Annotated in this window: 54 protein-coding genes and 1 pseudogene (2 of these 55 cut by a window edge); 23 read left to right on the plus strand and 32 right to left on the minus strand. The window is 65.6% G+C overall.

Going from position 1 to position 56,100, the window contains the following annotated elements; all coding sequences use genetic code 11:
- The 8 genes from ACQR2C_RS07790 to lptF all read right to left on the minus strand — a co-directional run.
- Positions 1–811, minus strand: partial view of a hypothetical protein gene (locus ACQR2C_RS07790; protein WP_434880858.1) — the 5' portion only. 1,514 nt of this gene lie to the left of the window's left edge; 811 of the gene's 2,325 nt are visible here — the first part of the coding sequence; its start codon is at positions 809–811; the stop codon falls past the left edge of the window.
- A gap of 320 nt (positions 812–1,131) precedes the next feature.
- The gene (locus tag ACQR2C_RS07795; RefSeq protein WP_434845865.1) at positions 1,132–2,190 is read right to left on the minus strand and encodes an alcohol dehydrogenase; all 1,059 of its coding nucleotides are present in this window, start codon (positions 2,188–2,190) and stop codon (positions 1,132–1,134) included.
- 27 nt (positions 2,191–2,217) lie between these two features.
- On the minus strand, positions 2,218–3,078 hold the full coding sequence (gene rsmA / locus ACQR2C_RS07800; RefSeq protein WP_316236637.1) for a 16S rRNA (adenine(1518)-N(6)/adenine(1519)-N(6))-dimethyltransferase RsmA: 861 nt from the start codon (positions 3,076–3,078) through the stop codon (positions 2,218–2,220).
- Positions 3,075–4,076, minus strand: a complete 1,002-nt coding sequence (pdxA, locus tag ACQR2C_RS07805) for a 4-hydroxythreonine-4-phosphate dehydrogenase PdxA (RefSeq protein ID WP_434880859.1) — start codon at positions 4,074–4,076, stop codon at positions 3,075–3,077. Before pdxA ends, rsmA begins: the two co-directional genes overlap by 4 nt.
- Positions 4,076–5,014: a SurA N-terminal domain-containing protein gene (locus tag ACQR2C_RS07810; RefSeq protein WP_315800292.1), complete on the minus strand. Its 939-nt coding sequence runs from the start codon at positions 5,012–5,014 to the stop codon at positions 4,076–4,078. Before ACQR2C_RS07810 ends, pdxA begins: the two co-directional genes overlap by 1 nt.
- Before the next feature lie 104 nt (positions 5,015–5,118).
- Positions 5,119–7,629 (minus strand): LPS-assembly protein LptD, encoded by a 2,511-nt coding sequence (locus tag ACQR2C_RS07815; RefSeq protein ID WP_434880860.1) that lies wholly within the window; start codon positions 7,627–7,629, stop codon positions 5,119–5,121.
- Entirely contained in the window at positions 7,629–8,726 is a 1,098-nt protein-coding gene (gene lptG, locus ACQR2C_RS07820; RefSeq protein WP_316180909.1) for an LPS export ABC transporter permease LptG, read from the minus strand. Before lptG ends, ACQR2C_RS07815 begins: the two co-directional genes overlap by 1 nt.
- The gene (gene lptF / locus ACQR2C_RS07825) at positions 8,723–9,892 is read right to left on the minus strand and encodes an LPS export ABC transporter permease LptF (protein ID WP_315800289.1); all 1,170 of its coding nucleotides are present in this window, start codon (positions 9,890–9,892) and stop codon (positions 8,723–8,725) included. The genes lptG and lptF overlap by 4 nt, the downstream gene beginning before the upstream one ends.
- A 338-nt stretch (positions 9,893–10,230) precedes the next feature.
- On the opposite strand from lptF, the gene ACQR2C_RS07830 reads away from it, so the two are divergent.
- From ACQR2C_RS07830 to ACQR2C_RS07845, 4 genes are all read left to right on the plus strand, one after another.
- Entirely contained in the window at positions 10,231–11,775 is a 1,545-nt protein-coding gene (locus ACQR2C_RS07830) for a leucyl aminopeptidase (protein ID WP_434880861.1), read from the plus strand.
- Positions 11,776–11,784: 9 nt separating this feature from the next.
- Positions 11,785–12,237: a DNA polymerase III subunit chi gene (locus ACQR2C_RS07835; protein ID WP_434848351.1), complete on the plus strand. Its 453-nt coding sequence runs from the start codon at positions 11,785–11,787 to the stop codon at positions 12,235–12,237.
- Positions 12,238–12,441: 204 nt separating this feature from the next.
- Positions 12,442–12,936, plus strand: coding sequence for a hypothetical protein (locus ACQR2C_RS07840; protein WP_315800445.1), 495 nt, complete (start codon positions 12,442–12,444; stop codon positions 12,934–12,936).
- 14 nt (positions 12,937–12,950) lie between these two features.
- Complete coding sequence (locus tag ACQR2C_RS07845) at positions 12,951–13,766, plus strand: phytanoyl-CoA dioxygenase family protein (protein WP_434880862.1); 816 nt, start codon at positions 12,951–12,953, stop codon at positions 13,764–13,766.
- On the opposite strand, the gene ACQR2C_RS07850 is transcribed toward ACQR2C_RS07845, so the two are convergent.
- Positions 13,767–14,000, minus strand: coding sequence for an acetyl-CoA carboxylase biotin carboxyl carrier protein subunit (locus ACQR2C_RS07850; protein WP_315800285.1), 234 nt, complete (start codon positions 13,998–14,000; stop codon positions 13,767–13,769).
- Between the two features lie 156 nt (positions 14,001–14,156).
- Between ACQR2C_RS07850 and ACQR2C_RS07855 the strand changes: the two genes are divergently transcribed.
- Positions 14,157–14,555, plus strand: coding sequence for an avidin/streptavidin family protein (locus tag ACQR2C_RS07855; protein ID WP_315800284.1), 399 nt, complete (start codon positions 14,157–14,159; stop codon positions 14,553–14,555).
- Positions 14,556–14,675: 120 nt separating this feature from the next.
- On the opposite strand, the gene ACQR2C_RS07860 is transcribed toward ACQR2C_RS07855, so the two are convergent.
- The 3 genes from ACQR2C_RS07860 to ACQR2C_RS07870 all read right to left on the minus strand — a co-directional run bounded on the left by ACQR2C_RS07860 (position 14,676) and on the right by ACQR2C_RS07870 (position 17,242).
- Positions 14,676–16,541 carry an ABC-F family ATP-binding cassette domain-containing protein gene (locus tag ACQR2C_RS07860; RefSeq protein ID WP_434872683.1) on the minus strand — a complete coding sequence of 622 codons (1,866 nt, stop codon included), beginning with the start codon at positions 16,539–16,541 and terminating at the stop codon, positions 14,676–14,678.
- 50 nt (positions 16,542–16,591) lie between these two features.
- Complete coding sequence (locus ACQR2C_RS07865) at positions 16,592–16,783, minus strand: hypothetical protein (protein ID WP_315800282.1); 192 nt, start codon at positions 16,781–16,783, stop codon at positions 16,592–16,594.
- A gap of 189 nt (positions 16,784–16,972) precedes the next feature.
- On the minus strand, positions 16,973–17,242 hold the full coding sequence (locus tag ACQR2C_RS07870) for a sulfur globule protein precursor (RefSeq protein WP_315800444.1): 270 nt from the start codon (positions 17,240–17,242) through the stop codon (positions 16,973–16,975).
- 286 nt (positions 17,243–17,528) lie between these two features.
- Here ACQR2C_RS07870 and ndk point away from each other — a divergent pair, with 286 nt between their 5' ends.
- Both ndk and ACQR2C_RS07880 read left to right on the plus strand, forming a co-directional pair.
- Positions 17,529–17,951 carry a nucleoside-diphosphate kinase gene (gene ndk, locus ACQR2C_RS07875; protein WP_315712380.1) on the plus strand — a complete coding sequence of 141 codons (423 nt, stop codon included), beginning with the start codon at positions 17,529–17,531 and terminating at the stop codon, positions 17,949–17,951.
- A 79-nt stretch (positions 17,952–18,030) separates the two neighbouring features.
- Entirely contained in the window at positions 18,031–18,888 is an 858-nt protein-coding gene (locus tag ACQR2C_RS07880; RefSeq protein WP_315800281.1) for a TerC family protein, read from the plus strand.
- 37 nt (positions 18,889–18,925) lie between these two features.
- On the opposite strand, the gene ACQR2C_RS07885 is transcribed toward ACQR2C_RS07880, so the two are convergent.
- On the minus strand, positions 18,926–20,011 hold the full coding sequence (locus ACQR2C_RS07885; protein ID WP_434880863.1) for a substrate-binding domain-containing protein: 1,086 nt from the start codon (positions 20,009–20,011) through the stop codon (positions 18,926–18,928).
- Positions 20,012–20,124: 113 nt separating this feature from the next.
- Here ACQR2C_RS07885 and ACQR2C_RS07890 point away from each other — a divergent pair, with 113 nt between their 5' ends.
- Positions 20,125–21,612: an aldehyde dehydrogenase family protein gene (locus tag ACQR2C_RS07890; protein WP_434840038.1), complete on the plus strand. Its 1,488-nt coding sequence runs from the start codon at positions 20,125–20,127 to the stop codon at positions 21,610–21,612.
- Positions 21,613–21,677: 65 nt separating this feature from the next.
- Here the strand turns inward: ACQR2C_RS07890 and ACQR2C_RS07895 are convergent, their stop codons facing one another.
- The 4 genes from ACQR2C_RS07895 to ACQR2C_RS07910 form a co-directional block, all read right to left on the minus strand.
- Positions 21,678–22,508, minus strand: a complete 831-nt coding sequence (locus ACQR2C_RS07895) for a molybdenum storage protein subunit alpha (RefSeq protein ID WP_434840013.1) — start codon at positions 22,506–22,508, stop codon at positions 21,678–21,680.
- A 13-nt stretch (positions 22,509–22,521) separates the two neighbouring features.
- A complete protein-coding gene (locus ACQR2C_RS07900) occupies positions 22,522–23,334 on the minus strand; it encodes a uridine kinase (RefSeq protein ID WP_316180895.1) in 813 nt (270 codons plus the stop codon).
- A gap of 406 nt (positions 23,335–23,740) precedes the next feature.
- On the minus strand, positions 23,741–24,304 hold the full coding sequence (locus tag ACQR2C_RS07905) for a DUF2478 domain-containing protein (RefSeq protein ID WP_434880864.1): 564 nt from the start codon (positions 24,302–24,304) through the stop codon (positions 23,741–23,743).
- Between the two features lie 78 nt (positions 24,305–24,382).
- Positions 24,383–25,795: an aldehyde dehydrogenase family protein gene (locus ACQR2C_RS07910; protein ID WP_434880865.1), complete on the minus strand. Its 1,413-nt coding sequence runs from the start codon at positions 25,793–25,795 to the stop codon at positions 24,383–24,385.
- Positions 25,796–25,962: 167 nt separating this feature from the next.
- Between ACQR2C_RS07910 and ACQR2C_RS07915 the strand changes: the two genes are divergently transcribed.
- Entirely contained in the window at positions 25,963–26,343 is a 381-nt protein-coding gene (locus ACQR2C_RS07915; protein WP_315800275.1) for a hypothetical protein, read from the plus strand.
- A 343-nt stretch (positions 26,344–26,686) separates the two neighbouring features.
- Complete coding sequence (locus ACQR2C_RS07920) at positions 26,687–27,109, plus strand: globin family protein (protein ID WP_315800274.1); 423 nt, start codon at positions 26,687–26,689, stop codon at positions 27,107–27,109.
- A gap of 7 nt (positions 27,110–27,116) precedes the next feature.
- Here the strand turns inward: ACQR2C_RS07920 and ppx are convergent, their stop codons facing one another.
- The 4 genes from ppx to ACQR2C_RS07940 all read right to left on the minus strand — a co-directional run bounded on the left by ppx (position 27,117) and on the right by ACQR2C_RS07940 (position 32,270).
- On the minus strand, positions 27,117–28,616 hold the full coding sequence (gene ppx, locus ACQR2C_RS07925; protein WP_315800273.1) for an exopolyphosphatase: 1,500 nt from the start codon (positions 28,614–28,616) through the stop codon (positions 27,117–27,119).
- Positions 28,617–28,658: 42 nt separating this feature from the next.
- Positions 28,659–30,854 carry an RNA degradosome polyphosphate kinase gene (locus ACQR2C_RS07930; RefSeq protein ID WP_315800272.1) on the minus strand — a complete coding sequence of 732 codons (2,196 nt, stop codon included), beginning with the start codon at positions 30,852–30,854 and terminating at the stop codon, positions 28,659–28,661.
- Positions 30,855–30,979: 125 nt separating this feature from the next.
- Positions 30,980–31,657 (minus strand): DnaA ATPase domain-containing protein, encoded by a 678-nt coding sequence (locus ACQR2C_RS07935; protein ID WP_315800271.1) that lies wholly within the window; start codon positions 31,655–31,657, stop codon positions 30,980–30,982.
- 58 nt (positions 31,658–31,715) lie between these two features.
- A complete protein-coding gene (locus ACQR2C_RS07940; RefSeq protein ID WP_315800270.1) occupies positions 31,716–32,270 on the minus strand; it encodes a CDP-alcohol phosphatidyltransferase family protein in 555 nt (184 codons plus the stop codon).
- Between the two features lie 157 nt (positions 32,271–32,427).
- Between ACQR2C_RS07940 and purM the strand changes: the two genes are divergently transcribed.
- On the plus strand, positions 32,428–33,501 hold the full coding sequence (purM, locus tag ACQR2C_RS07945) for a phosphoribosylformylglycinamidine cyclo-ligase (RefSeq protein WP_315800269.1): 1,074 nt from the start codon (positions 32,428–32,430) through the stop codon (positions 33,499–33,501).
- A gap of 13 nt (positions 33,502–33,514) precedes the next feature.
- Positions 33,515–34,168, plus strand: a complete 654-nt coding sequence (gene purN / locus ACQR2C_RS07950) for a phosphoribosylglycinamide formyltransferase (RefSeq protein ID WP_315800268.1) — start codon at positions 33,515–33,517, stop codon at positions 34,166–34,168.
- Between the two features lie 144 nt (positions 34,169–34,312).
- Here the strand turns inward: purN and ACQR2C_RS07955 are convergent, their stop codons facing one another.
- Positions 34,313–34,522, minus strand: a complete 210-nt coding sequence (locus ACQR2C_RS07955; RefSeq protein ID WP_284423192.1) for a cold-shock protein — start codon at positions 34,520–34,522, stop codon at positions 34,313–34,315.
- 402 nt (positions 34,523–34,924) lie between these two features.
- Between ACQR2C_RS07955 and ACQR2C_RS07960 the strand changes: the two genes are divergently transcribed.
- Positions 34,925–36,052: an autotransporter outer membrane beta-barrel domain-containing protein gene (locus tag ACQR2C_RS07960; protein WP_434880866.1), complete on the plus strand. Its 1,128-nt coding sequence runs from the start codon at positions 34,925–34,927 to the stop codon at positions 36,050–36,052.
- A gap of 4 nt (positions 36,053–36,056) precedes the next feature.
- Here ACQR2C_RS07960 and ACQR2C_RS07965 read toward each other — a convergent pair whose 3' ends face one another.
- Positions 36,057–37,100 carry a LysR family transcriptional regulator gene (locus tag ACQR2C_RS07965; protein ID WP_315800266.1) on the minus strand — a complete coding sequence of 348 codons (1,044 nt, stop codon included), beginning with the start codon at positions 37,098–37,100 and terminating at the stop codon, positions 36,057–36,059.
- 55 nt (positions 37,101–37,155) lie between these two features.
- Here ACQR2C_RS07965 and ACQR2C_RS07970 point away from each other — a divergent pair, with 55 nt between their 5' ends.
- Genes ACQR2C_RS07970 through ACQR2C_RS07980 form a run of 3 tightly spaced genes read left to right on the plus strand, consistent with a single transcriptional unit; the run spans position 37,156 to position 38,985 of the window.
- A complete protein-coding gene (locus tag ACQR2C_RS07970) occupies positions 37,156–37,797 on the plus strand; it encodes a hypothetical protein (RefSeq protein WP_315800265.1) in 642 nt (213 codons plus the stop codon).
- Entirely contained in the window at positions 37,784–38,407 is a 624-nt protein-coding gene (locus ACQR2C_RS07975) for a GNAT family N-acetyltransferase (RefSeq protein ID WP_316180880.1), read from the plus strand. The genes ACQR2C_RS07970 and ACQR2C_RS07975 overlap by 14 nt, the downstream gene beginning before the upstream one ends.
- Positions 38,404–38,985, plus strand: coding sequence for an isochorismatase family protein (locus tag ACQR2C_RS07980; protein ID WP_434880867.1), 582 nt, complete (start codon positions 38,404–38,406; stop codon positions 38,983–38,985). Before ACQR2C_RS07975 ends, ACQR2C_RS07980 begins: the two co-directional genes overlap by 4 nt.
- A gap of 21 nt (positions 38,986–39,006) precedes the next feature.
- Here the strand turns inward: ACQR2C_RS07980 and ACQR2C_RS07985 are convergent, their stop codons facing one another.
- Positions 39,007–39,183: a hypothetical protein gene (locus tag ACQR2C_RS07985; protein ID WP_315800262.1), complete on the minus strand. Its 177-nt coding sequence runs from the start codon at positions 39,181–39,183 to the stop codon at positions 39,007–39,009.
- A 28-nt stretch (positions 39,184–39,211) separates the two neighbouring features.
- Between ACQR2C_RS07985 and ACQR2C_RS07990 the strand changes: the two genes are divergently transcribed.
- Positions 39,212–39,379, plus strand: a complete 168-nt coding sequence (locus tag ACQR2C_RS07990) for a hypothetical protein (protein ID WP_315800261.1) — start codon at positions 39,212–39,214, stop codon at positions 39,377–39,379.
- 91 nt (positions 39,380–39,470) lie between these two features.
- Here the strand turns inward: ACQR2C_RS07990 and rnd are convergent, their stop codons facing one another.
- A complete protein-coding gene (gene rnd / locus ACQR2C_RS07995; protein ID WP_315800260.1) occupies positions 39,471–40,619 on the minus strand; it encodes a ribonuclease D in 1,149 nt (382 codons plus the stop codon).
- Positions 40,620–41,017: 398 nt separating this feature from the next.
- Positions 41,018–42,493 (minus strand): protein adenylyltransferase SelO, encoded by a 1,476-nt coding sequence (locus ACQR2C_RS08000; RefSeq protein WP_434880868.1) that lies wholly within the window; start codon positions 42,491–42,493, stop codon positions 41,018–41,020.
- A gap of 264 nt (positions 42,494–42,757) precedes the next feature.
- Between ACQR2C_RS08000 and aspS the strand changes: the two genes are divergently transcribed.
- Complete coding sequence (aspS, locus tag ACQR2C_RS08005; RefSeq protein WP_434880869.1) at positions 42,758–44,545, plus strand: aspartate--tRNA ligase; 1,788 nt, start codon at positions 42,758–42,760, stop codon at positions 44,543–44,545.
- A gap of 167 nt (positions 44,546–44,712) precedes the next feature.
- Here aspS and ACQR2C_RS08010 read toward each other — a convergent pair.
- A pseudogene (locus tag ACQR2C_RS08010) lies at positions 44,713–44,850 on the minus strand (cytochrome b); the annotation flags it as partial.
- 539 nt (positions 44,851–45,389) lie between these two features.
- On the opposite strand from ACQR2C_RS08010, the gene ACQR2C_RS08015 reads away from it, so the two are divergent.
- From ACQR2C_RS08015 to ACQR2C_RS08025, 3 genes are all read left to right on the plus strand, one after another.
- Complete coding sequence (locus tag ACQR2C_RS08015) at positions 45,390–46,946, plus strand: ABC transporter substrate-binding protein (RefSeq protein WP_316215655.1); 1,557 nt, start codon at positions 45,390–45,392, stop codon at positions 46,944–46,946.
- Positions 46,947–47,179: 233 nt separating this feature from the next.
- On the plus strand, positions 47,180–47,383 hold the full coding sequence (locus ACQR2C_RS08020; RefSeq protein WP_434880870.1) for a hypothetical protein: 204 nt from the start codon (positions 47,180–47,182) through the stop codon (positions 47,381–47,383).
- Positions 47,384–47,639: 256 nt separating this feature from the next.
- Positions 47,640–48,083: a hypothetical protein gene (locus ACQR2C_RS08025; RefSeq protein ID WP_315800255.1), complete on the plus strand. Its 444-nt coding sequence runs from the start codon at positions 47,640–47,642 to the stop codon at positions 48,081–48,083.
- A 95-nt stretch (positions 48,084–48,178) separates the two neighbouring features.
- Here ACQR2C_RS08025 and ACQR2C_RS08030 read toward each other — a convergent pair whose 3' ends face one another.
- The 3 genes from ACQR2C_RS08030 to ACQR2C_RS08040 all read right to left on the minus strand — a co-directional run bounded on the left by ACQR2C_RS08030 (position 48,179) and on the right by ACQR2C_RS08040 (position 51,726).
- The gene (locus tag ACQR2C_RS08030) at positions 48,179–48,805 is read right to left on the minus strand and encodes a LysE family translocator (protein ID WP_434872688.1); all 627 of its coding nucleotides are present in this window, start codon (positions 48,803–48,805) and stop codon (positions 48,179–48,181) included.
- Between the two features lie 294 nt (positions 48,806–49,099).
- Complete coding sequence (locus tag ACQR2C_RS08035) at positions 49,100–49,402, minus strand: hypothetical protein (protein WP_434880871.1); 303 nt, start codon at positions 49,400–49,402, stop codon at positions 49,100–49,102.
- A 347-nt stretch (positions 49,403–49,749) separates the two neighbouring features.
- Positions 49,750–51,726, minus strand: coding sequence for a hypothetical protein (locus ACQR2C_RS08040; protein WP_434880872.1), 1,977 nt, complete (start codon positions 51,724–51,726; stop codon positions 49,750–49,752).
- A gap of 240 nt (positions 51,727–51,966) precedes the next feature.
- Here ACQR2C_RS08040 and ACQR2C_RS08045 point away from each other — a divergent pair, with 240 nt between their 5' ends.
- Together ACQR2C_RS08045 and ACQR2C_RS08050 are read left to right on the plus strand one after the other, a co-directional pair.
- Entirely contained in the window at positions 51,967–54,279 is a 2,313-nt protein-coding gene (locus ACQR2C_RS08045; RefSeq protein ID WP_434880873.1) for an NADP-dependent malic enzyme, read from the plus strand.
- A gap of 148 nt (positions 54,280–54,427) precedes the next feature.
- A complete protein-coding gene (locus tag ACQR2C_RS08050) occupies positions 54,428–54,883 on the plus strand; it encodes a DoxX family protein (RefSeq protein WP_315800251.1) in 456 nt (151 codons plus the stop codon).
- Between the two features lie 9 nt (positions 54,884–54,892).
- Here the strand turns inward: ACQR2C_RS08050 and ACQR2C_RS08055 are convergent, their stop codons facing one another.
- Together ACQR2C_RS08055 and ACQR2C_RS08060 are read right to left on the minus strand one after the other, a co-directional pair.
- Positions 54,893–55,453 (minus strand): dihydrofolate reductase family protein, encoded by a 561-nt coding sequence (locus ACQR2C_RS08055; protein WP_316180866.1) that lies wholly within the window; start codon positions 55,451–55,453, stop codon positions 54,893–54,895.
- A gap of 19 nt (positions 55,454–55,472) precedes the next feature.
- Positions 55,473–56,100, minus strand: the 3' portion of a protein-coding gene (locus ACQR2C_RS08060; RefSeq protein ID WP_434880874.1) for a polysaccharide deacetylase family protein. Its footprint extends 329 nt past the window's final position; 628 of the gene's 957 nt are visible here — the last part of the coding sequence; the start codon falls outside the window, past its right edge; its stop codon occupies positions 55,473–55,475.

A 56,100-nucleotide genomic window follows, 5' to 3' on the forward strand; every position in this document is an offset into this window, starting at 1 on the left:
CACGCATCCCGCCCTGCGGCGCCTTGGACCGTGGTTTGATGCGACTACGGCGCATCCGTACTGCGTCCGCGTGCCAGCTGCCGTTGCGCCGTTGCCGCCGTCCCATCCGGCTGAGCCGATAGAGCGCGCTCGCCAGCAGTCCTGAAATCGCGAGTGCGCCGACGACCACGAGCAGGAGCACGTGGATGGGCGCTTCGGGCTTGCTTGGCTTCGGTGCGATGATCGGCCCGTCGGCAGCCGGCGCCGCATTCGTGTCCGGCTCCGCATTGCCGTCGTCGGCCATTGCCGGCGGTGGCGCATCGGCAGCGATCGGCTCCGCCTGTTGTGGCGGGGCAGAGGGCCAGGGCGAGGTATCGAGGCTGCGGGGCAGGCTGGTGTCGGATGCGGTCAGCGTCGTCGGTGTGGCAAGAGTCTGTGGCTTCGGGGTGCCCCGCACGGCGAGATCGGCACGCAGCCGCGGCTGCGGCGCTTCTGCGAGGGCGTCGCTGGTGCGAGCGACCGGGCCATCGGTGCGTCTTGGCGTCAGTTTGGGTGGAGCGGGCTGGGCGAAGTCCCACGGAGCCGGCTGCTGCGTCGCCCGTATCGGTGCCGCGGCGTCACGGGTGTTGCCGTTGGCGTCTTTCAGATACCAGCAACGCCGATTGGTGCCACGATCGAAACGATAGTACCAGCGTTGCGCGTCGGACTTCTCTCCCGTCGGCTCGGTCAGACATTCCTCCGCCGCCAACACGACGCGCGGCAGCACGAGCACGACGGTGCCAAGGATTCCGGCTGCAATGGCAAACGCAACTCCTGCCGTTCGGCTTGCCATTGAAGACTCCGGATACGCTTACGCAACGGCGCGTTCTCGGAGAGAAGTTGGGTGGCAATGAGCCGCAATTCCGGATTAATTCTGTCGCGATCCTTTCGTGCCCGAGTGCGGCTTTTTTCCCACAAGAAGCTCCGCATCACGCCGCGATTTTGGCCGCGCTATCGCGCCAAATCGGTCACATCGGTGACGATGGACCTGGCTTTTCACCCTCAAGGGTCAGAGGCGTCGCGCCGACAACCTCTACGTTTGTGGACAAATGATTGGCCGCAGTGGCGGCGGTGCAGCACCGCCGCCGCGTGCGATGTCGCAACGGCGAGGGATCAGTTCGTCAGCACCACGCGTCCGACCACATGGCCGGCGCGCAGCGCATCGATCCACTTCTGTACGTCAGCCATCGGCTCCTCGCGCATCGGCGGCGGCTTGATCTTGCCGGCGCGCGCGAGCGCCATCAGTTCGTGCGCCTCGGCCAGCGTGCCGACCATGAAACCCTCGATGGTCAGGCGCTTGTACACCCATTGAACCATCGGCAGGGTGAACTGGCCGCCCATCAGTCCGGACACGACGATCTTGCCGCCGCGCGCTGCGACGGAAACCGCAAAGGCCATCGACTTCTCGTTGCCGGCGAAATCGACGATTTCGTCGAAGCCGCCCTCGGTCTCCTTGAGGATGCGCTTGATCACATCCGGCTCGGCCGGATCGTAGGCCGTCGCAGCGCCATTCTGCAGCGCGGTCTCGCGCGCGGCCGCCGAGAGGTCGGCCACCGAGATCGGCTGCTTGAACATAGCCTGCGCGAACGACAGGCCCATCATGCCGACGCCGCCGAGTCCGATCAGCAGCAGATTGCGCTGGCGAGGCCGATCCACGAGGCGCTTGAGCGCGCCATAGGCCGTTACGCCGGAGCACATCAGCGTCGCGGCCTGGTTGACCGGCAGCGGATCGTATTCCAGCAGATACTTCGCATCCGGCACCAGCACGTGGGTGGCGAAGCCGCCGTCGATCGAGACGCCGAGGAAGCGCTGCTTGGCGCACAAATTCTCGTCGCCATTGGCGCAGTCGCGGCACTGGCCGCAGCCGATCCACGGAAACACCGCGCGCCGGGCGCCGATCAGCTCCTTCGGCACGTCGGCTCCGACCTCGTCGACAACGCCGGCGATCTCATGGCCGAGCGTGAAGGGCAGGGTCATGCCGCGCGTGGTGTCCAGGCGCTTGCCGCCGCCGAGATCGGCATAGCCGTCCTGGATATGCAGGTCGGAGTGGCACAGGCCGCAGCGCTCGATGCGAACCAGAACTTCCCGGCCTTGCGGCTTCGGCGTCTCGACGATGGTTTCGCACAGCGGTGCATCGAACTTGACGAGCGACTGACGGCGCATCAACGCCATGATGAAACTCCCTGAAATGCTTGTTGATTACGACTTGTTCTCGTCGCGACTATTGGTCAATTCGCGGGCCATGGCAACAAAGCCCGACACCGGAATGGTCTCGGCGCGGCGGGTGGGATCGACGCCCGCGGCGGCTGCGAGCCGCGCGGGATCCGCCGGCAGCGACTTCAGGCTCTGCCGCAGCATCTTGCGACGCTGGCCGAAGGCGGCGGCGGCGACCTGCTCGAGCGCGCGGCGGTCGCAGGGTTCGGGCGACGGGCGCGGCACCAGCCGCACCACGGACGACGTGACCTTCGGCGGCGGCACGAAGGCCGATGGCGAGATGTCGAACAGGATCTTGGTCTCGCAGCGCCAGTTGGCGAGCACGCCGAGCCGACCATAGGCGTCCTCGTTCTCGCGCGCGACGATGCGCTCGGCGACCTCGCGCTGAAACATCAGCACCATCATGTCGTACCAGGGCGGCCACGGCTCTGCGGAGAGCCAGCCGATCAGGAGATGCGTTGCGATGTTGTAGGGCAGGTTGGCGACGATCTTCGCCTTGGTGGTCCCGAGATAGGGCGCGACGTCGAAGGTCCGCGCATCGCCGCAGACGATTTCGAGGCGGCCGGGATAATGGTCGGCGATCGCCTGCAGCGCCGGGATTGCGCGCTCGTCGTGCTCGACCGCGATCACGTGGCGTGCGCCGAGCGCGAGCAGCGCCCGCGTCAGGCCGCCCGGGCCGGGGCCGATCTCCACCACGGTGGCGTCTTCGAGCGGACCCGCGGCGCGCGCGATCCGGGCGGTGAGATTGAGATCGAGCAGGAAGTTCTGGCCGAGCGCCTTGCGCGCCGACAGCTGATGATCGCGGATGACCTCGCGCAGCGGCGGGAGGTCGTCGATGGCGCTCATGACGCGTGGCTGGCCATGCGCGCGGCGAGCCGCAGGGCCGCGATCAGGCTCGCCGGATTGGCGCTGCCCTTGCCGGCGATGCCGAACGCCGTGCCGTGGTCCGGCGAGGTGCGGATGAACGGCAGGCCGAGCGTCACGTTGACGCCGTCGTCGAACGCCAGCGTCTTGATCGGGATCAGCGCCTGGTCGTGATACATGCAGATGGCGCAGTCGTAGGTCTTGCGCGCGGCGTCATGAAACATCGTGTCGGCGGGCAACGGTCCCTGCACGTCGAGGCCGGCATTGCGCAAGGTTGCGATCGCGGGCGCGATGATCGTGTCCTCTTCGGTGCCGAGCGTACCGTCCTCGCCCGCATGCGGATTGAGTCCCGACATCGCAATGCGCGGCCGCGACACGCCGAAATAGCGGCGCAGGCTCGCCGCGACGATGCGCGTCGTCGAGGTGATCAGCGGGCTCGTGAGCTGCTCGATCGCGTCGCGCAGCGCGACGTGGATCGTCACCGGCACGACGGCGAGCATCGGTGACCACAGCATCATGACAGGCTGCGGGACCGCGCCGCCATCGGCGGCGAGCTCGGCGAGAAATTCGGTATGGCCGGGATGCGAGAAGCCGGCACGGTAGAGCACGGCCTTGGCGATCGGGTTGGTCACGACGGCGCTGGCGCGTCCGGCCCTCACGTCGGCCACCGCCTCACGGATCGAGCCGATGGCCGCCGCGGCACTCGTCGCGTCGGGCCGGCCCGGCAGCGCCGTCACGGCGTGCCCGGTGGAGACCACGGGCAGCGTGGTCGCAAACGCCTGTGCCGCTTGTTCGGGGCGAACCTCGTCCACGGTGACGGGAAGGTCGAGCAGCCTGGCGCGCTGCGCGAGAAAGACAGGATCGCCGCGCACGTAGAAGGCGGGGAGTCCGAGCTCGGTGCGGCGCAGCCACGCCTGCAGGGTGATGTCGGGTCCGATGCCTGCCGGTTCCCCCAGGGTCAGCGCGAGCGGCTTCGTCATCAGCGATATTCGATCATCGCCGCCTTGCGGACTTCCTGCAGATAGGCCTTGGAGGTGGCCTCGTATTTCTTGGTGTACATCTGCTCCTTGATCTCCCGCTTCTTCGGCGTGTCGATCGTGGTCGGAGTCCGCGAGCAGAGGGCCACCATCTGGATGCCCTGCCGCGTCGCTTCCGGCGGAGTCAGGTGGCCGATCGGCGTGTCATCGAGCAGCTTGCGCAGATTCGGCGGGATGTCGGCGGACGTCTTGACGACGATCTCCTTGATGACCGCATTCGCCGTCGTCTTGAAGATGTTATTGGCTTCGGCGCAGGTCTGCACCCGTGCGCGCAAGGCCTCGGCCTCCTTGTGCCGCGCTTCCATCAGGCCCTGGTTCGAGGAGTTCGACACGATCAGCACGATCGGCTGCATCTTGTACTCGAACGCCTGGCCCTGCTGATCGCCATCGCCGCCCGCGGCGGCGACAGCCGCGGCCACGTCCTTGTCGGAGACGATCAGGCGTTCCTTGTAGCGGCCGCGCACCAGGCTGCTCCAGACGATCTCGGCCTTGATGCGCGCCTTCAGCGTCTCCGGCCGCACACCCTGGCTCTCCAGCGATTTGGTCAACTGTTCCGGGTTGAGCCGCATGCGAGAGCCCATGCCGGCAAACGACTGGTCGACGTCGGAGGCGGTCGGCTCGACGCCAAACTTCTTGCCTTCCTTGATCTTCACCTTGTCGTCGATCAGCTCGTTGATGATCTCCTGGCGAGTCTGATGCTTGCGAGTGCTCAGGAAGTTCAGCTTGGTGCGCTGCTCGATGTCATAGTCGGTGATGGGATCGCCATTGACCATGACGACGATGCTCTGGGCGCGAGCCGACATCGTTCCGATGCCGCAGACGAGTGCGGCAAGAGTGCAGATGGCCAGGGCCCGAAGGCGAGGAGAGAACGCGATCGTCATGACCAAGCTTCGTTGTCGCTATTGATCCAACTGGAAGCGGCGCCACGGCTCCCAACGAGGGACTTTCGACCCCCACGGAGCGGCCCGTCGGAGACTGGCGCGCGCTACTGCAGGCCCCCAGCCCCGGTTCCCGTGGACGAGGAATTGGCCAGCGTCCGGAGTCCGATCTGGAGCATATAGGCATGGCTCAGAACGGGGGGAGTGGTGCCCGCCGTATAATTATACGACGTTACATAGTTGGCGGCCAGCACGAAACAATCGTCCACATAGCCGGCGCCGATCACATACTGGTTGATCTTGTTGGCTGCCAGATCCCAGCGCGCCGCACCCGTGACGACCCAGTTCGGCGCCACCTTGACCGAGCCGCTGCCGAGGATGCCCTCGCGACGGTCGAGGTAGCCGAGCGCCGGATCGGCGGCATAGTTGCCGTAGGTCAGGGCCACCGACCAACGATCGAAGTTCGCCTTGGCTTCCGCCTCGAAGCGCTGGATGTTCAGGGTCTGCTGGTCGAACCGGCTGCGCATGCTGAACGTGTAGGTGCGGTTCGGCGAATAGTCGACGCGCGCCACGTAGTCCGAGGCGTTCTTGTCCAGGCCGGAACCGATCGCGGTGTTGTTGGCGTCCTGCACCGCGAACGAGTTCATCCCGAACAGGTGGTAGGACTGGCCGAACAGCACGTTGATGGTGCCGCCGCGGTCGAACTGCGTGGTGGCCTGGACACCGACATTGGCGCGGCCGCCGCCCTCGACGCGGTCATAGCCGGAGAACTTGTCGACGCTGAACAGGTTGCTGGCGTCGAACACCATGCTCTGGGCGTCCTCGTTCGGCAGCCGGCCGGCATAGGTCTCGTTCGGCCGGATGATCACTTGCGCGATCGGCTCGATCGTCGTCGTGCCCCATGGCTGAACGTTGATGAACGGATAGCGATATTCCAGGCCGACCGTCGGCATCAGGCGCAGCGCCTGGGTGTCCCCGGTCTGCAGGAAGTTGCCCACGCCCGGCTGGTTCGAGACGTTGGCGTTGATCGCGTCTGCGCGCAGGATCGCGAACGGCGTCCAGATCTGGCCGTAGGGATCCGTGAACGACCGCCGCCACTCCGCCTGCGCGGTCAGGCGGGTGTAGGTGCCGGGCGTGGCGCGCAGCAGGCACTGGGTGGGCAGGCGCGCCCGCGGATCGGCAGACACCGTCGTGCACAGCCCGGCGGTGTTGGCCGTGGTCGTGATCGGGTCGAACACGGCCGTCTGGCGGCTCAGATTGACGAAGTTGGTCTTGTAGCTGAACTCGCCGCCGAACACGGGATAGTTCAGCACGTTCGAGTAATCCAGCACCGGATAGACCACCGGCACGGTCTGCTGGTTGCCCGAGAAGCTCAGATAGTGGATCGCCCGGACGTCGAAGAAGCTGCGGCTGCCGACGCCGGTCAAGTAAAGCTGCGAGATCGCCTCGGTCGGGAGGCTCATGAACGAGTTGAACGGATCGCGATACTGCGCCAGCCGGTAATCCGACAGGAACATGTAGTCGGACAGCAGGATGCCGTCCCAGCCCCAGACCCATTTGTCGTTGAGCGCGAACTGGCCTTTGGTGTCGACGCCGCCGCGGAACTGGCGGTCGCCCGGCTGGCCGGCGAAGGCCTTGCGGTCGAGCTGATCGATGCCGTACAGGCGCACCTGATAGCTGCCGTTGCTGAGGCGCTGGCGGAACTCGGTCTGCAGCAGCACGCCCTGCTTGGAGGTGATGCGTGGCGTGAAGGTCGCGTCGTAATCCGGCGCGATCGCCCAGTAATACGGGATGTCGACGCCGAAGCCGTAGCCGCCGGTCTGGGTGACGCCGGGCATCAGGAAGCCGCTCTTGCGCTTCACGGTCGGATCGGGCGTCGAGAAATAGGGAATGTACGCCAGGGGAACGCCGAAGAATTCGAGCTGGGCGTTCTCGAAATACAGCATCTTCTCGGTCTGGTCGTGGATGATGCGCGCACCCTTGACCTGCCACAGCGGCGGCTTCTTCGGATCGTCCTTGCACGGCGCGCAGGCGGTGTACACGCCGTTCTCGAAGACGGTGTAATTGCCCTTGGAGCGGTCGGCGCGGGTCGCCGCCATCCGCGTCTGGTCCTCGGTCTCGACGCGCAGCGAATCGACGAAGCCGTCGCGATAGTCGTCCGACAGATCGAGGCTGTTGGCGTAGGTGATCTTGCCGTCGGCGTCGGTCATGCGGATGTTGCCTTCCGCATGCAGGCGCTTGGTCTTCTGGTCGTAGATCACCCGGTCGGCCTCGACCGAGGTGCCGTTGTAGAACAGCTGGACGTTGCCGACCGCCGACACGCGCGAGTTGTTGTAGTCGTAATCGACCTCGGTCGCCTGCACCAGCATCTGGTTGTCGTTGGCGACGCGCGGCGGCGGCGCCTTGGGCGGGCGCGGATTGTAGGTGAAGCCCTGCGCGACGGCAGGGGTCGGCGCCACGACCGCGGTCGCAGCAGCAACCATCAGGCCGAGCCCGCAGGCCAGAACGAATCCAAGTACGCCAGACCCGGCGCGACGCACGCGCGCGCAACCGGCGCGCGCAACGGCATGCTGCCGAAGCGCGGCGAGCGCTGTCTGACGGACGGCAACGAACGACACTAGCCGTCCTCCTGGTAGAGCAAAGCCATGAAACCGGTGAGGCCGCCGACGAACACCGGCAGCCACGCCGCAGCGATCGGATTCATCAACTCAGCCTTGCTCAAATCTTCAGTTACTTTCGACAGAACGTAGAGCAGAAACCCGGCGCCCACGCCACTCAAAACCATTTTCTGTACGCCACCCATTCGGAAGAACCTGAGCGACACGGACGCAGCCAGCATGACCATCGCAGCCAGCAAAAACGGCTGCGCGATCAGCTTATGATACTGCAGTCGGTACCCCGCGGTCGCGAAGCCTGAGCTCTCCGACGAACGGATGTATGTCGGCAGTTGCCAAAACGACACAGTTTCGGGGGTGGAGAAGCTGTTTCGGACCTGCGCCGGCGTCAGGCTGGTCGGAAGAATGTACGTCGGTTCATCGACCGGCGGCGCATCGAGGGAGAATCGGCGCACCGACCGGAAGACCCACCGGCCTTCTTCCAGGGTCGCCTCGCGCGCTTCGATTCGCTCCTTGAAGTGCTTGTCCGTATCAAAACGGAACAGGGTCAGTCCGGTCAGGCGGACGCCCTGCTGCTCGCTGCGCGCGGCATTGATGATGACCGAGCCGTCGGGGTTGATCTGGTTGAGCCAGAAGCCGGCCGCGTCCTGCACGCCGCCGCCCGGGGCTGCGCCGAACAGCTCGGCCTCCATGCGCTTGGAGAGCTCGCGCAGATTGGCCGACATCGGGTTGTAGAGGGTCGTGGCCATCAGCCCGAGCACGATGGCGCTTGCCAGCGCCGGCGCGATGAACTGCCAGGCGGAGACCCCGGCTGCGCGCGCCACCACGAGTTCGAGTCGGCGCGACAGCGCGAGATAGCAGGTCATGGCGCCGATCAGAACGCAGAACGGCATCATCTTCTCGAGCAATTGCGGCACCCGGAACAGCGACGTCTCCGCCACCATCAGCGCCGAGGCGGAGGCAAGCCCGGAGGTCTTGCGCACCATCTCGATGTAGTCGACGAGCACGAGCAGGATGAAGATGCTCGCGAACACGCCGACCGCCGAGACCAGGAAGCGGCCGGCGAAATAGCGCCCGAGCGTGTTGGTGACCATGCTCATGCGGTGGCCGGCCTTCCGAACAGCCGCGCGATCCGCGCATTCGAGCGGTTGATGGCTTCCATCAGCCGCGCCGGCGGCTCGACCACCACGCCGCCGATGATGATCCAGATGCTGAGGCCGAGCACGCCGAACAGCATGAGGTACTGCACCAGCGCCGCCATCGGCGTCTTCACGGTCATGACCGAGCAGGCGAAGCCCGCCATGCGCACGCCGAACACGGCGAGAATGGCGCTGCCGAACGAGAAGTTGCGGCTCTGGCGTGTCGTCCGCGGCGCGCCCAGGAATGCGAAGGTGAGGGCCGCGAAGGCGAACGGATAGATCGGCGCCAGGAAGCGGTCGTGCAATTCCTGGCGGAACTGTCCGGGGATCTGCTTGTAGATCGGATCGTTCTCGGCGGGCGCCATCAACTCCCACAGATAGCGCTCGCGAATGCCGAGCGTGACGTCGCGGCCCTGGTTCGAAAACTTCGACATGTCGAAGGCGTAGCGGGCGAACGCGACCATCGCCGGCTCGCGCTTGCCGAGCTCGAAGCGTTCCAGATTGCCGTCCTCGAGCACCAGGAATGACCCATCGGCATTCTTCACCACGGTGCCCTTCTCGGCGATGATCGTGATTCGCTCCTTGGGGTCGCGGCGGTCGTCGATCAGGATTCCGGACAACTCGCCGCCCGGCTGGCGCTCGCGGATCCGGATGGTGAGGTTCTGGTCGAGCTGCGCGAACCGCCCGGGCTGCAGGATGTTGGCGAGCACGTCGGCGGTGATCTCGGCATCCCACTGCTTGATCCGGCGCAGGCCGTCGGGGGCGAAGAAGGCGGCGATCAGCGTCACCAGCACGGCCACCGCGCAGGTGGCATAGGCGAACGGCACGAACAGCCGGATCGGCGACATGCCGGCCGCGTTCATGACGATGATCTCCGAATCGGTCGCAAGCTTGTTCAGCGTGTGCGAGACCGCGATCATCAGCGCGATCGGCGCGATGACGCCGAGCAGGGAGGGAATCACGAGGCCGGTGATGCCAAGGAAGGTCAGGATCGTCTGGCCCTGGCTGGTCATCAGGTCGATGCCGCGCAGCGCCTGCGTAATCCAGATCACGCCGGTGAGGCTGACCAGGACCAACGCGAACGACGCCAGCGTCGTGCGAAAGATATACCTGTCGATGGACCCCATCGTCTGCGCTCGATCCCCAGTCATCTGTTCCGGAACGAGCGCCGCAGCCAACCCTCGCAACGGGCCCCCAAGGCTGCTGTCGCCGTCACGTTCCGAAGGCGGTGAATATCTCTACCATCCCTTTGATCCGTCGACAAAATGGCTGTGGCATGGCGCCACGAAAATACGGTTAAAATTTCATCATTGTGACTGGGCCGCCACGCGACCCTTGGCAGCCCCGGTCCCGGCAGGTCATACTGCTGCCAAGTTGGGTTCCGAACTGCCGCCATCCTGGTCTGGCCGTTGAGGTTTTCGGTCGGACGTGGCGGCTCATCACGTCGAAATTGGAGGATTGCTTGATGTCCGACGCCGTCAAGGTCGGCTTCGTCCCGCTGTCGACCGCCCCGCGTGGCATCGTGGTGGCGTTCTGCGATGACACCCTGCGACTTGGAGTCGCGACCGAGAAGGCGCTCGGGGGAGCCTCGGACCTCGTCAAGCGCGCGGCCGGTGCGGCCCGGTTCAAGGGCGAGGATGGCGCGGTGCTGGACCTGCTGGCTCCAGAGGGAATCAAGATTCAGCGCTTGATCGTCATCGGCATCGGCAAGGGCTCGGACCTCAAGGACAAGGATTTCCTCAAATACGGCGGGACTTTAGCCGGAAAGCTGAACGCCGGAACTGAAGCGGTGACGGTGCTCGCCGAGCTGCCTTCGGGACCGCTGTTGCCGGATCAGGTCAGCTCGCTGGCCGCCGGCATTCGGCTGCGGGCCTATCGGTTCGACCGTTACAAGACCAAGAAGAAGGACGAGGAAGGCGCCGTCAGCGCCAATGTCTCGATCGCCGTGCCGGACGTCGCGGCGGCCAAGAAGGCTTTCGCGCCGCGATCCCACGTGACCGACGGGGTGATCCTGGCGCGCGATCTCGTCAACGAGCCGCCGAACGTGCTCTACCCGGAGGAGTTCGCCAAGCGCGCTGCCGCCTTGCGCAAGCTCGGCGTCACCGTCGAGATCCTCGACGTGCCCGCGATGAAGAAACTCGGGATGGGCGCGCTGCTCGGCGTCGGCCAGGGCTCGGCACGGCCGAGCCGCACCGTCGTGATGCACTACAATGGCGGCAAGCGCGGCGAGCAGCCGGTCGCGTTCATCGGCAAAGGCGTGTGCTTCGACACCGGCGGCATCTCGATCAAGCCGGCCGGCTCGATGGAGGACATGAAGGGCGACATGGGCGGCGCGGCCTGCGTGGTCGGCCTGATGCATGCGCTCGCCGCCCGCAAGGCCAAGGCCAACGTGATCGGCGCGATCGGCCTCGTCGAGAACATGCCGGACGGCAACGCCCAGCGTCCGGGCGACATCGTGACCTCGATGTCGGGTCAGACCATCGAGATCATCAACACCGATGCGGAGGGCCGCCTCGTGCTCGCCGACGTGCTCTGGTACGTCGCGACCAAGTTCAAGCCGAAATTCATGATCGACCTGGCGACCCTGACCGGCGCGATCATGGTCGCGCTGGGCACCGAGCATGCCGGTCTCTTCACCAACAATGATGATCTCGCCGACAAGCTGCTCAAGGCGGGGCAGGAGACGGGTGAGAAGGTGTGGCGGATGCCGCTCGGCCACGAATACGACAAGCTGATCGATTCGCAGTTCGCCGACATGAAGAATACCGGCGGACGCCATGGCGGCTCGATCACCGCCGCGCAATTCCTGCAGCGCTTCGTCAACGACACGCCGTGGGCGCATCTCGATATCGCCGGCACCGCGATGGGCGCGCCGAAATCGGAGATCAACCGGAGCTGGGGATCGGGCTACGGCGTCCGGCTGCTCGATCGGCTGGTGTGGGATTCCTACGAATCCAAATCCGACTCCAAGGCTGAAAAGGCTGAAGCCAAATCCGGCGCCAAGGCGTGACGTCGGGCGATGACTGAAGTCCTGTTCTACCATCTGCAGAACATGACCCTGGAAGGCGTGCTGCCGCCACTGCTCGAGAAGTCGCTCGAGCGCGGTTGGCGCGTCGTGGTGCAGTCGACGTCCGAAGAGCGTGCGGATGCGCTCGATGCGCATCTGTGGACCTATCGCGACGATTCGTTTCTGCCGCACGCCACCTGGCGGGTGGCCGATGTGGCCGACCAGCCGATCGTGCTCGCGGTGGAAGAAGGCAATCCCAACCGCGCGAACGTACGATTCCTGGTGGATAACGCGCCGCTGCCAGCGGACTCGCACAGCTACGAGCGCATGGTGCTCGTGTTCAACGGCGATGATGCGGACGCGCTCGCGGCTGCGAGATCGGCGTGGACCGATTGCAAATCGCGGGGATTCGAGGTCACCTACTGGCAGGCGGATGAACGGGGGCGCTGGCAGCGCCGGCAATGATACGGAAGCCCGTGAAGCGCCGATGATGGCAGCGCCGCGTGATTAATGATAATCTGCCGATTTGCCGGCAGAGCGTTGGCAAAGCCACGAACGTGCCGCAAAGTGATGTTGGGACAACACGTTAGAGTGTCCACAGGTTGCAATTCAGCAAGGTTCATCGTGCGAGACCACACCAAACAGCTGACGCGCGCTCTGGCGTTCCTTGTGCTTGCCCCGGTCGTCGCCGGATGCTCGAGCACGCCCGATTTCCTGTCCAAGGACGCCGAGTGGTTCAACCGGCCGCAGCGCCTGTTCATCAAAAACATCTCGATCGATGCGCCGCCGCTGACGCCGGACAAGCCGGTCTCCGCTGAGGATCTTGTGAGCGCCGAAGGCGCATGCCCGGGCATGGCGCCTGCGGCCGGTGCTGCGGGCGCGAACGCGCTGGCGAATGATCCCGCCACGGCCGCGCCGGCTGTCGGCGGCACCGTTGCGCTCGGCCATACCGAATGCGACGTGGTGCGCGGCATCGGTGCACCCGACAACGTCAACATCTCGAGCAATGGCGGCGAGCGCGTGGCCACCGTGACCTGGCTGCGCGGCGCACGCGCCGGCGTCTACACGTTCAGCTCCGGTCGCCTGACCTCGGTCGAGCGCGCGCCCGACCCGGGACCGGCGCCGAAGGTGGCGAAGCCCAAGGCGAAGAAGCGGGCGACCTGACGGAGGAGGCGGCCATGCAAATCACCGGCCTCCGTCGCGAGTTGGAGGAGGCCGGGTATGCGGTGCGCCGTGGTTTTCTTCCTCGCGAGTTGCTCGAGGCCGGCGATCGAATCAAGTCGCGAGCCGGTCGTGAGGCGATCGCGGAGCCTCATCTCGGATCCGTTGTCTCAGTTGGCTCGTCGGCCGATTTCGCGCCGATCATTCTGTTCGATGCACAGTATGAACTGTTGGAGCGCGCCGGATACCGGGATGCACGCTTTTTTGCCGGCTTCCTGATCTCCAAGCCGGCCGGATGTCCGAGGCTGCACTGGCACCAGGATTGGTGGGGCTGGTCGAGCGCTGCGAGCTACGCCGCCACGCCTCCAATTCTCTACTTCATGTACTACTTGACCGATACGAGCGCCGCGAACGGATGCTTGCGCGTGCTTCCCGGCAGCCATCGGCGCAAGAACGATCTCAATGCCTTGATCAAGGACCGGCCGACGCATCCCGATCGGATTCTGCCTGTCGACGACGTGCTGGTTTCCACACGCCACGACGAAGTCGATGTGACCGTTCGGAGGGGGGATCTGATCGTTCGCGACGGCAGGCTTCTGCATGCATCCCATGCCAACAATTCGAGCGAAGACCGCGCCTTGATCGTGTTGTCCTTCGTGCCCTTCTGGTCCGACCTGCCGGAGGAGCTGCAATGCGCCTTCGACAGGAAACGACCCAAGATCGAAAAATCCTGGCCGCCCGTAGAGGCCGAGCGCGTGCTGGCTCGAGCGACGGTCTACAACGGCGCGTCCTCGCCGATCCGTCTGCAGCGAACCCCGGACTTGAGCGACTGATCAGGCCGCTGCGTCCTCCGCATCCAACTCCATGACGACATCGGTCGCGCTCAACGTCTCGCCCGCACCGCGCCGGACCTGACTGATTGTCCCGGAATAGGGAGCTTTCACCGACAGCTGTGATTTGGCCGCCTCGATGACGTAGAGGACCTCACCGGTCTGCACCTTCTGACCCGCCTTGACACAGACGTCGTAGAGCAGGCCGTCAAGTCGAGCGTAGAGCTGCTTGTTCATGTTTCGTCCTCCTGAAATCGCTTCAATCGAACCTCAACATCAACGTTGTCTACCGAAAGTAGAGCAATTTTGAACCCGCCACAATGGCGCTTTCCAGCTTATGGATGTATGTAGGCATCATTGCTACCTCCAGCTCCGGGCATAGCGAGGCGCGCCATGAAGTGGTTCTTCAGCAAGTATCTTTTTGCAGCGATGATTGTCGTAGTTTCGTCGATTGCTGCGCGTGCCGACGTCCTGCCGGCGCCGTCGAGATGGACAAATCAACGAGGCTCGGTGCTCGAGATCTGGTCAGTCACCGATGGACAGGTGCGAGGACAATTCACCAACAACGCGCCAGGATTTGCGTGCCAGGGCATTCCCTATCCGGTATCCGGCAGATCGGCCGGCAGCGCCGTCATGCTGGTCGTGACATTTGCTCAGTGCAATTCGATCACGCGGTGGAGAGGCCAGGTCGGCGGCAATCTACTCCGGACGAATTGGAATCTCTTCTACATTCAGCCCAACGGCGATCTCGGCAACCTGCCGGGTGCGGACCTGTTTCAGCGGACCAACTGATCCGGCCGCTCGCGCCGACCATGCATTCATCCGCGCGAGCCGCTGAGCGCGAGGGTATTCTGCGAAAGCCGAGTTGTCTGCGACTTTCCGCCGAATGCCCCGATGCGAGGCTCGTGCGCTTCAGCTCCCTGCCTCGTCATACAGCGTGCTGGCCTCCAGCCATTGCTCCTCGGCGCGCGCCAGCGCGTCGGCGGCATTGGCGCGCGCCTTCGACAATTGCGCGGCCTGCTTCGGGTCGCGTGTGAAGATGTCCGGCAGCGACAGCGCGCTGTCGATCTTGGCGATGATCTCGGTGATCCGGGCGATCTCGGCCTCGGCTGCAGCAATCTTCTGCTTCAGCCCGCTGCGCTTGTTGTCGCTGCGGGGCCGCTCGGTCTTCTCGACGGCCTGAGAGCGCTCGTTGTCGCGGGCCGGCGCGCTGCGCGTCGACAGGACCATGCGCCTGTAGTCATCGAGGTCGCCATCATAGGTCTTCACGGTGCGGTCGGCGACCACCCAGAGGCGGTCGGCGCAGGCCTCGATCAGATAGCGGTCGTGCGACACCATGATCACCGCGCCGGGAAATTCGTTGATCGCCTCGGCGAGCGCGGCGCGACTGTCGATGTCGAGATGGTTGGTCGGCTCGTCCAGGATGATCATGTTCGGGCCGAAGAAGGTCGCGAGCCCGAGCAGCAGCCGCGCCTTCTCGCCGCCCGACAGGCTCTTCACCAGCGTGTCCGCCGCCTTGCCGGAAAACCCGATCGCGCCGGCGCGCGCGCGCACCTTCGATTCCGGCGCATCGCCCATCAGCTTGCGCACGTGACTATACGGCGATCCGGTCTCGTCCAGCTCATCGAGCTGGTGCTGGGCGAAATAGGCGATCGACAGCTTGTCGGCGCGCGTGACCTTGCCGGAGAACGGTGCGAGCCGGCCGGCGAGCAGCTTCACCAGCGTGGACTTGCCATTGCCGTTGGCGCCGAGCAACGCGACGCGGTCGTCATTGTCGATGCGCAAGGTGACGCGGTTGAGCACTGGTTGCGCGGGGTCGTAACCGACGGAAGCGTTGTCGACCGCGATGATCGGCGGCGACAGCAGTCGCTCCGGTGCGGGGAACGTGATCTCGTGCACGTCCTGGGTGACGAGCGCGGTGATGGGCTTCATCCGCTCCAGCATCTTGACGCGGGACTGCGCCTGGCGCGCCTTCGAGGCCTTGGCCTTGAAGCGCTCGACAAAGGCCTGCAGCCGCGCACGCTCCGCTTCCTGGCGCTTGACCGCCTTGGCATCGAGCATCTCGCGCGTGGCGCGCTGTTCTTCGTAGGAGGAGTAGCTGCCGCGATATAGCGTCAGCTTGCAACGGTCGAGATGCAGGATCTGGTCGACGGAGGTCTCCAGGAGATCGCGGTCATGGCTGATCACGATCACCGTGCGCGGATAGTGTGCCAGGTGATCCTCGAGCCACAGCGTGCCCTCGAGGTCGAGATAGTTGGTCGGCTCGTCCAGCAGGAGCAGGTCTGGCGCGGCGAACAGCGTGGCCGCCAGCGCAACCCGCATGCGCCAGCCGCCGGAGAATTCGGCGCAGGCCCGCGCCTGGTCCGTGGCGGAAAATCCGAGGCCGCTGAGAATCGCGGCCGCGCGCGCTGGCGCCGAATGCGCGTCGATGTCGACGAGGCGGGTCTGGATCTCGGCGATACGGTCTGCGTCATGGGCCGTCTCGGCCTCGTGCAGCAGCGCGTGCCGCTCGAGGTCGGCCCGGAGAACCACCTCGATCAGGCTTTCGGGCCCGCTCGGGGCTTCCTGGGCCAGGCTGCCGATGCGCCACCGCGGTGGCACGCTGATGCTGCCGGTCTCCAGCGACAGTTCGCCGCGGATCGCCTTGAACAGGGTCGACTTGCCGGTGCCGTTGCGGCCGACCAGTCCGACGCGGGCGCCGGGCGGAATCTGCACCGAGCTCTGGTCGATGAGAAGCCGTCCGGCGAGGCGGATGGAGATGTCGGTGATGGAAAGCATGCGCGCCTTGTCACCGCGCGCGCGGCCAAAGGCAACCGCTTTGTCGCGTCTCAGCGGCCGGATCGGCTCGTCCCGGCCTCGTCGCGCTTGCGCAATTCGTTCATCAGCTCCGCGAGGGGAGCTGGCAGGTGAGAGCCGTCCGGCGGCAGGCTGCGTTGCAGGCGCTCGCCGACGGCCTCGCAGATCGACCGGCTGGTCTTGCGATCGAGCGCGTCGCTGAAATCGGCGGTGCGGCCAGACATGACGGTATTCCACGGGCAGTTGCAGGACGATGCTGTAACAAGTCGTGGCCGCTCGATTTGTTTCCGGCTCCCGACCGGAATACCCCGAAATGAGGTTGAAAGTGCACAAAAAAAGCCCCGGCGTGGGGGAGACGCCGGGGCAATGCGAGTTCGGTGCGGCGGGGGGCGGGTGCCGCGCCGAGGCTCGTATCAATAGCAGCGGTTGATCAACCGCCAGCGCGGTCCCCACGGGGTCGGAACCACGCGGCGCACGTAGCAGCCGCCATAGCCGTAGCTGTAGACCGGGCCGCCGACGAAGAAGCGCGGGCCGTAGAACGGACGGTGCCATCCGCCATAGCCGCCGTGCCAACCGCCCCCATGCCAGCCGCCGTGCCAATGAGCCGAGGCGGCGGTCGGGGCGAGGGCGGCTGCGCCGAGGGCAATTGCGGCCGCCGCGATGAGGGAGAGTTTGCGCAACATGATCGTCTCCTGGATGACAGCGCTGGTGGCGCCGAAATTGTCCGACGGATGAGGCTGGGAGAGGGCGGCCACCGGTCGTGCTGCTGGCTCGTCCCCGCCCGATAGCCACGACCTTAAGGCCCCTGAGCTGAACACGGGTGGCACGGACCCTTCAGACTATGTTCAGAATCGTGAAATTGTCGTAAGGCGTCCCGCCTCCGGCAGGGTCCCGGTCGCTTGCCGTCGGCCGATCGCGTCGATATAAGCCCGCAACTCACCCAAATCCCGCACCTCCAAGGACGACATCATGGCGATTGAGCGCACCTTTTCGATCATCAAGCCCGACGCGACCGAGCGTAATCTCACCGGCGCGATCAACGCGCTGATCGAGAAGGCCGGCCTGCGCATCGTGGCCCAGAAGCGCATCCGCATGACGCGCGATCAGGCCGAGACCTTCTATGCCGTGCACAAGGCGCGGCCGTTCTTCGGCGAACTGGTCGATTTCATGATCTCCGGGCCGGTCGTGGTCCAGGTGCTCGAGGGCGAGGGCGCCATCCTGAAGTACCGCGACGTGATGGGCGCCACCGATCCGTCGAAGGCGGCCGACGGCACCATCCGCAAGCTGCATGCGAAGTCGATCGGCGAGAACTCGGTGCACGGTTCCGACGCGGCCGAAACGGCTGCGATCGAGATCGCGCAGTTCTTCTCCGGCAACGAGATCGTCGGTTGATCGATCCTCGTGCGGCGGAGGGCGCCCTCCGCCGCACGACCGTCGTGTTCTACGCTGAACTTGTCTGAAAGGCCCGGCCGTGAACTGGCTATCGCAACTCGCCGATTCCGCCAGCTTCGGCCACATGCTCGCTCAATTCGAGGCCGACCTGCAGAGCCCGGGCTTCTGGCTCGCGCTCGGCAAGATCGTCTGGATCAACGTGCTGTTGTCGGGCGACAATGCGCTGGTCATCGCGCTCGCCTGCCGCGGCCTGCACGGCAAGCATCGCTTTTGGGGCATGGTCGCCGGCTCCGGCATTGCCGTCGCGCTGCGCATCGCCTTTACCGGCATCGTCGCCACCCTGATGGCGTTGCCGTACCTGAAGCTGGTCGGTGGGCTGGCGCTGCTCGTGATCGCTGCCAAGCTGCTGGTGCCCGAAGACGAGAACGACGAGATCGCCGCCGGCACGACGCTGTGGCATGCGGTCCGCATTGTCGCGCTCGCCGACCTCGTGATGAGCCTCGACAACGTGATCGCGGTGGCTGCGGCCGCGAACGGCCAGGCGTCGCTGCTGATCATCGGCCTCGCCATGAGCATCCCGCTGATCATCGCGGGTGCCGCGCTGATCATGCTGGTGCTCGATCGCTTCCCGCTGCTGGTCTGGCTCGGCGCGATGCTGCTCGGCTGGGTGGCCGGCGAGGTGATCGCGACCGATCCCGCGATCGAGCCGATGCTGCACCATCTGCTCGACGGCACCGTCGTCATCAACATCGAGGCGACCTCGGCGCTGCTCGCCGGCAAGACCACTCTCGCGAGCCATGTCGATGTCATGGAGACGCTGATGTCGCTGATCGGCGCCGGCGTGGTGCTGCTCGCCGGCTCGATCTGGCGTGGCCGCGCGCTGCAGCGTCAGGGCCAGCTGGAGCCGGTGCCGGCGCGGGGCGTCGATCTGCCGTAGCGGTCGTCTGCGCCAGCGGATCCGACCGCACGCGCCGTCAGGCTTCGGCGTCCAGCCGATCGAGGAACTCGCGCACGGTGTGAACCGAGCCCGTGTCGGCCGGCTGATAGCCGGGCAGGGCGGCGATGGCGCAATGGAAGTCGTCGCCCTTCATCACATCGAGGATGCGCCGCATCGGATCGCTCTCGAGAAACGACTGATGGCAGGCGAAGAAGTAGTCCTTGGTCAGGATACGGATGAAGTCCAGCCCGAACTGCCGCGCAGCCGCCTCGACGCCGAAGCAGGCGTCGGCCATGTCGCTCGCGACATAGGCCGCGACGGCAGCGTGGGTGAACTCGATCTGCTGCGCGCCATTGATGCGCGCCTCGTCCAATCCGTGCGAAGCGAGCAATTGATCGAACAGCAGGCGGGTGCCTGAATCATGATCGCGGTTGACGAAGCGAATCTTGCCATCCGCGATGTCCGCCAATGATCGGATCGACAGCGGATTGCCGCGCTTGACCATCAATCCCATCTCGCGGGTCACGAAGCTGATGACGCAGTCCTGCCGGGGATCGAGCCAATCCCGGCAAGCCTGGATGCTCTGTGCGCGCAGTTCGCCGCGCGGCAGATGCAGACCGGACAGGTCGCAGGCGCCTTGCGCGAGCGACACCAGCGAATGCTGGCTGCTGACATAGCGCAGATCGACGCCGACGCCCGGCTCGCGATCGAGCAGCTCGCGCAACTTGGCGACGGCGAAGCCGTGGCTTGCATGCACGCGGATTACGGTGGGATGCGGCTGCAGGAACGGCTTGATCTCGGTCACCAGCTCCTGCGCCAGATTGTCGAGCTGCGGGCCGAGACGGGCCTGCATGCGCTCGCCGGCCCAGACCAGCTTGTCGCCGAACGCCGTGAGCTTCGATCCTTTGCCGCGCTGGGTCTCCACCAGCGGCACGCCGAAGAATGCGGACCATTGCTCGATCAGATTCCAGACATGACGATAGGAGAGGTGCGCGTCATGGGCCGCGCTGGTGATCTTGCCGGTTTTCCTGATTTCGCTGAGCACGCTGAGCATCACGACGATGCTCTGCGGTCCGTCATCCCAGTGGAAGCGCCAGACGGGTTCGATCGCGATGCGCAGCATCGGACCTGCTTGTGAAGTCGGCTTCATATGATGGCCCGCCATAGGCAACAGATATCATATTTACGAACTCATATTTGCTCCTACGCTGGCATACAAGAAGCGGAGGAAATATGATGTCCATTGCATATGACTACGAACGCGGCTCCAGCGCGTCGCGCTATCTGGCGAAGCCGCTGCAGCTCCTGGTCGACGGCCGGCACGTTCCCTCCGTCTCGGGGCGCTCGTTCGTGTCGTTCAATCCTGCCACCGAGCAGCCGATCGCGACGATCGCCGAGGGCAACGCCGAGGATGTCGACCGTGCCGTCGCAGCGGCGCGGCGTGCTTTCGAAGGGCCGTGGCGCACGATGCGCGCAGCGGAGCGTGGCGCGATCCTGCTGAGATGGGCGCAGCTGCTGCGTGATCATGCCGACGAGATCGTCGAGCTCGAAAGCCTCGATGCCGGCAAGCCGGTTGCGGCCGTGCTGCGCCAGGATCTGCCCGCAGCGATCGATACACTCACATATTACGCCGGCTGGGCCGACAAGATCAGCGGTGAGGTCGTGTCCACGCGCGACGATGCCCTGACCTACACGGTGCGCGAGCCCGTCGGCGTCGTCGCTGCGATCGTGCCGTGGAACTTCCCGCTGATGATCGGAATGTGGAAGCTCGCGCCGGCGCTGGCCTGCGGCTGCACCGTCGTGATGAAGCCCGCCGAGCTGACCTCGCTGTCGGCGCTGCGGATCGGCGATCTCGCGCTCGAAGCCGGTCTGCCGCCCGGCGTTCTCAACATCGTGACCGGTCCCGGGCGCACGGTCGGCGAGGCGCTGGTCAATCATCCCGATGTCGACAAGGTTACGTTCACCGGCTCGCCCGGCGTCGGCCGCGGCATCATGAAGGGCGCGGCCGGCAACTTCAAACACGTGTCGCTTGAGCTCGGCGGCAAGTCTGCCAACGTCATCTTCGATGATGCGAACATCGAGGCGGCCGCGAAGGCCGCGGCCAGCGGCATCTTCTTCAACACGGGGCAGGTGTGCTCGGCCGGCTCGCGCGTGCTGGTGCAGGAGCGTGTCTATGACGAGGTTGTCGAGCGCCTGACCGAGCGGGCGAGGGGCTTACGGATCGGCGATCCGCTCGATCGTGCCACCTCGCTGGGACCCGTCATCTCCGAGCGGCAGATGAAGACGATCCTCGATTATGTCGAGATCGGCCGCAACGAGGGCGCTTCGCTGGTGACCGGCGGGGCGCGTGCCGCACCGCGTGGCTACTTCGTCAGCCCCGCCGTATTCGCCGGCGTCACGCACGAGATGCGGATCTCCCAGGAGGAGATTTTCGGACCGGTCGTCAGCGTGATCAAGTTCAGGGACGAGGCCGACGCGCTGCGCATGGCCAACGGCACCGCCTACAGCCTGGCCGCCGGCGTCTGGAGCCGCGACATCGGCCGCGTCCAGCGCCTCGCCAAGCGGCTGCGCGCGGGCACGGTGTGGATCAACACCTATGGCTACACCGATGTGCGGTTGCCGTGGGGTGGCGATCGCGACTCGGGACTGGGCCGCGAGCATGGCACGGCCGCTCTGGACAATTTCACAGAGCCGAAGGCCGTCTGGATGAATCTTGCGGTGTGAGCCAGGCGTCGGTTGACGCGGACGGCCGCCATTCGCATCGGCGGTCGTCTGCGCGATCCAACGGATCAGTCGGCCTTGGCGCCGGTCGTGATGATCGAGCCGACGTGGTGGCCACGCAGCGCCGCCGTCAGCCGTCCCGGCACCAGGCCGTTGACGACCTGGACCTGCGAGATGTGGCGTGCGTTGGCCATCACCTCGAGCAGCGTGCGGTCGAACGGCAGCGTGCCGTCCTGCCTGGCCAACGCATCGAAGCTGGTCTGACCCAGCAGTCTTGCTTTTGCCGCGTCCGGCCCGTTCGGGTCGACCGTGTAGACGCCATCGACGTCCTCGACGATCGTCAGTCCCGCGGCGCCGAGCGCATCGGCGATCAGGAAGGCGCCGGTGTCGGCCCGATGCGTCGGAATGCGCGAGGTCGGGAATTCGTGGTGGTGATAGGGCGGGAAGGCACTGCCGACCACTGCGCGTGCCGCGGTGAGATGAATCGCGAGCTGGTTGGCGATCGTCGGATGCTCGATGTAGGACACGCCTTCGCAGGCCAGCAGCGCCGCCAGGATGTGGCCGTTCTGGCCGGCCTCGCTGGCTGCGAGCGGTGCGAGCGAGCCGACCGGCAGGCCGAGATCGAGGCCGACGCCGTAGAGATGTCGGGCGCGGATACCTGCGCCGGTGAGGATCAGCAGCCGGTGCTCCGGCAGCAGCTTCCTGATCTCCTCGACCAGCGGCAGGATTGCCTCGGCGCCGCGGTCCATGATCGCGCGGCCGCCGATCTTGACGACCTGCAGCCAGGGCAGCAGCGCGATCGGGCGTTTGCCGGCGACAGGACGGGTGAGCTTGTCGTCGAGCAGCGTCTGGCGCGCGAGCGGCGAGGCGACGTGCTTGATGGTGTTGGTGTCAGCCATGGCGGTGGGGCCCTCAGCTCGCGGTGATGATGGTGCCGACGTGCTCGCCGGCGAGCGCACGGGTCAGATTGCCGGGCACGAGTCCGTTGACGATCTGGACCTCGCGGACGTGGCGCGAGGCTTCGAGCAGGTCGAGCATCGGGAACTCCAGGATGGAGTCCGCCAGACCCTTGGCCTTCATCTCGGGCACCGAGATCTTGGGAATGAAGGTGGCATTCTTTTCGGTCTTCGGATTGGCGGTGTAGAGGCCGTTCTCGTCCTTCACGTAGATCATCGCCTTGCAGCCGAACTGCTCGGCGACCAGGAAGCAGCCGGCGTCGGTGCGGTAGGGCGGGATGACACCATCGGCCGAAGGGCGCATCCACAGGCCGTAGGGCGGCATGCCGCTGAAGACGACCGCGTTGACCTCGGCGAGATAGAGCGGCACGGCGGAAAGACCCGCGCCTTCCACCGCCGAGATGCCGTGCTTGGCGAGCAACTGGCCCAGCATTGCCGCGTTCTGGTCGGCAACGGAGGCGCCGAGCTGCGACAGCACGCCGGCCGGCAGATTCAGTCCGGCGGCGATCGAATAGAGGTGGCGCGCGCGGGTGCCGGCACCGGTCCCGATCAGCATCTTGTGCGCCTTGCGGGCGGCGACGATCTCCTCGACCAGCGGATAGACGGCGGCACGGCCGCGATCGATCATGCTCTGGCCGCCGATCTTGATCACGGTGGCGTCGGGAAGGATGCGGAAGTCAGCCGCCGTTTCCGCCGCCGCAATCAACTGGGCGTCGGTGAGCGAGCGCTGCATCAGAAGCTGCTCGAGCCCGGCCGTCGTGGTTGCCATTGAAAAACGTTCCTTTCCTCGTGGATGTCCGGCCGGCGTGCCGGATTGGCTGCGCCGTCCACCCGCTCCTGACCGTTTCCCTGAGATGTCCTGGCAGCCGGCTCAATGGCCGGCTATCGATCGCATATTGCCCGTGGAATACACGACCGTTCGTGGCCCCGACAATCGTCTGCGGAGCAGGTTGGCCCACGCTGTCATGCGCGAATATCGATCGCGCCGATCCCGCGGGTCCATCCAGTCAGAGAAAATCCCTTGGTATTTCAATTAGCTATATCGAGAATCATATAGCTTCACCCGAGCGGTTTGCAGGGTTTCCGACAATGCACAAAGTTTCGGCATAATCGCGCCGACTGCGGCCTGGCCCGATTGATCGCAGCGCCAGGTTGCCGGTGAACGGCAGCCGCGATCATTTGAGAAGCTCGCAGATCGTGGGTCGATTCTTGTCGAATACGGCGCAGCGCCGCGACACGCTCCACCACCACTGGTCCAGCGCGCGACGCGTGCAGGGCAGCCTCACGCTCATGCCCTGCGCGAAATTGATCCACTCGGCGAACCTGAAGCAGGGGACGGCGATCAGGACAGGGACATCCGCGGCCAGTGCCTGCTCGATCAGATAGGTCAGGCCTCCGCCTTCGCTTTCCTGGCGGCCGAAGCGGTTGACGATGAGAAGATCGGCGCCCTCGCTCAGCGCCCCCGCCACTGCTGAGCCCGCCTGCAGCAATTGGCCGACGTCGAGGCGGCAGCCGCCGGCTTGGCCCCCAAGCCGCTGCAGCAGAGAAATCTCGACACCGCTGTGCACCAGCGTCGCCGCGATCTCGTGCGCGTCGAGAGAGCGCTGGACACGCTGCACCAGTCCGACGGCACGAACGCCGCGAGCCCGAAGACGGTCTGCGAACTCTCGTAACAGCTGATCCGGCTCGTCGCCCTGATCATACACCAGGGCAGCGAGGTCGCATTCGGCGTCGAACATCACGCGCTCCGGAGTGAAAATGACGGTGGACCCGTTTGCGGGAAGGCCGCGGACAACTGTCCGCGGCCTTCATGTGGCTCAGGCCGTGAGGCCCGGTCCGTTGATGATCTGCAACTGGGTGAACTCGGCGAGGCCTTCCTCGGCGAACTCGGTGCCGATGCCCGATTGCTTGGCGCCGCCGAACGGGATGTGCGGCGCCATGTCCAGGTGCTTGTTGATCCACACCGTGCCGGCCTCGATCTGGGTGGCGATCTCATGCGCGCGTTTCGGATCGGACGACCAGACCGATGCGCCCAGGCCGTAGCTGGTGCCGTTGGCGCGGCGGATGACGTCGCTCGGGTCGGAGTATTTGATCACCGGCAGCACCGGTCCGAATTGCTCCTCGTCGACCAGCTTCGAGCCTTCCTTGATGTCGCGCACGATCGTCGGCTCGATGAAGTAGCCGGGACGATCCATCGCAGCACCTCCGGCGATGACCTTGCCGTTCTTGTGCGCGTCGTCGAGGAACGCCTTCACTTTCTCGTATTGCATCCTGTTCTGCAGCGGCCCGAGCTTGGTGCCCTGTTTGGAGCCGTCGTCGACCACGGTGTTCTTGGCGATCGCGACCAGCTCGTTGCAGATGTCATCATAGACGCTCTCGTGCACGTAGAGCCGCTTGATCGCTAGGCAGACCTGCCCGGAGTTCTGGAAGGCGCCCTCGAAGATACCGGGCGCGACGGTCTTCGGATCGACGTCGTCGAGCACGATGCCGGCGTCGTTGCCGCCGAGTTCGAGCGTGATCCGCTTCAAGGTCTGCGCGGCACTGGCCATCACCTTCTGTCCCGTCGCGGTCGAGCCGGTGAACGAGATCTTGCGGATGTCCGGATGCCCGGTCATGCGGTCGCCGAGATCGTTGGCGTCGGTGATCACGTTGAGCACGCCGGCCGGCAGCACGTCCTTGACCAGCTCGGCGAATTTCAGGGTCGAGAGCGGCGTGGTCGGGGCCGGCTTGACCACCAGCGTGTTGCCGGCGAGCAGGGCAGGCGGCAGCTTGAAGCCCAGGATCAGCAGGGGATAGTTCCAGGGAATGATGGCGCCGACCACCCCGAGTGGACGGCGATAGGCTTCGACCTGGCGGTCGCCCGAACTCTCGATCACGCGCATCGGCAGCTCGAGCGTCGCGAGATAGCGGAAGAACGCGGCCATGCCGAGCACCTCGCCGGTGGCGTCGGTGAGCGGCTTGCCCTGTTCGCTGGTCAGGATCCGGGCCAACTCGCCCGAATTCGCCTCGATGATGTCGGCCATCTTGCCAATGAGCCGGCGACGCTCCTCCATCGCAGTCGCGGCCCAGGCGGGGAAGGCCGCCTTGGCGGCGGCGACCGCCTGGTCGAGCTGGGTTTCGGAGGCCCGCGGACACTGCGCGAGCACCTCCTCGGTCGCCGGATTGATCACCGGCATGGTCGCGGCGCCCGGCACCAGCGTGCCGCCGATCAAAAGATGATAGTCGCTCATCGGCATGACTCTCCCTGCAAGATGTGGCACTTCGGCCACGTTATATCTGACGCTATATCACGATGAATACAGCAACGCCACCGCGGCATTTCCGCTGCCGCGCTGGACGCGATGGCATTTTTCGCTATAGTCATACGGAAATAACGGTGAATTGATGTGGAGCCATCATGGAGCTGCGGGCCAAGGCGCTGACGGTCTGTGAGGTCGTCGACGACGGTGAGACGATCTCGCTCGGGTTCGAGGACGCGGCCGGCAATGCGGCGGCGCTCAGCCTCTCGGTCAGCCAGGCCGGCGCGTTGGTCATGACGCTGCCCGGCCTCCTCGAGCTGGCGCTGCGTACGCGTTATGGCGACCAGGCACTGCGCTACGCCTATCCGCTGGCGTCCTGGACCATCGAGCAGTCGACGGATTCGACGAAGCGCATCATCACGCTCGCAACGCCCGACGGCTTCAGCGTCCGGTTCGCGATTCCCGACGATCAGCAGAACGTGCTCGGCGAGGCGCTGCTGATGCGATACCCGTCGGCACCGGCGATCCGGCCGAACTGATCGCGCGGGGACCGATCCGAACGTTGGTCAGGCCAGGGATTTCCTGCCTGTTTCGAGGGCGGCGGCCGGCGCGTCGGCGTCCTCCGATGCCCTGCGAGAAGCACGATGGCCGTCATATGTGTTGCCGTTACCGTCTCCGATCACTGGGTCGGTCAGCAACCGTCGCGGCCGGATCACAAGCCGCTCCACAATGCTGCGGCACGGTGCCGCGCCTTTGACAAGTACCTCAGGGCGCGATCGTCTGTTTCTTATAATCTTGAACCCGTTCGCGCCGCCGCGACACCACCACGTCGAGCTCCACTGGTCGGGCCCTGATTGGAATTGTTTCGAATTGGACTTGCGCATGTTGACTGCTGATGAGATCGTGCACGTCAGGTCGTCGTTCGACTTGGTATTTGCCAATGCTACACAGATGACGACGACGTTCTATGACCGCATCTTCGAGCTCGCGCCGGAATGTCGGACGATGTTTCCCGCCGACATGGACGTGCTGAAACGGGACTTCATCGCGACCCTGGCGGTCCTCGTCGGCAGCCTCGATCAGACGACTGGTCTGTTGTCCAGCACCGACATCCTCGGCCGCAATCATGCGCGCTATGGCGTCAGGCCGGAGCACTATCCGGTGGTCGGCGAAGCGCTGCTGTGGACCCTCGCCAAGGGACTTGGTCCGCAATGGAATGATGAGGTCGAGCAGGCCTGGCGCAAGGTCTACGGCATCATCGCCCAGCGCATGATCGCCATCTCGGCCCGCGCGCGGCGGCCCTGATCATGATCTAGCTGCGCACGATCGAGCCGGAGCGGCCGACGAGACGCGCGAGCTGCTTGAAGCGTCCGCCGACGCGGTCGGCGACGAGGTCGACCATCTGGTGCTCGAACACCAGCATCAGCTTGCGGTCCTGGGTGCGGAAATGCGTCGCAGGCAGCACGCCGGGCCGCGCCGCCGAGATCAGATGCGCGACGCGAAACGCGGTGCCGAGCAGGCGCGCACGATCGATCTGAGCCGGGCTCAGCTGCTCGGTGAGGGCAGGCGGCTTCGCCTCGTTGCCCAATCCCTCGTAGCGGAAGAACACCGACAGCGCGGCGAAGATGCGGCCCTCATGGCTGATCGAGCCGAAATTGCCGTTGAGAATGATGCCGTAGGTCTGCTCGCCGCGATGGTCCGGATGCATGCGCCAGCCGATGTCGGACAACAGGCAGGCCGCGTGCCGCAGCCGGCGCTCGTCCTCGGTCTCGCGGATGTGCATCACGCGGAACAGGCGGTCGGTCCAGTCGATCAGCTCGCGGGCATGCTGGGCCGAGCGCGACAACAGCTCGTTGAGGCCCTGCGCCGCGCAGAGCAGCCCGTCCTTGGCGCGCTCGGCGTCGGGAAGCTTGGAGTAGAGCAGGCCCTCGCGCACGCCGAAGGTCGAGAACACGACGGTCGTCGGCCTGGCGACGCGGATGATGTGCTCGAGCACCAGCGCGGCATAGGCGAGCAGCGGGCGCCGCGCCTCGGCGATCGCTTCGATGTCGGCCAGCATGTCGGCGGCGACGAGACGGCGCAGCCGGCGCACGAAGGCCAGCGCGTCGGCCGCCGGGATCGCATAGCCGTGCATCACCCCGAGCGGATAGCCGCTCTGGATGATGTGGATGCGCGCCAGCGCGCGCCAGGTGCCGCCGACCGCGTAGAAGGTGCGGCCCTCGCCGGCCAGCAGCTGCGGCAGGTCGGTCAGCGCCTCGCTCGCGATGCGCTGCGCCTTCTTCAGCGATTTCTCGGCAAGATCCTGCAGCGCCAGGCTGCCGAGCGGCAGGGTGACGCCGCTGCGGACCTGGTGCCCGCGCACGTCGATCAGCTCGAGTGAGCCGCCGCCGAGATCACCGACGATGCCGTCGGGCTTGTGAATGCCGGAGATGACGCCGAGCGCCGAATAGCGCGCCTCTTCGGCGCCGGTGAGGATCTGGATCGGGGCGCCGCAGATCTTCTCGGCCTTGGCGATGAAATCGGGGCCGTTCGAAGCATCCCGGCAGGCGGCGGTCGCGATGGCATGAACCTGCCCCACCCGCTGCACCTTGCACAGCGCACGGAAGCGCTTCAGCGCGGTCAGCGCCTTGTCGACGGCATCAGATGCGAGAAGGCCGGTGGTCTGGACCTCGCGACCGAGCCCACACAGCGCCTTCTCGTTGAACACGGTGACGAGACTGCGTTCCATCGCCTGGTAGACGACGAGACGGACCGAATTCGAGCCGATGTCGATGACACCGACGCTCGTGGCCCTCGTGCGGGGCGGCTTCACCACGGCATATCCCGGCGCAGAAGGCCCCGGTGCAGACAGCCCCTATGAAGGAGAGCGTTCATTCCGGCGCGTGAGCCGGCGCGGCGATGATTCCTTGAGCGACTTTCCACGGCCGGACAGACTCGGATTCGTCATGAAGTAATTGTGCAGGTTGAACGGCTCCTCGCCCTTCGCGGCCTTCATACGCGTTGACGACCCATCCGGCAACAATTGCCAGCTCTGCTCGGTATCCTTCAGGTTCGCGACCATGATCTGTTCCAGGACCTGCTGATGCACGGTAGGGTTCTGCAGCGGGCACAGCACCTCGACGCGGCGGTCGAGATTGCGCGGCATCATGTCGGCCGAGGAGATGTAGACGGCGGCCTTGGCGCTCGGCAGGCCCTGACCCATACCAAAGCAGTAGATGCGGCCATGCTCGAGGAAGCGGCCGATCACCGATTTGACGCGAATGTTCTCCGACAGTCCGGGGAGGCCGGGACGCAGGCAGCAGATGCCGCGCACGATCAGCTCGATCGACACGCCGGCCTGCGAGGCCTCGTACAGCGCGTCGATGATGTCGGGATCGACCAGCGAGTTCATCTTCATCCAGATCACGGCCGGCTTGCCCTGGCGGGCGAAGCTGGTCTCGCCGTGGATGTGCTCGATGATGCGCTTGCGAAGCGTGAGCGGCGACACCGCCATCTTCTCGATGTCGATCGGCTCGGCATAGCCGGTGATGTAGTTGAACACCCGCGTGACGTCGCGGCCGATCACCGGGTCCGACGTGAAGTAGGACAGGTCGGTGTAGATGCGCGCCGTCACCGGATGATAGTTGCCGGTGCCGGTGTGGACATAGGTGGTGAGGCTGCCGCCCTCGCGGCGCACGACCATCGACAGCTTGGCATGCGTCTTCAGCTCCAGGAAGCCGTACACCACCTGTACGCCCGCGCGCTCCAGGTCGCGGGCCCAGCGGATGTTGGCCTCCTCGTCGAAACGCGCCTTGAGCTCGACCAGGGCCGTCACCGACTTGCCGGCCTCGGCGGCCTCCACCAGCGTGCGCACGATCGGCGAATTGTTGGAGGTCCGGTACAGCGTCTGCTTGATCGCAACGACGTCGGGATCGCGTGCCGCCTGCTGCAGGAACTGCACGACGACGTCGAACGACTCGTAAGGGTGATGGACGATCAGGTCCTTCTGCCGGATGGCGGCGAAGATGTCGCCGCCATGGTCGCGGACACGCTCGGGATGGCGCGGCACGTAGGGCGCGAATTCGAGGTCGGGCCGGTCGACCCGCGTCAGTTGCGACAGCTCGTTCATCGCCAGCACGCCGTCGACGACGAACACCTCGTCATCCGTCGTGGACAGCGCATTCTGCACGAAGCGGCGCAGCTCCTCCGGCATGTTGGCCTCGATCTCGAGCCGGATCACCGAGCCGCGGCGGCGCCGCTTCAGCGCTGTCTCGAACAGCCGCACCAGGTCTTCGGCTTCTTCCTCGATCTCGATTTCGGAGTCGCGGATGATCCGGAAGGCGCCCTGGCCCTTCACGGTGTAGCCCGGAAACAGCCGGCCGATGAACAGGCCGGTCGCCTGCTCCAGGGTGATCAGGCGGATCACGCCATCCTTGGAGCCGGGGAAGCGGATGAAGCGGTCGATCTTGCCGGGCATGCGAATGAGGGCGTTCATCGGACGCCCGTCGGCGGAGCGGATCAGCTGCAGCGCCACGGTGAAGCCGAGGCTCGGGATGAACGGGAACGGATGCGCCGGATCGATCGCGAGTGGCGTCAGCAGCGGGAAGATGTTGGCGAGGAAATGGTCCTCGATCCAGGCGCGCTCGCTCCTGGTGACGTCCTGACCGTCGACCAGCACGATGCCGAGCTCGCCGAGAAACTTGCGCAGGTCGCGCCAGATCGCCTGCTGGTCGATGGCGAGCTGCGACACCGTCTCGTTGATCAGCTTCAGCTGCTCGGTCGGCGTCAGCCCGTCGGGGCTGCGCTCGGCGATGCCCTCGCGGACTTGGGCGCGGATGCCGGCGACGCGCACCATGAAGAATTCATCAAGGTTGTTGGCGGAAATCGACAGGAAGCGCACCCGCTCCAGGGCGGGATGGCGCGGATTGACCGATTCCTCCAGAACGCGGCGGTTGAAGTGAAGCCAGGACAGCTCCCGATTGATGAATCGCTCGGGGCTCGAGGCAATCTCGATGGACGGCGCCGAGACCGGTGCTTTCTCTGAAATTTCAGTAACTTGCTCGGTATCCATAGGGAATTCGATCCATATCCGTCCAGTCGCGAATGGTCGACCGTAGCCCAATCTGGGTGACCAGGGGATGACGTTGCCGGCACTATTGAGGTTCCGTCATCAACCGCCGTCAAGATGGCCGCCGGTCACGCCGGGCGGAGCAGCTCCGCCGCCAGCGCCCGGGTGACGGGGCGTCCGAGCCGCAGCGACTCGTTGTCCAGCAGCGCGATGGTCTGGCGTGCCGCCGCATAGGACCGCTCGATGTGGCTGGCGAGATAGCTGACCACGGTTTCGTCGATCGCCATTTGCCGGTCGGCGGCCAGCTTGACGATCAGGGCCCGGAACAGCTGGTCGTCGGGCGGCAGCAGCGTGACCACTGGGACGGCACGCAGCCGCGACCTCAGATCGGCCAGGGCGATCGGCAGGGCCGCCGGGGCCTCGCGTGCCGTGATCAGCACGAAGGCCTCGTCCTGGCGGGCCAGGTTCAGCAGGTGAAACAGCGCCCGCTCGTCGAGACCGGTTGCGGTCAGATCCTCCAGCACCAGCGCGCCGGTGGCGAGCGCCCCGGGGACCACGCCTGCCTCAAGGGCATGCGCGGACAGCGATCGGGCGCCTGCCTGCTCGGCCCAGATCGCGGCGAGGTGGCTCTTGCCGGAGCCGTCGGGGCCGACCAGGAACATGGTCCGCGCCGGCCATTCCGGCCAGGCGTCGACCAGAGCGAGCCCGGCCGCGTTGCCTGGACCTTCGAAGAAATTGTCCCGCGTCAGGCTCTCCGCATGCGGCAGCGCGAAGGCCAGCTGACGAGGGGGGATATGGCCGGCCAAGATCGAATTGCTCCGTATCGTGTGGTGCGTGAGGTCAGGACGGGCCCTCCGCGGAGGATCACCGGACCTCGATGGTGCTCATGTGGCGCACCCAGTCGACGAGATACAGCCCGACCGACACGAGGGTAAAGACGGTGACCAGCACCATCAGCACCACATCGTAGGGCCTGGGCTCGAAGCCGAAGCTGAGCGAGGCCAGCACAAGCGCCGCGAATCCCACCTGGGCGACCGTGTTCAGCTTGGAGACCATCAATGGCTTCATCGCGACCGGCCTGTCGAACAGCCAGGACACGATCACCGCCGAGACGATCATGATGTCGCGCGAGACCACCAGGATGACGATCCAGCGCGGGATCGCGCCCCAGATGCCAAGCGTGACGAAGATCGAGACCAGCAGCGCCTTGTCGGCGAGAGGATCGAGCAGCGCTCCCAGCTCGGACCGCAGGTTGAAGCGCTTGGCCAGGAAGCCGTCCACGGCGTCGCTCACCCCCGCGACCACGAAGACCAGAAACGCGATCTCCATCTGGCCGGCCGCAATGGCCCAGACGACGATCGGAACCAGCAGGATTCGACCCAGCGTGATCAGATTGGGGATACTGTGGGGAATGGTCACGCAGCGGGTCCCGACGACGACTCGATCAAAAGACAACCCGATTCCGAAACAGGGCGAACCGGTACGGTTCCTAGATAGTGTGGGGACGAGCCCCTTGCGAGCCATTGCGCGCGGCCGGATTCCGACGTAACCAGCGGCCAGATTAGGGGTTTTTACCATGACCGAGCGCAAGAACGGGCTCACTTATGCAGATTCGGGCGTCGATATCGATGCCGGAAACCGTCTGGTCGATCTGATCAAGCCCATGGTGCGCGCAACCGCCCGCGCCGGTGCGGATGCCGAGATCGGCGGCTTTGGCGGCCTGTTCGACCTCAAGGCCGCTGGATTCAAGGATCCGGTGCTGGTCGCGGCGACCGACGGCGTCGGCACCAAGGTGAAGATCGCGATCGAGACCGGGCTGCATGGCGGCATCGGCATCGACCTGGTCGCCATGTCGGTCAACGATCTCGTCGTGCAGGGCGCCGAGCCGCTGTTTTTCCTCGACTACTTTGCGTGCGGCAAGCTCGACCCGGAGGCGACGGCGTCGATCGTGGCCGGTATCGCCGAAGGCTGCCGGGAATCCGGCTGCGCGCTGATCGGCGGTGAGACCGCGGAAATGCCGGGCCTCTACAAGGACGGCGACTACGATCTTGCCGGTTTCGCGGTCGGCGCGGCGGAGCGTGGCACGCTGCTGCCGTCTCCCGACATCGCGGCCGGTGACGTGGTGCTGGGGCTCGCATCCTCCGGCGTCCACTCCAACGGCTATTCGCTGGTGCGCAAGATCGTCGCCCAGTCCGGCCTCGGCTTCGATGCGCCGGCGCCGTTCGCGCCGGTCCTGACTCTCGGCGCGGCGCTGCTGACGCCGACCCGCCTCTATGTGAAATCATGCCTTCGCGCCATCCGCGAGACCGGTGCGGTGAAGGGGCTCGCACACATCACGGGCGGCGGCTTCACCGACAACATTCCACGCGTGCTGCCGAAGCATCTCGGCGTCTCGATCGACCTGACGGGCCTGCCGGTGCTGCCGGTCTTCAAATGGCTGGCGGAGCAGGGCGGCATTGCCGAGCGCGAGCTCTTGCGCACCTTCAATTGCGGGATCGGCATGATCGCGATCGTCAAGGCCGAGGCCGTCGATGCCGTCATCGAGGTGTTCACCGCGAATGGCGAGCACGTCGCGCGGCTCGGCGAGGTCGTTGCTGCGACAGGCGACGAGCGGGTGATCTACACCGGCGCCCTCGATCTGGCTCTGTGAGACGAGTGTGCCGATGAAGCGCCGCGTCGCCATCCTGATCTCGGGCCGTGGGTCGAACATGGCCGCGCTGATCCACGCGGCGGCGCAGCCGGAATTTCCGGCCGAGATCGCTGTCGTGATCTCCAACCGGGCCGATGCGGCCGGGCTGCAGAAAGCGCAGGAGAGCGGCGTCGCGATCGAAATCATCGAGAGCAAGCCGTTCGGCAAGGACCGCGCAGGGTTCGAAGCCAGACTGCAGCAGGCGCTCGATGCACGCGGCATCGAGATCATCTGCCTGGCCGGTTTCATGCGCCTGTTCACGGCGGAGTTCGTGCAGCGCTGGTACGGCAGGATGCTGAACATTCACCCGTCGCTGCTGCCATCATTCCCCGGTCTCGATCCGCATGGCCAGGCGCTGCGCGCCGGCGTCAAGCTGTCAGGCGCCACCGTGCATTTCGTCATCCCGGAGACGGATGCAGGTCCGATCGTGATGCAGGGCGCGGTCGTGGTCAGGGACGACGACACGCCGGACACGCTGTCGACGCGCATTCTCGGCGTCGAGCATCGGATCTATCCGGAAGCGCTGAAGCTGTTGGCCAAGGGCTTGGTGCGGCTCGAAGGCGATCTCTGCCGGACGTCGTCCGTGGAGCAAGGCGATCATACGCTGATCTGGCCGGTCGTCCGCTAGCTGTCGCGGACAAAAAAATCCCCGGCGGGGCCGGGGGCACATCAAGGCTGACGAAGTCTGATCATCGGCGGCGAGCGAACCTGACGCGGAGCTCGTGAGTTGGTTTACGAACCCGCGCTGTGGCGCCCTCCGCCGGGACGATGCTCACGAGAGCTTCAGGTTCTCTGCCGACGTCTTGCCGCGGCTCTCCACCAGATCATATTCGATCGTCTGGTTCTCGTTGAGCGTGGTCAGTCCAGCACGCTCCACGGCCGAGATGTGGACGAACACGTCCTTGTCTCCGCCAGTCGGTTTGATGAAGCCATATCCCTTGGTCGGGTTGAACCACTTCACGCTGCCCTTGTAGGTCGGCATCGCTGTCTCCTCGTCTAGACGAAAAAAAGACGCGGCCACGCTCACGCGTGCCACGCCACAAACGGGCTTCCCGGGATCTGCTCAATTTCCAAAGTCGCGAAACGCACAGTCGAACGGCCAATCCGATTGTACGGGAGATTGCAACACGATTTTCCGCCGATATCAAGGTTGGCGGACTGATGAGAACGCGTCGCGACGTCGCGTCGCCGGCTGTTGCTGCAATTGCGAGGCTTGTGGTGCTGGAACCACAAATCCCTGCAGGGAAGCCGCGGCACGGGCAATCCTCATTGACCGCGATCGGGAACTGCGGGCAAATCATCGCGGCAATATTGAAGCGAATTTGAGCGGCGGTGAAACGGGGCATCGATGCGCGGGGCATCTCAAGCCAGGCCGGATCGGCTAATGCGTAGTGGTGCGTCGGGCGCGATGCTGCTCATCGTCGCGCTCGGCACGGCCGCCGCGTCTTCGCCGTGCGTCGCGCAGGCCAGCCTGCCGAGCATCGCCGCCAGCCCGACGCCGACACCAACGCCGACACCAACGCCGAGCCCACTGCCCAGCCCTGCGCCAGGCGCGATCAGTTCCGAACGTTCGGCCGGCCGAGCCGTGCTCGATCTCGGCTCGAGCTTCCTCGAACGGCTCGGGACTCAGGCCACGCAGGGCGTCACCCGGCTGCAGCGGAGCAATCCCGGGGGCGGCGGCGCGCCGGAGGCTTCGGAACAGCCTCGGTTCCGGACCTGGGGCGAGATGTATGGCGTCACCGTCCGCAGCGATGCGCAAGGCGACTTCGTCGGCGACAAGAGGACGACTGGGGGCGGCGTCGCCGGTATCGGCATGCGCCTCGTGCCGGGCGTGAATGTCGGACTATCCGTCGACCAGAGCCGGACCTGGGTCGATGTGCCGCTGGCGCTGCAAGCGGCGACGCTCGATCTCACGCAGTTTGGCTTCAACGCCTCGGTCGACCAGGGACCCTGGACCTGGGCGATCGCGGTCGTCCATGGCGTCGGCGGGATCAGTGCGCGGCGCGACACCAGCCTCGGTGCGGCGACGTCGGTCTACGGCGCCCACATCACGGGCGTGCTGAGCGAGCTCGACTACTACTGGAGCATCGGGGAGAGCCGGATCGTTCCGAAGCTCGCCTTCGAATACACGCGCGCCACGACGGCGGCATTCCAGGAAGCGGGCGGGCTCGACCCGCTGTCGGTCAGCGGCACCTCGCTGGAGCGCGCCCGCGTTCTCGTCGGCGCCGAGTTCGGCCGCTACTTCATCGTCGACGGCAAGATCCTCGACGTCTCGGCCTATGGCAAGCTGGTCGACAATTTCAGTCAGAATCTCGGCGCGCTGACCGTCAGCCTCGGTCCGCAAAGCATCACGCTGCAGGGCCTTGGCGAGGGCCGCTACGGCGCCGACGCCGGCGCGGCACTGTCGCTATCCCTGAACCGAACGGCACGCCTCTATCTCAACTACGATGCAAAGCTTCGCTCGGTGCTGCAATCGCATCAGGGCACGCTCGGCGTCGAGCTCAAATGGTAGCCCGTCATACGGGTTTCGGCGCGACGTAGCCGTTGAAGCCGACGACATCCCGCGCGGGCGCCATCAGAGGCACGAGATTCAGCGGATGGATGAACTCGTCCCGGAAGCAGGCATGGACCTTCGGATCGAAGATGCGCTTCAACCAGTCGATGACGACCTTGTGCCGGTCGGAGTTGCGAAACTCCTTGTGATAGGTCAGCCACAGATCCATGTGGTAGTTGATGCCGAGATCGACAGGAACGAGCGGCGCCCCGAGCGCGACTGCCGATGTCGGCAGAAAGCCGATGCCGGCGCCGCGCTCGACCGCGTAGAGCACGGCAACGCTCGAATTGGTTGAGATGCCGACGATGCCTTCGAGGGAGTCCAGGCCGAGGATGCGCGCATAGCCGGTCTCGTCGAGCTGCACGCCGTGCTGCTTGATGATGCGGTGGTTCTTGAGATCCGCCAGCGACGTCGGCAGTCCATGCGCGTCGCGATAGGCCTCCGACACGAAGCCGTAGATGTGCAGACGGCCGAGCTTTGCAACGATCACGTCGGGGTTGGTCGGCCGTTCGAACTGGATCGAGATGTCGGCCTCCAGCCGCGACACGTCGGCCTGCTGCATCGCGCAGCTCAGATCGACGGTGATCCTGCGATAGGTCTTCTGGAAATCGATCAGTCGCGGCAGGATCCAGAAATTGCCAGGGCCTTCGGTCACGGCGACGCGCACCGACCCCTGAGTGTCGGTCGACAGCGAGGCACGCCGGAAGATGTTGAAGCTCAGCCGCTCCATCTGCTCGACGTCGAACAGCAACGATCGTCCCTCGTCGCTGAGCGACAGGCCGGATTGATCACGGATGAAGAGCTTGCATCCGAGCTCGTCCTCGAGCCGGTCGATCTTGCGCATCAGGGTTGTGCCGGTCAGTCCGAGCACATCCGCCGCGTTGCGGAAGCTGCGGTGACGCGTACAGAGCAGAAATGCTCTCAAATCCTCCCACGAAGGGTTAAGCGTTTCGTCAGACTTCCTGCGCTGCGTAGATGCAGCACCCCGATGCAAATGTTGCCGCATACACTCCAGCCCCGACAAGTATGATGACGTCATCAAAGCCAAGCTGGAAACATAGATGCAGAACCCCTACCGCGGAAGCACAGAATTCACGCCGCGACATCAGCTCGACGCGCTGCCGCGGACGGATCGGGTCGCGGCGCGGGCGGTCACGCTCGATCGGCTCGGTGAGCTCGCGGCGCTCGCACGCCGGGAAATACCGGGCGTTCGTGCCTCAGAACACGAGCTTGCGGAGTTCTTGCGGCACGATCCGGACTCGATCTTCGCGCTCTACCGCGGCAGGAACCTGCTCGGCGGCATCGCCTTCCTCTATCTCAACTGCTCAGGCCTCGATGCTTTGCTCCTGGATGAGTTCAATTTGAATGATCCGCCGCGCAGATTTCTGGCGCGGCCGGACGAAGACGTAGCCGCCATCTATGTCTGGGCGCTCGTCGCGCAAGGGCGGGGAGCGATCGGTCTCGGCAACGTCGCGCAGGCGCTGCAAGGCGCGAGATTTCGCGCCGCCGATTACTACGCGCAACCATCGAGTCCGGAAGGGCGCGCCTTTCTCGGCGCGCTCGGCTTCACGCCGGTGCCGAGCTTTCAGCCCGATCTCTGGTGGTATCAGCGGCCGTGGAACCGGATGCCCGAGATGATCGCGCCTTCGATCCAGTCGATGAAGGGTTTCGAACAAGGGAGCATTGCGGATGCACAGCATTAGTTCGGCCAGGACAGCAAAGACGAATCCCCGCGCGATCACCGTGCGCATCGCGCGCGATCCGAATGACCTCATGCTCGTCACCGCGATCCGCTCCGCGGTCTACCTGACCGAGCAGGATTGTCCCATGGAGGAGGAGTTCGACGGCAACGATCTGGTTGCAGCCCACTTCCTCGGTTTCGTCGGCAAGGAGCCGGCTGGATGCGTTCGTGTGCGCTTCTTCGGCGACTTCGCCAAGGTCGAGCGGCTCGCGGTGCGCCATCAGTACCGGCGCTCGCGGCTGTCGTTCAAGCTGGTTCGCGAGGCGCTCGACTATTGCAGGCGCAAGGGCTTCAAGAAGGCCTATGGCCACGCGCAGGATCGTCTCGTCGATTTCTGGGCGCATTTCGGCGCCAAGCCGCTCGGCCATAATCGCAAGCTCACATTCTCCGATTTCTCCTACACGGAGATGGTGCTGGACCTCGAGCCGTGCGACGATGCGATCACGCTCGACAGCGATCCCTACATGATCATTCGTCCGGAAGGCGACTGGGATCGGCCGGGCGTGCTCGATCTCTCGGCTGGCCGGCCGGCATCCTCGCCCTTGCACGACTTCTCCGCAGCGAGACCATGATGTCGGGCCGAGATCTGTTCGGTGCCACCGAGGCGGATCCGCCTGTTCTCGTCTGCGCCGATCTGCAGTGCGAATATCTCGCCGAGGGACGCAGGCATCTGATCGCCGATGGCGACGTCGTCATGGCGCGCTGCCGGCAGTTGATCGCGCTCTGGCGTGACAACCTGTGGCCGGTCGTCCATCTCAAGCGGATCGCACAGGCAGCCTGGTTCAACCCGGCTTCCAACCTGACGAACTGGCTTCCGGACTTCAAGCCGACCCCGGGGGAGCTCGCGTTCGAGCATCCGCTGCCGTCCGCCTACAGTTCGGCCCGGTTCGCCGAGTACATGGCGAACATGCGCAGCATGCGCTGCGTGCTGCTCGGCTTCTCGCTGGACGAGACGATCCTCTCGACGGTGGTGGACGGCTTTCACCGCAGTCACCGCTATCAGGTGATCGGAGACGCCGTCGCCTGCCGGCAGGCCTGCGCCGGCGACGCCGCCTTGTACAAGTTGGTTGTAACCAAGGTGATCGGCAATTTTGCCGGTGTCCTCGACAGCGCCGAGCTTATCGGCGCTGGCGGCCGGCTCGCGGTGTGACCGCGGCGGCTATTGGCGGTATCATCCTGAGGCGAGTCGTTCGGCCAGATCGATAATCATACGACGATCGGCCGGATCACTGATCTTGTTGAACGCGACGACGAGGCGAAGGGCCTCGACGACGTGCAGGTCGACCGGATTCTCGCTGAGCAGCCGCAGCAGCTTCTGTTCCGGCGGTTCGCAATTGTCTTTGCTCACGCGGCAGCTCCAGGACCGAGACCACGACATGACCCGAGAGGAAGAGCTCAAAGAGCTGGCGAGCAGCCTCCGGGCAGCCATCGCGAAGGCGCGCCAGCTCAATCTGCCGACCAGCGTCTACATTCTCTCGATGGCTCTGGTTGAGGTGTCCCAGACAATCGAGGCGGAGTTGAGGGGGCAGACCAGCGCCGAATGATTGGCGAGATCATGGACACCCGTGCCGCCTGCTGCAATCAACTCGGCAGACTCGGGGAAGACGCGGCCGGCCATAGCCGCTGCGACGCCCATCAGGCCCGGTCGACCCGGACGACGCGGCCCTTCTCGATGGCGAGCGCGAGCTTGCCGTGCTTCAGCGCCAGCGCGGCCTCGCCGAACAGTTCGCGGCGCCATCCCTGCAGCGCAGCGACGTCGGCATTGTCATCGCCGGCGATCTGCTCGAGATCATCGACGGTGGCGATGACCTTGCTCGCCACGGCGTGCCGTTCCGAGGTCATGCGCAGGAGGACCTTGAGCAGCTCGACGATCGCAGCGCCATTGGAGTTGTTGCGCGGCTTTTCCAGCTTGGGCAGGGCGGCGAGATCGCGCGCCAGTCCGCGCTGCACGGCGGCAACGATGTCGGAGCCCCATTTGGAGCGCTCGAAGCCCTTGGGCAGCGAGCGCAGATTGCCGAGCTTCTCTATCGTTGTCGGGGCATGGGTGGCGATGTCGCCGACGGCGTCGTCCTTCATCACGCGGCTGCGCGGCACGTCGCGGCTCTGCGCCTCCTGCTCGCGCCAGGCCGCGACCTCGATCAACACGGCCAATTCCTTCGGCTTGCGGACGCGGGTCTTCAGCCGCTCCCAGGCGCGCTCGGGGTGGAAGTCGTAGGTCTTCGGCGAGGTCAGGACCTCCATCTCCTCGCTGACCCAGTCGCTGCGTCCGCGCTTCTTCAGGTCGGCATCGAGCGCGGCGAACACGTCGCGGAGGTGGGTGACGTCGGCCTCGGCGTAATGCGCCTGCTCCTTGGTCAGCGGCCGGCGCGACCAGTCGGTGAAGCGGTGGGTCTTGTCGGGGCGGTGGCCGGTGATGCGCTCGACCAGTTGGTCGTAGGCGATGCTGTCACCGTATCCCAGCACCATCGCAGCGACCTGGGTGTCGAAGATCGGGTGCGGCACGATGCCGGCGCGGTGCCAGATGATCTCGATGTCCTGGCGGGCGGCATGAAAGACCTTCAGGACCTTCTCGTTCGCCATCAGCTCGAAGAAGGCTTTGAGATCGATGCCCTCGGCCAGCGCATCGATCACCACGGCCTCGTCCGGGCTCGCCATCTGCACGACGCAGAGCAGGGGATAGTAGGTGGTTTCCCGGAGGAACTCGGTATCGACGGTGACGACCGGGTGGCGGGCGAGGCGGGCGCAGGCGGCTGCGAGGTCCGCGGTGGTGGTGATCAAGTCCATGAACGATCCATGACGAGCCTCTTACGCCGTCGTCCGAAAACGCTGACAAGTCAAGGGTGTCGGCAAAGGGTAAGGGACGAAATTCGTCTCCGCTTGTCGGCCCAATCCGCCCCGAACGCAAGCGCCAGTGTCTCGGCCGATCGCTCTATGGTTGATGATGGGCGGGCAGGGGGCCGGTCAGTGATGCCGGACGCGGCCCGCGGGCCGGCGCGCCGAGGGCACAGCGAGCACGATCAGGCACAAGGCGATCATCGCCAGACCCATGAATTCGAACACCAGCGCATCCACGTCTCAGACCTCCCCGACCTGTTGGTTCAACTTGTCGGGGCTGCGTTGATCGTTTCTTAAGGGCCCGGGCGCTGTCAGGGCGATGGTGGACGCGAGGTTAAGACTGCGTGTCAGGTGCCGCAGAACGTCTGCAACACCTGCTCCTCCGGCTGCGGCGGATCGGCATAATCAGCCCGGTCCGGCTGGTCGTCATAGGGCCGGGCCAGCACCGCATGCAGCTCCTCGAACGGCGCGTAGTCGTCGTTCTCGACCGCCGCCGTGATCACCGCCTCGATGCGGTGGTTGCGCGGGATGAAGGCCGGATTGACCTTGCGCATGGCCGCGCGCCGCTCGGCCGGGCTCTGCGGTTCCTCGGTCAGGCGCTGCTGCCAGCGCGCCGCCCATTCGTCGAACCCGGCGGGATCCTCGAACAGCGAACGGACCTCGCCGAGATCGCCGTTGCCGGCGGCGTCGCTGAGACGGCGGAACGTCAGCGTGAAGTCGGCCTTGGCCGCGGCCATCGCGTCGAACAGCGCCTGCGCCAGCGGCTGGTCGCCCTCGGCTCGCGTGAACAGGCCGAGCTTGCGCCGCAGTCCCGCCTGGTGGGCGTCGGTGAACTCCGCGGCGAAGCCGTCGAGTGCAGCCTCGGCTTCCTTGATCGCCTCGTCCTTGTCGTCCCCGAACAGCGGCAGCAGGCATTCGGCCAGCCGGGTCAGGTTCCACAGCGCGATGCGCGGCTGGTTGGCGAAGGCGTAGCGGCCGAACTCGTCGATCGAGGAAAACACCTGCTTGGGGTCGTAGGCGTCCATGAAGGCGCAGGGGCCGTAATCGATGGTCTCGCCGGACACCGAGGTGTTGTCGGTGTTCATGACGCCATGGATGAAGCCGACCAGCAGCCAGTCGGCGATCAGCTTGGCCTGGCGCGCGATCACGGCGTCGAGCAGGGCGTGGTAGGGCCGCTCGGTGCCGGCGATATCAGGATAGTGCCGGCTGATGACGTGGTCGGCGAGCCGGCGCACGGCGTCCACGTCCTGGCGGGCGGCGAAGTACTGGAACGTGCCGACCCGGATGTGGCTGGTGGCGACGCGGGTCAGCACCGCGCCGGGCAGGGCCGTGCCGCGATAGACCTGCTCGCCGGTGACGACAGCGGCCAGCGACCGGGTGGTCGGGATTCCCAGCGCCGCCATCGCCTCGCTGACGATGTATTCGCGCAAGACCGGCCCCAGCGCCGCACGGCCGTCGCCGCGGCGCGAAAATGGCGTCGGGCCGGAGCCCTTGAGCTGGATGTCGCGGCGGACGCCGTTGCGGTCGACGACCTCGCCGAGCAGGACCGCCCGGCCGTCGCCGAGCTGCGGCACGAAATGCCCGAACTGGTGGCCGGCATAGGCCATCGCGATCGGCTCGGCACCCTCGGGCACGGTTTTGCCCGCCAGGATCTCGGCGCCCTCCGGCGTCTCCAGCTCCGTCGGGTTGAGGCCGAGCTCCTCGGCCAGCGGCCGGTTCAGCTTGATCAGGCGGGGCGCCGCGACGGGGGTCGGCGCCACCCGGGCAAAGAAATTGTCCGGCAGCGCGGCGTAGGAATTCTGGAAGGGGAAATGCACGGTCATGGCTCCAAGATAGGCCCGCTGAGGCCGCTTTTCGAGCCCAAACGGCTGCCAGATGAGCGTTTCAGCGCCAGCTCAATTCGGCGGCAGCGCGGCCGGTTGCTCCGGTGCGCCGGGGAGGCGGCCTTTTCCGCAACGAGGCGGAAAAGGGGCCGCGCATGCGGTTGCCGCGCCGGGGCGGCTCGGCTAAACCCTGCGCGCATTCGGCAATGCGCCCTTGCGGCTGCGCCGATTCCCTTTTCCTCACGACGACCATTCAGGACGACCATGCATCGCTACCGGACCCACACCTGCGGCGCGCTCCGCGAGAGCAACATCGGAGAGACGGTCCGGCTGTCCGGCTGGTGCCATCGCATCCGCGACCATGGCGGCGTGCTGTTCGTCGATCTGCGCGACCATTACGGCATCACCCAGTGCGTCGTCGATCCGGACTCGCCGGCGTTCAGCCTCGCCGAGAAGCTGCGCTCGGAGTGGGTCGTGCGCATGGAGGGCAAGGTGCGCCGCCGCCCGGCCGGCGCCGACAACAAGAGCACCGACAATGACGATCTGCCGACCGGCAAGATCGAGCTCTACGTCTCCGACATCGAGGTGCTCGGCCCGGCGGACGAGCTGCCGCTGCCGGTGTTCGGCGAGCAGGAGTACCCAGAGGACATCCGGCTGAAGTACCGTTTCCTCGATCTGCGCCGCGAGAAGCTGCACCAGAACATCATGACGCGCGGCGCGATCATCGACTCGATGCGCCGGCGCATGAAGGAGCAGGGCTTCTTCGAATTCCAGACCCCGATCCTGACCGCGTCGTCGCCGGAGGGCGCGCGCGACTTCCTGGTGCCGTCGCGCATCCATCCCGGCAAGTTCTACGCGCTGCCGCAGGCGCCGCAGCAGTACAAGCAGCTGCTGATGATGTCGGGCTTCGACCGCTATTTCCAGATCGCGCCGTGCTTCCGCGACGAGGACCCGCGCGCCGACCGCCTGCCCGGCGAGTTCTATCAGCTCGACGTCGAGATGAGCTTCGTCGAGCAGGAGGACGTGTTCGCGGCGATGGAGCCGGTGATCACCGGCGTGTTCGAGGATTTCGCCAAGGGCAAGCCGGTCACCAAGGGCTGGCCGCGCATCCCGTTCGCGGAAGCGATCCGCAAATACGGCTCCGACAAGCCCGACCTGCGCAACCCGATCGAGATGGCCGACGTCTCCGAGCACTTCCGCGGCTCAGGCTTCAAGGTGTTCGCGCGCATGCTCGAGGACCCCAAGAACCAGGTGTGGGCGATTCCCGCATCGGGTGGCGGCAGCCGCGCGTTCTGCGACCGGATGAACTCGTGGGCGCAGGGCGAAGGCCAGCCAGGCCTCGGCTACATCATGTGGCGCGAGGGCGGCGAGGGTGCGGGTCCCTTGGCGAACAACATCGGTCCGGAGCGCACCGCTGCGATCCGCAGCCAGATCGGCACCAAGGAAGGCGACGCCGCCTTCTTCGTCGCCGGCGATCCCGACAAGTTCTGGAAGTTCGCAGGCCTCGCCCGCAACAAGGTCTCCGACGAGCTGAACCTCGCCGACAAGGATCAGTTCAAGCTGGCCTGGATCGTCGACTTCCCGATGTACGAGTACAACGAGGACGACAAGAAGGTCGACTTCTCGCACAATCCGTTCTCGATGCCGCAGGGCGGCCTGGAGGCGCTGCGGACCCAGGATCCGCTGACGATCAAGGCGTTCCAGTACGACATCACCTGCAACGGCTACGAGATCGCCTCCGGCGGCATCCGCAACCACAAGCCGGCGGCGATGGTGAAGGCGTTCGAGATCGCAGGTTACGGCGAGCAGGAGGTGGTCGACCGCTTCGGCGGCATGTACCGCGCCTTCCAGTACGGCGCCCCGCCGCATGGCGGCATGGCCGCCGGCGTCGACCGCATCGTGATGCTGCTCTGTGGCACCACCAACCTGCGCGAGATCTCGCTGTTCCCGATGAACCAGCAGGCCATGGACCTGCTGATGGGCGCCCCGTCCGAGGCTTCGACCAAGCAGCTTCGCGAGCTGCACATCAGGACCAATCTGCCGAACAAGTAGTTCGGCAGGGCTCGATGTAGGGTGGGCAAAGCGGCCGCCGTCAAGCGGCGGCGTGCCCACCATCCATCGGCGCATCCGCCGCGAGATGGAGGGCACGGCGCTCCAGCAGATTGCCGTGAGGAGAGAGCAGGGCAGCGCCTTTGCCCACCCGACGGCAGTGTTCTCCCTTATGCCACCGAACGGCCCGGCGGCATCCGCGTCAGGACGTCGTCGCGGCGGACGGCGTGATGAAACAGTGCGGCGGCGACGTACAGGGCCACCACGACCCACGCGATCCATTTGCCGACAAAATGGTGGATCGCGTCGACCGGCGGCTCGAACGCCTCTCAGGCGATCCCCGAGCGCGTCTCGATCCAGCTGAACAGCGCAATCCGTCTCGGCTCGTCGTTATCGGCCCCGAGCTGCGGCATGTCGTCGCCGGTTAGGACGTCACGCCGGTGCAAGATGACCCAGCCTTGAAGGCGTCGCTCCGTATTTGATGTTCTCGCGTTAATGCTGGTTAACACTGCGAACAACTTCGTCCGGGCCTTCGATTGCGTCGAGGCGGCTCCGGATGCGCTCTCGCGCATCGCGCCGAGCTCTTCGAACGGCCACAGGATCGGGCCGTCGTGCCCCGCGGCAAAGTGTTGATTCTGAGAACTAATCGATGGCGCCGGCTGTTAGTTCGGCGCGTTGCGAGACCCAACGCAGAACGCGATCGAGCAGTGCGGCTCGCTATGAGTTCCAGGCGACAGCGATCAGTCGAATGGCGGTTGCGGTGTTATGCAACCTGTCCTTAATAGAAGCCTGTCTGACTCATGTAGTGAACATAGCCAACCAATCACAAGAAGACGGATAGTTCAAAATGACCGTTCGCTGGTGTGCGCTCCTTCTCGGAACTTGCTTCTTCGTCCCTGCCGCCTCTGCTGTCCCCATTTCCCCCGATGTCGTTCGTGATCTCGCCGCCCGCGTCGGTCCGGTCGTCGGTCAGGCCGCGACGTGTCGCGAGATCGCCCAGGGACGCGTCCAGACCATCATCGATCAATTCAGCGAAGTGATCCGCCAGGGCTCTTCGAACGGCGGCGAGCGCGATGGGCTCATCCGCACCTTCAACAGCTACATCGCCGAGGGCCGCGGGCGGGTCGCGTCCTCGCAGGTGAACTGTCAGACCGCAGAGCGCCAATTGGCAGAGCTGGAGCGGTCGCTCAGCCAGCAGCAGTCGGCGGCTCCCTCGCTGTCCTTCGCGCTGGCTCCCTCGACCGCGGCCGCTTCGACGCAGCCCACGGCCAACCTGCCGCCTCCGCTTCCGCACGGCGTCAGCGATACTGAGATCCGGTTCGGCACCGTCATCCCGTTCTCTGGAGTCCGCAAGGAGTCCGCGCGCCAGATGAAGCTCGGCATCGAGACCGCGTTCGCGCGCGCCAACGATGCCGGCGGCATCAACGGCCGCAAGCTGCGGCTGATCGCTGCCGACGATGGCTATGATCCGACGCGGACGCTCGGCGCCATGACGCAATTGTACGAGAAGGACCAGGTGTTCGGCTATATCGGCAACATGGGCACTGCGAACAACGCGGTGGCGATTCCCTACGCGCTGGAGCGCCGCGCGCTGTTCTTCGCGCCCTATAGCGGCTCCGCCGTCGTCCGCCGCGATCCGCCCGACCGCTACGTCTTCAACTATCGTGCGAGCTACGCCGAAGAGACCGCGGCGATCGTGCGCTACCTGATGAAGGTCAAGCGCATCCCGGCGAAGCAGATCGCCGTGTTCGCGCAGAACGACGCCTATGGCGACGACGGTGCCAACGGTGTCGCCAAGGCGTTCCGCGCGAACGGCATCAACGATCCGATCATCCGCTACGGCTTTCCGCGCGGCACGCTGGACGTCGACGAGGCCGTCGGCAAGCTGAAGGCGCAGACCAAGCCGCCGATCAAGGCCGTGATCATGATCGCGACCGACCGCGCGGCGGCGAAATTCATCGAGAAGACCCACGAGGCGGTTCCAGGGCTGATCTACGCCAACATCTCGGCGGTCGGATCGTCGTCGCTCGCGGCCGAGCTGAAGCTGCTCGGCTCGAAATACACCAACGGCGTCATCGTCACGCAGGGCGTTCCCTCGGTCGCAGGCTATTCGAGCCTGGTGCTCGACTACAAGACGGCGCTGGAGAAGTACTTCCCGGGCGAAGCGCCGGACTACACCTCGCTCGAGGGCTTCATCTCGGCGAGCATCCTGATCCAGGCGCTGAAGCAGACCACGCCGCTCGAGACCGAGCGGCTGGTCGATACGCTGGAGTCGATGCAGAGCATCGACCTCGGGCTCGGCAGCAAGCTCTCCTTCGGACGCGCCGAGCACCAGGCCTCGCACAAGATCTGGGGCACCGCGCTCGACGAGACCGGCACCTACCAGGCGATCGAGCTGGAATGAGGCGCGGAGGGGGGCGCGGCAAGACGGCCATCGCCGGGCCTTGCCGCGTTGCCCACGCTTCCCGCTGACTTCCGGTGCCGCTGCGATGAGTTCGGGCGGACGAGGCTGCGGCCTGCCGTACTGAGCTCATGGTGAGGCGGAACAGTTGGCTGGATTTCGGGTTTGGATTGCATGCGCAACAACTGTGGGCGACTGCAATGTCCGTGCGAACACAGATTTCGGCGATGATCTTCATGATGGTTCAGGCTGTGCTGTTCGGCGCGGGAGTCCTGACCATTCTCCTCACACCGCTGAGCGACCACGCGATGATCGCGATGCCGGTCATGATCGCATCGAGCGTGGCGCTGGCCGCCATTCTCTTCTGGCAGATCGCACCGCGGCTGCGTGCGAGATACTGGCGGCGGCGTGGAACCACCCACGACCTGATCTCGGGTTGACGCGGGACGCCGGGCTCCGGACGGCAGGTGCAACGCTGCTTTCGGACTGGTGTGCCTGGCCTTCGCCGCGGCCACGGCAACAAAGAACGGCTGCGGAATACTCAAACCGGCGTCGTTCGCCCACGATTTCACTCCGCCGCATAGGGCGACACAGCGGCGCCGCGACGGTCGTTGCGGCGCAATATCGAAAGCCGGCAGTTCGTTAGAACCAACCCTGAGCCGCACGGTTAGAGAGCATTCTCATGGAGGATGAACCATGCGCGTTTCAGCAGCAGCGACCGTTCTGTTCCTGTCCTCTTGTTTCGTGTCCGCCGCAGCTCTGGCTGAGCAGGCCGACACCACGCCTCGAACGGGCCAGTCCCAAGCCGTTCCTGTGCAGCCCGAACGCACGCCCCAGCAGGCGGACCAGGCCCGGGAGCGCGAGCGGCAGAGCGCCGAAGATACCAAGGTGAACCGCGATTGGACCACGCAACAGCGCGACGACGATCGGATGGGCATGGATCGCATGCGCCAGCACCGCATGGGCCGCATGATGGACCAGGACATGGACCATCGCACCACGGGAAGGAGTTCGCGCATGCAGCGCGACGACGACATGGATCGCCGTTCAAGCAGCTTCGACGAGGACCGGCCGTATCGCCGTATCAAGATCTGCTACGAGTACGAAAATGGCGACGAGTTCTGTCGCTACCGTGACTAGGTGAGGGCGGTTGCGACAGCATCGGCTGATGAGGCACCGACCGCACCGCTGCCCGCGGGCTCGCTTCCTGACAGCGAACGAGCTGCTGGTTTGCGTCAGCTTGCGCGGCGTGCAAACAGCAGCGCGCCGCCGAGGCCGCACATGACGGCGCCCGACGCCTGCCGCATCCGCGTCACGAGGCTCGGGCGCGTGACGAGACCGTGCCGTGCTCTGGCGGCCCAGAACGTCACGACCAGGTCGACGCTGGTGTTGAATGCGACCGAGATCAGCCCGAACACGATGGACTGCGCGGCGACGTGGCCCGTGGGATCGACGAACTGCGGAATGAAGGCGAGGAAGAACGCCGCCGTCTTCGGGTTGAGCGCCTCGACGACGATGCCCTCGCGGAAGGCGGGCCGGCTGCCGGTCGTCGTCACCTCGGCCGGCCCTGCGACCCGCGCTTCCCGCCATGTCTTGATGCCCAGCCAGATCAGGTAGAACGCGCCCGCGATCTTCAACACCGCGAACGCCTCAGCGCTCGCCATCACCAGCGCCGACAGCCCGACGGCGCCGGCGGTCACGTGCACGAGCCCTCCGAGCCCAAGCCCGACGCTGGACGCCAGCCCCTCGCTCCGCCCGCCGGCCAGCGTCCGCGCCACGATATAGAAGATGCCGGGGCCGGGCGTCAGCGCGACGATGAGTGCGGCGGAGAGGAACAGGAGGAAGGTGGGGAGGTCGGGCATGACGTTCGTATTATCACCGCAGGCGGCCCTTTTCAGCAGAAGGCTGATGCGATTGATCATCCTTCGGTGCGAGTGGCGCGCGTAGCCGGCTCACCAGGCCGCGGTCGAGCGCCAAACACAACTGTCGTCCCGGCGAACGCCGGGACCCATAGTGCGTGATTTGTCGAGGAACGTGACTGATAGTTGCCGATCGTGCCGATGCCAGCCCGACGGGCAATCTCCGCATCTCACTCATGCGCAAACTGCCCGTCGTGTTAGTTTGTCGCAATCATTCCGCTTGCACCGTCGGGCAAATCACCTCCACATTTCCGGCCATCCCGCCTCGATGAAGAGGGACGGTTCGCGGTCGTCACGAGACGTGAGGCGGGGAGGCGGTGGCTGCATCGTGTTCGCAACGTGCTGATAGCGCGCGTCGACGAACGGCACGGTGCAGACGGTCAAGTCGCGTGGTCCTGACACCCCGATGCTGGTGTCAAGTTCGCGGAAGATGCCTTCCGGCATCGCGCGGATGACGGGGGCAAACAAGCCGGTCCCCGAGGAGAGCGCGAAGCAGCCGAAAAGCCCACCGCGCAGGGAATGCCGGTTGATCGGCAGCACCTGTGGTACCTGCCGCCTGCATTTTTTTTCGCAGGCGGGCCATGGGTTGCGGCCAGCACCCGGCATTCCCTGCGCCCTCTTCGTCGAAGGAGGGCCGAACGACCGGAATAACTCGGGCGCTCGCGCCGCGGGATCGGGGACGCGCGTGGCTCGCGAGTTGACTTGAATGAGGGATGCGAAGAACGCGGACGTTCATGGGACAAAGGCCGTCCTCGCCATCGTACCGATGTCAGCCCCGTGCACAAATCCCATCGTTGTCATTCCGGGTTCGCGCTGCGCGCGCCCCGGAATGGGTATGACGGAGGAGAGAGGCGGGGACTCACTCTCCCCTCACATCGCGGCTCAAGTCACGGCGCGGTCTGGGCCTCGATCTTGAACTGCGCCAGCGCGCTCGGCGGGTCGATGGCGATGAGCTGGGCGAGCTGCAGGGCTGGGACCTTGGCGCGCGGCGAGAGCTTCAACGTGAAGGTCTGGCGCGGGGTCTGGACGAAACGGCTGATGGCCTCGACGGCGCTGGCGACATCGATGTTGTCGGCGGCGACCTGGGCACCGATCGCCTTGATGCTGTCGACCAGCGCCTTGCGCGCGGCATCGCGCGTGATCGCATGACCGCGCGCGTAGTTGGCGACGAGCACGTCCACCGCGCCGAGATCGCGCAGGGTCAATTCCAGCCCGCTGGCCTCGATCTGCTCCGCTGCCGTCGTGGCCTGCTGCAGGTCGATGGTGAACACGTCGCGCGGCACCTGCGACAGCGAGACATTGGCCGAGGCTGCGATGAGGTTGCTGACCTCGAGCTTGAAGGGCTGGAGCGCGAACGCACCCGAGCTCTCGGTCCAGCCGAGGCCGAGATCGGCGTCGAACGCGGCGGTGTCGATGCCGGCGACGAGGAGCGGCAGCAGCGCCGGATTGGACGCATCCAGAGGTCCGGCCATCTTGGCCACCAGGTGCGCCTGGGTCGGGATGGGGCCGACGAACTGGCCCCAGTCGAGGCTGAAATTGTCGATCTGCACCGGCTTGGTGCTCGCCTTGTAGGAGGTCGTCAGCCCCTTCAGCTCGATGCCGCCGATCAGCTTGAACAGCGCCAGGGCTTCGGCCGCACCGGGCTTGGCGCCGGGCACGGCGAATTTGGCGGTCTGGCGCAGCATACCGCCCATGTCGAAGCGCTTGACCGCGAAGCGGCCGAGCTTGACCGGTCCGTTCGGGGTCCGTCCGTCGAAGCCCTCGAACGCGACGTCGCCCTTGCCGTCGTCGAGGTCGAACCGCGTCAGCGCGACCTTGACCGGGCCGTCGGGAGTCTCGACCGCCAGACCTCGGACCTCGACGTTCTTGAACAGGACGCCGTCATAGATGCTGGCCACCTTGTCGATGAGGTCGGGCGTCATGGCGCTCGTTCGCGGCGAGGTCGGCGTCAGGGCAGCGACCAGCGCGGGCAGTTGGATGCGCGACGGCCGCACGCCGAACTCGTCCATCGTCAGGGCGTCGATGTGCATGCGCATGCCGAGATCGGACGTGATCTCGTAGAGGCCCATCCCGGCGGAGCCGCTCAGGCGGATGGCACGATCGTCCTTGGCGGACTCGGTCGCGAACAGGGCGACGATGGCGTTGACGTCGATGTCCTTGGTCACGATGTCGAGCATGCGGCCGCGCACCGTCTCGACCTTGCCGTTCGGCGGCTGCGCCGCCGTGCTGAAGGTGACTTCCTGGATCTTGTAGTTGTCGATGCGGCCGCCCTTGATGCCGTCCACCACCAGCCCGGAATAGCCGAATTCGGTCGGCCCGACCGCGGCGCCGCCTTCCATCGTGCCGGTGACCCGCGGCACCGTGGCCGAGGTGGCGCTGACGGTGGCGAGCTGTTGGGCGAGGGCGCGGGTGGTCTCGAGCGCACCCGCCCCGGCCGGGATCGCCGCGAACCGCGCCGGGCCGGCGTAATCCTTCACCACCAGTTGCGGCAGCTTGTAGCTCAGGCGCAGCGGCGAGGGGCCGGGGATCTGGCCGGCCATGGCGATGTCGCCGATCTCGATGCTGGCGGCCGTGACATGCTCGGAATCAGGCTGGCTCAGGCCGGTCGCGGTGACGGTGCCAAGCGTGACGCTGGCCGGCGGCTGGGTCGCCGATTCCAGCTTGACGTCGGCGATTGTCAATTTGCGGCTCCACAGGTCGAAGGCGACCTTGCCATAGGTTGCCGTGGCGCCACTCTGCCGGATCTGGGCAAAGCTCGCCTCGACCTCGCGCTCGGCGCGGCTCTGGGCGTACCAGGGCACGCCGACGAGGCCAGCGACGGCCAGCGCGACAGCCGTGAGAATTCCGATCACGATACGGGTCATTTGATGTGCTCCGCCCAAGGCTTAGGCAGCAAGTGGTGATGGTCTCAATGAAATCGATGGAGTAGGGATGTGCTTCTGCGAATTGGGGAATCGCTGGCCCGGGATGCCGGCGAGCATGGTTTCGGATGTTGCATGAAAGCCGCCCAGCGTGCATCACATGCGCTTCCACCGGCCGGAAAAACCGACGTCTGACCGAGACTCAAGAGACCAAAAATCCGGGTCGGAAACGCTGGAGCACGTATGTCGTCGTCCTATTCTGAAGATCTTCGTTCCGCAGCCCTGGCCTATCACCGCCTGCCGCGGCCCGGCAAGCTGGAGATCCAGGCCTCCAAGCCGCTCGCCAATCAGCGCGACCTGGCGCTGGCCTATTCGCCGGGCGTCGCCGCTGCGTGCACCGAGATCGCCAACAACCCGGCCGAGGCGGCATCGCTGACCGCGCGGGCCAACCTGGTGGCCGTCGTCTCCAACGGGACCGCTGTGCTCGGCCTCGGCAATATTGGCCCCCTGGCCTCCAAGCCGGTGATGGAGGGCAAGGCGGTCCTGTTCAAGAAATTCGCCGGCATCGACGTATTCGACATCGAGATCGCGGCCGATACCATCGACCGGGTGGTCGAGACGGTCGCGGCGCTGGAGCCGACCTTCGGCGGCATCAACCTCGAGGACATCAAGGGACCGGAGTGCTTCGAGATCGAGGCGCGGCTCAAGGAGCGGATGAAGATCCCGGTCTTCCATGACGACCAGCACGGCACTGCAATCATCGTCGGCGCCGCGATCAAGAACGCGCTGTCGCTGTCCGGCAAGCAGCTCTCCGAGGTCAAGATCGTGACGTCGGGCGCAGGCGCCGCCGCGATCGCCTGCCTCAATCTGCTGGTGTCGATGGGCGCGCAGCGCAAGAACATCTGGGTCTGCGACATCGACGGCGTCGTCCATGAGGGCCGCAACACGCTGATGGATCCGTGGAAGGCGGTCTATGCGCAGAAGACCGACAAGCGGACGCTCGCCGATGTGATCGGTGGCGCGGACATCTTCCTCGGGCTGTCCGCCGGCGGCGTGCTGAAGCCGGAGCTGCTCAAGCAGATGGCCGAGAAGCCGCTGATCATGGCGCTCGCCAATCCAAATCCGGAGATCATGCCGGAGGAGGCGCGCGCCGCACGGCCCGACGCGATGATCTGCACCGGGCGTTCGGACTTCCCGAACCAAGTCAACAACGTGCTGTGCTTCCCGTTCATCTTCCGCGGCGCGCTCGACGTCGGCGCCACCGCGATCAACGAGGCGATGAAGCAGGCCGCGGTCGATGCGATCGCGCAGCTCGCCCAGGATCCGCCCTCGGACGCGGTGAGCCGCGGCTTCGATAGCGGCGAGACGCAGGGCTTCGGCCCGGGGTCGCTGATCCCGTCGCCGTTCGATCCGCGCCTGATCCTGCGCATCGCGCCCGCGGTGGCGAAGGCGGCGATGGAGTCCGGCGTAGCGATGCGGCCGATCACCAATTTCGACGAGTACACCGCGCTGCTGGAGCGTTTCGCGTTCCGCTCCGGCCTGGTGATGAAGCCTGTGTTCGCCAAGGCAAAGACGCAGCCGGTCCGCGTGATCTATGCCGAGGGCGAGGACGAGCGCGTGCTGCGCGCCACCCAGGTGGTGCTGGAGGAGAAGCTGGCGCGGCCGATCCTGGTCGGTCGCCCCAGCGTTGTCGAGGCCCGCATCAAGCGCTTCGGCCTGTCGATCAAGGCCGGGCGTGATTTCGACCTCGTCAATCCCGAGGACGATCCGCGCTACCGTTCTTACGTGCAGAGCTACATCGAGATCGCCGGCCGCCGTGGTGTCACGCCGGATGCGGCGCGCACGGTGGTGCGCACCAACGCCACGGTCATCGCGGCGCTCGCCGTCGTCAGGGGCGAGGCGGACGCCATGATCTGCGGCGTCGAGGGCCGCTACATGAGCCATCTGCGTCATGTCCGCGAGATCATCGGCTTCATGCCGGGGGTCAGCGACTACGCGGCGCTGGCGCTCACCATCACCAGCAAGGGCGCCTATTTCATCGGCGACACCCAGGTGCGGCCGGATCCGACCGCTGAGGAGCTCGCCGAGATGGCCTCGCTGGCGGCCAACCACGTCACGCGCTTCAACATCAAGCCGAAGATCGCGTTCGTGTCGCACTCCGATTTCGGCGGCTACGACACGGAGTCGTCGCGCAAAATGCGGCAGGCGACGGCGCTGTTGAAGCAGCATCGTCCCGACCTCGAGGCCGACGGCGAGATGCAGGGTGACACCGCGCTGTCGGCGACCGCGCGCAAGGCGATCCTGCCGCATTCCAATCTCGAGGGCTCGGCCAACGTGCTGATCATGCCGAATCTCGATGCCGCCAACGTCGCCTATCAGATGATCAAGGTGCTGGCGGATGCGGTCCCGGTGGGGCCGATCCTGATCGGCCCTGCCAGGCCGGCGCATATCCTCACGCCATCGGTGACGGCGCGCGGCATTCTCAACATGACGGCGGTGGCCGCCGTCGAGGCCCAGGAGCGGGCAGGGAGGGCGCAGCCGACGCTGTTCGCGTGACGGTGCCGGCGTGATCGAAGTGTGGCGGAATTCGTCCGGTTTCGGTCGTATTCCGCCCGCCTTTATTGTTGAAAAGCGTTCGCGACGTCACATATCCGGCCCTGTAGGCCGGCGACACATCGTTTGAAGTTGATCCGTGAGGGCGAGAATGCCGGGTTTCATTACGTTCGGGCGCGTTCTGTTCGCCGTGATCTTCATCTACACGGGCGCGACCAAGCTGTTCGGCATTGCCGCCACCGCCGATCTGATCGCCGCCAAGGTCACGATTCCCACGATGCTCGCGCCCTATGCAGCGCAGCTCGAGGCCGCCGCCAAGATGCCGATGCCGCAGATCCTGGCGATCGCGGCCGGCGCGTTCGAGGTGCTCGCCGGTGTGATGATCGCGCTCAACTTTCTCGGGCGTTTCTTCGCGGCTCTGATGATCCTGTTCGTCGGCGCGACCATCTTCTACTTCCATGACTTCTGGAACCAGACCCCGCCCGACAACGCCAAGACCCTGATCGACGCGCTGAAGAACCTGTCGATCATCGGCGCGCTGTTCATGATCTTCGGCTACGGCAAGGGCCCGAAGGCACCGGAGCAGAGCGCCTACGGAGATATCTAGGAGGGAGCCTTAAGCGGATCGCTTCCAGGCGGTGACGCTGACGTCGTCGGCGGGATCGAGCATCAGCTGATTGGACGGCGTGTAGCCGTGGGCCGTCAGCACCTGCTGCGGCGATCGGTCGGGACCGACGCCTGGAAAGCACGGCGCGCCGCCGGGCAGGGAGACGTGGGGCGCCAGCGACAGGAAGAAGCTGTCGTAGCTGTCCATGAACATCTCGAACACGACCGGACCGCCGATCACGGCCACCGTGCCAGAGCTGACGCCCGCGGCTTCACAGGCGGCTTCGAAGGAGGCGCCCGCCGGATTCCAAAGGGTAGAGAGCGGCTTCTCCGGATCCGGCGCCAGCCCCGCGACCTTGCGGGTCACGACGATGCGCCGGCGCTTCGGCGAGTTCGGCTGGTCCTCATAGGAGTTGCGGCCATGGACGATCAGATCGGCGCCATCGAGGGCCTGGGAAAAGAATGCGGCGTCGCCGGGGAATTTCAGGGCGGGCGGCATCGCATTGTGCGCGTCGGCCAACATCCCGTCGGCCGACACGATCACGTAACCTTCGATACGAAGCTTGGTCACTGACGAAAGGAATCCTGTCTCATTCGGACACTGTCGTCACAACGCTCGAGACCGGCCTTTGGCTCACCGTCGGCAGCTTCGCGACCTTGGCGAGCTGCTCGTCATATTGCGGCAGCGACTGCACCGGCGCCTTGGCGCGCATCGCGACCACCTTGTAGCCGCCGGCCTTCAGGCGGCGCAGCATCTCGGGCAGGGCCTCGGCGGTATGCTTGTGGAAGTCGTGCATCAGGATGATGCCCTTGCCGAGCTTGTCGAGCTTCTTGAAGGTGACGTCGAGCACCGCCTGCGCATTGCGCGCCTTGAAGTCGAACGAGTCGAGATCGCAGGAGAAGATTCCGATGTTGCGGGTGCCGAGATAGGTCACCATCTCCGGCGGGTGCTGCAGGGCCGGGAAGCGGAAGAACGGCGCCGGCGAGTTGCCGCCGAGCGCCCACTTCACGGCGCTGATGCCGAGCTCGATCTCTTCCTTGCGCTGATCCTCGGTCAGCTTCTTGTTGGTCAGCGCCGCATGCGACCAGGTGTGCGTGCCGACCGTATGGCCGGCATTGTAGACCTGCTTCAGGATCTCCGGATAATAGGTCGCATGCTTGCCGATGATGAAGAAGATGCCGGTGGTGCACTGGTCGGCAAGCGCCTTGAGCACGCTG

The sequence above is a fragment of the Bradyrhizobium sp. HKCCYLRH3061 genome (assembly GCF_051168015.1).
GTDB lineage: Bacteria > Pseudomonadota > Alphaproteobacteria > Rhizobiales > Xanthobacteraceae > Bradyrhizobium.

Bases quoted from the DNA above. Each gene is read 5' to 3' on its own strand.
- lptF (WP_315800289.1), bottom strand. From the start codon at position 9,892: ATGGGGTCCATCGACAGGTATATCTTTCGCACGACGCTGGCGTCGTTC.
- ACQR2C_RS08045 (WP_434880873.1), top strand. From the start codon at position 51,967: ATGTCGTCGTCCTATTCTGAAGATCTTCGTTCCGCAGCCCTGGCCTAT.
- ACQR2C_RS07860 (WP_434872683.1), bottom strand. From the start codon at position 16,541: ATGCTTTCCATCACCGACATCTCCATCCGCCTCGCCGGACGGCTTCTC.
- ACQR2C_RS08030 (WP_434872688.1), bottom strand. From the start codon at position 48,805: ATGCCCGACCTCCCCACCTTCCTCCTGTTCCTCTCCGCCGCACTCATC.
- ACQR2C_RS08025 (WP_315800255.1), top strand. From the start codon at position 47,640: ATGCGCGTTTCAGCAGCAGCGACCGTTCTGTTCCTGTCCTCTTGTTTC.
- ACQR2C_RS07980 (WP_434880867.1), top strand. From the start codon at position 38,404: ATGATGTCGGGCCGAGATCTGTTCGGTGCCACCGAGGCGGATCCGCCT.
- ACQR2C_RS07895 (WP_434840013.1), bottom strand. From the start codon at position 22,508: ATGGCTGACACCAACACCATCAAGCACGTCGCCTCGCCGCTCGCGCGC.
- ACQR2C_RS08050 (WP_315800251.1), top strand. From the start codon at position 54,428: ATGCCGGGTTTCATTACGTTCGGGCGCGTTCTGTTCGCCGTGATCTTC.
- purN (WP_315800268.1), top strand. From the start codon at position 33,515: ATGAAGCGCCGCGTCGCCATCCTGATCTCGGGCCGTGGGTCGAACATG.
- ACQR2C_RS07955 (WP_284423192.1), bottom strand. From the start codon at position 34,522: ATGCCGACCTACAAGGGCAGCGTGAAGTGGTTCAACCCGACCAAGGGA.
- ACQR2C_RS07845 (WP_434880862.1), top strand. From the start codon at position 12,951: ATGCAAATCACCGGCCTCCGTCGCGAGTTGGAGGAGGCCGGGTATGCG.
- ACQR2C_RS07855 (WP_315800284.1), top strand. From the start codon at position 14,157: ATGAAGTGGTTCTTCAGCAAGTATCTTTTTGCAGCGATGATTGTCGTA.
- pdxA (WP_434880859.1), bottom strand. From the start codon at position 4,076: ATGACGAAGCCGCTCGCGCTGACCCTGGGGGAACCGGCAGGCATCGGA.
- ACQR2C_RS08040 (WP_434880872.1), bottom strand. From the start codon at position 51,726: ATGACCCGTATCGTGATCGGAATTCTCACGGCTGTCGCGCTGGCCGTC.
- ACQR2C_RS07900 (WP_316180895.1), bottom strand. From the start codon at position 23,334: ATGGCAACCACGACGGCCGGGCTCGAGCAGCTTCTGATGCAGCGCTCG.
- ACQR2C_RS07965 (WP_315800266.1), bottom strand. From the start codon at position 37,100: ATGCGGCAACATTTGCATCGGGGTGCTGCATCTACGCAGCGCAGGAAG.
- ndk (WP_315712380.1), top strand. From the start codon at position 17,529: ATGGCGATTGAGCGCACCTTTTCGATCATCAAGCCCGACGCGACCGAG.
- ACQR2C_RS07920 (WP_315800274.1), top strand. From the start codon at position 26,687: ATGTTGACTGCTGATGAGATCGTGCACGTCAGGTCGTCGTTCGACTTG.
- aspS (WP_434880869.1), top strand. From the start codon at position 42,758: ATGCATCGCTACCGGACCCACACCTGCGGCGCGCTCCGCGAGAGCAAC.
- ACQR2C_RS07960 (WP_434880866.1), top strand. From the start codon at position 34,925: ATGCGTAGTGGTGCGTCGGGCGCGATGCTGCTCATCGTCGCGCTCGGC.
- ACQR2C_RS07990 (WP_315800261.1), top strand. From the start codon at position 39,212: ATGACCCGAGAGGAAGAGCTCAAAGAGCTGGCGAGCAGCCTCCGGGCA.
- ACQR2C_RS07970 (WP_315800265.1), top strand. From the start codon at position 37,156: ATGCAGAACCCCTACCGCGGAAGCACAGAATTCACGCCGCGACATCAG.
- ACQR2C_RS07910 (WP_434880865.1), bottom strand. From the start codon at position 25,795: ATGAGCGACTATCATCTTTTGATCGGCGGCACGCTGGTGCCGGGCGCC.
- ACQR2C_RS07870 (WP_315800444.1), bottom strand. From the start codon at position 17,242: ATGTTGCGCAAACTCTCCCTCATCGCGGCGGCCGCAATTGCCCTCGGC.
- ACQR2C_RS07830 (WP_434880861.1), top strand. From the start codon at position 10,231: ATGTCCGACGCCGTCAAGGTCGGCTTCGTCCCGCTGTCGACCGCCCCG.
- ACQR2C_RS07915 (WP_315800275.1), top strand. From the start codon at position 25,963: ATGGAGCTGCGGGCCAAGGCGCTGACGGTCTGTGAGGTCGTCGACGAC.
- purM (WP_315800269.1), top strand. From the start codon at position 32,428: ATGACCGAGCGCAAGAACGGGCTCACTTATGCAGATTCGGGCGTCGAT.
- ACQR2C_RS07975 (WP_316180880.1), top strand. From the start codon at position 37,784: ATGCACAGCATTAGTTCGGCCAGGACAGCAAAGACGAATCCCCGCGCG.
- ACQR2C_RS07885 (WP_434880863.1), bottom strand. From the start codon at position 20,011: ATGCTGCGCATCGCGATCGAACCCGTCTGGCGCTTCCACTGGGATGAC.
- ACQR2C_RS07795 (WP_434845865.1), bottom strand. From the start codon at position 2,190: ATGGCGTTGATGCGCCGTCAGTCGCTCGTCAAGTTCGATGCACCGCTG.
- ACQR2C_RS08000 (WP_434880868.1), bottom strand. From the start codon at position 42,493: ATGACCGTGCATTTCCCCTTCCAGAATTCCTACGCCGCGCTGCCGGAC.
- ACQR2C_RS07930 (WP_315800272.1), bottom strand. From the start codon at position 30,854: ATGGATACCGAGCAAGTTACTGAAATTTCAGAGAAAGCACCGGTCTCG.
- ACQR2C_RS07865 (WP_315800282.1), bottom strand. From the start codon at position 16,783: ATGTCTGGCCGCACCGCCGATTTCAGCGACGCGCTCGATCGCAAGACC.
- ACQR2C_RS07810 (WP_315800292.1), bottom strand. From the start codon at position 5,014: ATGACGATCGCGTTCTCTCCTCGCCTTCGGGCCCTGGCCATCTGCACT.
- ACQR2C_RS07850 (WP_315800285.1), bottom strand. From the start codon at position 14,000: ATGAACAAGCAGCTCTACGCTCGACTTGACGGCCTGCTCTACGACGTC.
- ACQR2C_RS07905 (WP_434880864.1), bottom strand. From the start codon at position 24,304: ATGTTCGACGCCGAATGCGACCTCGCTGCCCTGGTGTATGATCAGGGC.
- rnd (WP_315800260.1), bottom strand. From the start codon at position 40,619: ATGGACTTGATCACCACCACCGCGGACCTCGCAGCCGCCTGCGCCCGC.
- lptG (WP_316180909.1), bottom strand. From the start codon at position 8,726: ATGAGCATGGTCACCAACACGCTCGGGCGCTATTTCGCCGGCCGCTTC.
- ACQR2C_RS07890 (WP_434840038.1), top strand. From the start codon at position 20,125: ATGTCCATTGCATATGACTACGAACGCGGCTCCAGCGCGTCGCGCTAT.
- rsmA (WP_316236637.1), bottom strand. From the start codon at position 3,078: ATGAGCGCCATCGACGACCTCCCGCCGCTGCGCGAGGTCATCCGCGAT.
- ACQR2C_RS07835 (WP_434848351.1), top strand. From the start codon at position 11,785: ATGACTGAAGTCCTGTTCTACCATCTGCAGAACATGACCCTGGAAGGC.
- ACQR2C_RS08020 (WP_434880870.1), top strand. From the start codon at position 47,180: ATGATGGTTCAGGCTGTGCTGTTCGGCGCGGGAGTCCTGACCATTCTC.
- ACQR2C_RS08015 (WP_316215655.1), top strand. From the start codon at position 45,390: ATGACCGTTCGCTGGTGTGCGCTCCTTCTCGGAACTTGCTTCTTCGTC.